The 52,318-nt window shown below is 60.8% G+C and carries 49 protein-coding genes and 4 pseudogenes; 30 read left to right on the forward strand and 23 right to left on the reverse strand.

Annotated elements, in window-relative coordinates:
- The 3 genes and pseudogenes from A3M7_RS45375 to A3M7_RS0133465 all read right to left on the reverse strand — a co-directional run.
- Nucleotides 1-911: molybdopterin cofactor-binding domain-containing protein (locus A3M7_RS45375; RefSeq protein ID WP_371090230.1), on the reverse strand; the 911-nt coding region annotated here is incomplete at its 3' end.
- Nucleotides 836-1,114, reverse strand: a pseudogene (locus A3M7_RS50805) (cupin domain-containing protein); the annotation flags it as partial. The gene A3M7_RS45375 and the pseudogene A3M7_RS50805, both read right to left, overlap by 76 nt.
- An 83-nt stretch (nucleotides 1,115-1,197) precedes the next feature.
- Nucleotides 1,198-1,761 (reverse strand): SDR family NAD(P)-dependent oxidoreductase, encoded by a 564-nt coding sequence (locus A3M7_RS0133465; RefSeq protein WP_049823858.1) that lies wholly within the window; start codon nucleotides 1,759-1,761, stop codon nucleotides 1,198-1,200.
- Nucleotides 1,762-2,135: 374 nt separating this feature from the next.
- Between A3M7_RS0133465 and A3M7_RS45380 the strand changes: the two genes are divergently transcribed.
- Nucleotides 2,136-2,966 carry an ABC transporter permease gene (locus A3M7_RS45380; RefSeq protein WP_049823859.1) on the forward strand — a complete coding sequence of 277 codons (831 nt, stop codon included), beginning with the start codon at nucleotides 2,136-2,138 and terminating at the stop codon, nucleotides 2,964-2,966.
- 507 nt (nucleotides 2,967-3,473) lie between these two features.
- Nucleotides 3,474-4,160, forward strand: coding sequence for an alpha/beta hydrolase (locus A3M7_RS0133475; protein ID WP_027547817.1), 687 nt, complete (start codon nucleotides 3,474-3,476; stop codon nucleotides 4,158-4,160).
- 198 nt (nucleotides 4,161-4,358) lie between these two features.
- Here the strand turns inward: A3M7_RS0133475 and A3M7_RS0133480 are convergent, their stop codons facing one another.
- On the reverse strand, nucleotides 4,359-5,255 hold the full coding sequence (locus A3M7_RS0133480) for a LysR family transcriptional regulator (protein WP_027547818.1): 897 nt from the start codon (nucleotides 5,253-5,255) through the stop codon (nucleotides 4,359-4,361).
- Nucleotides 5,256-5,434: 179 nt separating this feature from the next.
- Between A3M7_RS0133480 and A3M7_RS0133485 the strand changes: the two genes are divergently transcribed.
- The 6 genes from A3M7_RS0133485 to A3M7_RS45385 all read left to right on the forward strand — a co-directional run bounded on the left by A3M7_RS0133485 (nucleotide 5,435) and on the right by A3M7_RS45385 (nucleotide 11,179).
- A complete protein-coding gene (locus tag A3M7_RS0133485) occupies nucleotides 5,435-5,821 on the forward strand; it encodes a RidA family protein (protein WP_210164304.1) in 387 nt (128 codons plus the stop codon).
- A gap of 85 nt (nucleotides 5,822-5,906) precedes the next feature.
- Nucleotides 5,907-6,161 carry a hypothetical protein gene (locus A3M7_RS0133490; RefSeq protein WP_027547820.1) on the forward strand — a complete coding sequence of 85 codons (255 nt, stop codon included), beginning with the start codon at nucleotides 5,907-5,909 and terminating at the stop codon, nucleotides 6,159-6,161.
- Between the two features lie 727 nt (nucleotides 6,162-6,888).
- Nucleotides 6,889-7,170: a hypothetical protein gene (locus A3M7_RS0133495; RefSeq protein ID WP_245284375.1), complete on the forward strand. Its 282-nt coding sequence runs from the start codon at nucleotides 6,889-6,891 to the stop codon at nucleotides 7,168-7,170.
- Nucleotides 7,171-7,180: 10 nt separating this feature from the next.
- Nucleotides 7,181-7,327 carry a hypothetical protein gene (locus tag A3M7_RS50000; RefSeq protein WP_198033857.1) on the forward strand — a complete coding sequence of 49 codons (147 nt, stop codon included), beginning with the start codon at nucleotides 7,181-7,183 and terminating at the stop codon, nucleotides 7,325-7,327.
- Nucleotides 7,328-8,157: 830 nt separating this feature from the next.
- Nucleotides 8,158-8,370 carry a hypothetical protein gene (locus A3M7_RS0133505; RefSeq protein WP_027547821.1) on the forward strand — a complete coding sequence of 71 codons (213 nt, stop codon included), beginning with the start codon at nucleotides 8,158-8,160 and terminating at the stop codon, nucleotides 8,368-8,370.
- 1,120 nt (nucleotides 8,371-9,490) lie between these two features.
- Nucleotides 9,491-11,179: an MASE4 domain-containing protein gene (locus A3M7_RS45385; RefSeq protein WP_049823860.1), complete on the forward strand. Its 1,689-nt coding sequence runs from the start codon at nucleotides 9,491-9,493 to the stop codon at nucleotides 11,177-11,179.
- Nucleotides 11,180-11,375: 196 nt separating this feature from the next.
- On the opposite strand, the gene A3M7_RS0133520 is transcribed toward A3M7_RS45385, so the two are convergent.
- On the reverse strand, nucleotides 11,376-11,615 hold the full coding sequence (locus A3M7_RS0133520) for a hypothetical protein (protein WP_027547823.1): 240 nt from the start codon (nucleotides 11,613-11,615) through the stop codon (nucleotides 11,376-11,378).
- A 489-nt stretch (nucleotides 11,616-12,104) separates the two neighbouring features.
- Here A3M7_RS0133520 and A3M7_RS49110 point away from each other — a divergent pair, with 489 nt between their 5' ends.
- Complete coding sequence (locus tag A3M7_RS49110; RefSeq protein ID WP_156937056.1) at nucleotides 12,105-12,257, forward strand: hypothetical protein; 153 nt, start codon at nucleotides 12,105-12,107, stop codon at nucleotides 12,255-12,257.
- A 367-nt stretch (nucleotides 12,258-12,624) separates the two neighbouring features.
- Here the strand turns inward: A3M7_RS49110 and A3M7_RS45390 are convergent.
- The 6 genes and pseudogenes from A3M7_RS45390 to paoA all read right to left on the reverse strand — a co-directional run.
- A pseudogene (locus A3M7_RS45390) lies at nucleotides 12,625-13,422 on the reverse strand (molybdopterin cofactor-binding domain-containing protein); the annotation flags it as partial.
- Nucleotides 13,423-13,598: 176 nt separating this feature from the next.
- A pseudogene (locus A3M7_RS47550) lies at nucleotides 13,599-13,769 on the reverse strand (SDR family oxidoreductase); the annotation flags it as partial.
- Between the two features lie 92 nt (nucleotides 13,770-13,861).
- Nucleotides 13,862-14,203: pseudogene (locus tag A3M7_RS0133530) on the reverse strand (molybdopterin cofactor-binding domain-containing protein); the annotation flags it as partial.
- A 70-nt stretch (nucleotides 14,204-14,273) separates the two neighbouring features.
- On the reverse strand, nucleotides 14,274-16,487 hold the full coding sequence (gene paoC, locus A3M7_RS0133535; protein WP_027547825.1) for an aldehyde oxidoreductase molybdenum-binding subunit PaoC: 2,214 nt from the start codon (nucleotides 16,485-16,487) through the stop codon (nucleotides 14,274-14,276).
- Nucleotides 16,488-16,491: 4 nt separating this feature from the next.
- Nucleotides 16,492-17,442, reverse strand: a complete 951-nt coding sequence (locus A3M7_RS0133540) for a xanthine dehydrogenase family protein subunit M (protein WP_027547826.1) — start codon at nucleotides 17,440-17,442, stop codon at nucleotides 16,492-16,494.
- Nucleotides 17,439-18,080: an aldehyde dehydrogenase iron-sulfur subunit PaoA gene (gene paoA / locus A3M7_RS0133545; RefSeq protein WP_027547827.1), complete on the reverse strand. Its 642-nt coding sequence runs from the start codon at nucleotides 18,078-18,080 to the stop codon at nucleotides 17,439-17,441. The genes A3M7_RS0133540 and paoA overlap by 4 nt, the downstream gene beginning before the upstream one ends.
- A gap of 199 nt (nucleotides 18,081-18,279) precedes the next feature.
- Between paoA and A3M7_RS0133550 the strand changes: the two genes are divergently transcribed.
- Both A3M7_RS0133550 and A3M7_RS0133555 read left to right on the forward strand, forming a co-directional pair.
- Entirely contained in the window at nucleotides 18,280-18,588 is a 309-nt protein-coding gene (locus A3M7_RS0133550) for an aldo/keto reductase (protein ID WP_027547828.1), read from the forward strand.
- A 54-nt stretch (nucleotides 18,589-18,642) separates the two neighbouring features.
- A complete protein-coding gene (locus A3M7_RS0133555) occupies nucleotides 18,643-19,410 on the forward strand; it encodes a glucose 1-dehydrogenase (protein ID WP_027547829.1) in 768 nt (255 codons plus the stop codon).
- A gap of 164 nt (nucleotides 19,411-19,574) precedes the next feature.
- Here A3M7_RS0133555 and A3M7_RS0133560 read toward each other — a convergent pair whose 3' ends face one another.
- Together A3M7_RS0133560 and A3M7_RS0133565 are read right to left on the reverse strand one after the other, a co-directional pair.
- Nucleotides 19,575-20,468: a LysR family transcriptional regulator gene (locus tag A3M7_RS0133560; RefSeq protein ID WP_027547830.1), complete on the reverse strand. Its 894-nt coding sequence runs from the start codon at nucleotides 20,466-20,468 to the stop codon at nucleotides 19,575-19,577.
- A gap of 288 nt (nucleotides 20,469-20,756) precedes the next feature.
- Nucleotides 20,757-21,737, reverse strand: a complete 981-nt coding sequence (locus A3M7_RS0133565; RefSeq protein ID WP_027547831.1) for a tripartite tricarboxylate transporter substrate binding protein — start codon at nucleotides 21,735-21,737, stop codon at nucleotides 20,757-20,759.
- Nucleotides 21,738-21,997: 260 nt separating this feature from the next.
- On the opposite strand from A3M7_RS0133565, the gene A3M7_RS0133570 reads away from it, so the two are divergent.
- The 3 genes from A3M7_RS0133570 to A3M7_RS0133580 all read left to right on the forward strand — a co-directional run bounded on the left by A3M7_RS0133570 (nucleotide 21,998) and on the right by A3M7_RS0133580 (nucleotide 24,990).
- The gene (locus tag A3M7_RS0133570; protein WP_027547832.1) at nucleotides 21,998-22,420 is read left to right on the forward strand and encodes a tripartite tricarboxylate transporter TctB family protein; all 423 of its coding nucleotides are present in this window, start codon (nucleotides 21,998-22,000) and stop codon (nucleotides 22,418-22,420) included.
- Nucleotides 22,420-23,940, forward strand: coding sequence for a tripartite tricarboxylate transporter permease (locus A3M7_RS0133575; protein ID WP_027547833.1), 1,521 nt, complete (start codon nucleotides 22,420-22,422; stop codon nucleotides 23,938-23,940). Before A3M7_RS0133570 ends, A3M7_RS0133575 begins: the two co-directional genes overlap by 1 nt.
- 66 nt (nucleotides 23,941-24,006) lie before the next feature.
- Entirely contained in the window at nucleotides 24,007-24,990 is a 984-nt protein-coding gene (locus tag A3M7_RS0133580) for a ketopantoate reductase family protein (protein ID WP_027547834.1), read from the forward strand.
- 232 nt (nucleotides 24,991-25,222) lie between these two features.
- Here A3M7_RS0133580 and A3M7_RS0133585 read toward each other — a convergent pair whose 3' ends face one another.
- Nucleotides 25,223-25,522 carry a YciI family protein gene (locus A3M7_RS0133585; protein ID WP_027547835.1) on the reverse strand — a complete coding sequence of 100 codons (300 nt, stop codon included), beginning with the start codon at nucleotides 25,520-25,522 and terminating at the stop codon, nucleotides 25,223-25,225.
- Between the two features lie 317 nt (nucleotides 25,523-25,839).
- Between A3M7_RS0133585 and A3M7_RS0133590 the strand changes: the two genes are divergently transcribed.
- From A3M7_RS0133590 to A3M7_RS0133600, 3 genes are all read left to right on the forward strand, one after another.
- On the forward strand, nucleotides 25,840-26,817 hold the full coding sequence (locus A3M7_RS0133590; RefSeq protein ID WP_027547836.1) for a tripartite tricarboxylate transporter substrate binding protein: 978 nt from the start codon (nucleotides 25,840-25,842) through the stop codon (nucleotides 26,815-26,817).
- An 11-nt stretch (nucleotides 26,818-26,828) separates the two neighbouring features.
- The gene (locus tag A3M7_RS0133595; protein ID WP_027547837.1) at nucleotides 26,829-27,608 is read left to right on the forward strand and encodes an SDR family NAD(P)-dependent oxidoreductase; all 780 of its coding nucleotides are present in this window, start codon (nucleotides 26,829-26,831) and stop codon (nucleotides 27,606-27,608) included.
- Between the two features lie 82 nt (nucleotides 27,609-27,690).
- A complete protein-coding gene (locus A3M7_RS0133600) occupies nucleotides 27,691-28,995 on the forward strand; it encodes an IS701 family transposase (RefSeq protein ID WP_027547838.1) in 1,305 nt (434 codons plus the stop codon).
- A gap of 149 nt (nucleotides 28,996-29,144) precedes the next feature.
- Here the strand turns inward: A3M7_RS0133600 and A3M7_RS0133605 are convergent, their stop codons facing one another.
- The 3 genes from A3M7_RS0133605 to A3M7_RS0133615 all read right to left on the reverse strand — a co-directional run bounded on the left by A3M7_RS0133605 (nucleotide 29,145) and on the right by A3M7_RS0133615 (nucleotide 32,317).
- A complete protein-coding gene (locus A3M7_RS0133605) occupies nucleotides 29,145-30,590 on the reverse strand; it encodes an aldehyde dehydrogenase family protein (protein ID WP_027547839.1) in 1,446 nt (481 codons plus the stop codon).
- A 46-nt stretch (nucleotides 30,591-30,636) separates the two neighbouring features.
- On the reverse strand, nucleotides 30,637-31,461 hold the full coding sequence (locus A3M7_RS0133610; RefSeq protein WP_027547840.1) for an SDR family NAD(P)-dependent oxidoreductase: 825 nt from the start codon (nucleotides 31,459-31,461) through the stop codon (nucleotides 30,637-30,639).
- Nucleotides 31,462-31,528: 67 nt separating this feature from the next.
- A complete protein-coding gene (locus A3M7_RS0133615; RefSeq protein ID WP_027547841.1) occupies nucleotides 31,529-32,317 on the reverse strand; it encodes an HpcH/HpaI aldolase/citrate lyase family protein in 789 nt (262 codons plus the stop codon).
- 267 nt (nucleotides 32,318-32,584) lie between these two features.
- Here A3M7_RS0133615 and A3M7_RS0133620 point away from each other — a divergent pair, with 267 nt between their 5' ends.
- The 7 genes from A3M7_RS0133620 (at nucleotide 32,585) to A3M7_RS0133650 (ending at nucleotide 40,360) form a co-directional block, all read left to right on the forward strand.
- Nucleotides 32,585-33,424, forward strand: a complete 840-nt coding sequence (locus A3M7_RS0133620) for a hypothetical protein (RefSeq protein ID WP_027547842.1) — start codon at nucleotides 32,585-32,587, stop codon at nucleotides 33,422-33,424.
- 56 nt (nucleotides 33,425-33,480) lie between these two features.
- Nucleotides 33,481-35,094, forward strand: a complete 1,614-nt coding sequence (locus A3M7_RS0133625) for an MFS transporter (RefSeq protein WP_198033859.1) — start codon at nucleotides 33,481-33,483, stop codon at nucleotides 35,092-35,094.
- 84 nt (nucleotides 35,095-35,178) lie between these two features.
- Nucleotides 35,179-36,204, forward strand: coding sequence for a zinc-binding dehydrogenase (locus A3M7_RS0133630; RefSeq protein WP_027547844.1), 1,026 nt, complete (start codon nucleotides 35,179-35,181; stop codon nucleotides 36,202-36,204).
- 101 nt (nucleotides 36,205-36,305) lie between these two features.
- Nucleotides 36,306-36,527, forward strand: a complete 222-nt coding sequence (locus A3M7_RS0133635; RefSeq protein ID WP_027547845.1) for an aldehyde dehydrogenase family protein — start codon at nucleotides 36,306-36,308, stop codon at nucleotides 36,525-36,527.
- A 64-nt stretch (nucleotides 36,528-36,591) separates the two neighbouring features.
- A complete protein-coding gene (locus A3M7_RS0133640; protein ID WP_027547846.1) occupies nucleotides 36,592-38,064 on the forward strand; it encodes an NAD-dependent succinate-semialdehyde dehydrogenase in 1,473 nt (490 codons plus the stop codon).
- Nucleotides 38,065-38,069: 5 nt separating this feature from the next.
- Nucleotides 38,070-39,551, forward strand: a complete 1,482-nt coding sequence (locus A3M7_RS0133645; protein WP_027547847.1) for an aldehyde dehydrogenase — start codon at nucleotides 38,070-38,072, stop codon at nucleotides 39,549-39,551.
- Between the two features lie 44 nt (nucleotides 39,552-39,595).
- Nucleotides 39,596-40,360 carry an SDR family NAD(P)-dependent oxidoreductase gene (locus A3M7_RS0133650; protein WP_049823862.1) on the forward strand — a complete coding sequence of 255 codons (765 nt, stop codon included), beginning with the start codon at nucleotides 39,596-39,598 and terminating at the stop codon, nucleotides 40,358-40,360.
- Nucleotides 40,361-40,385: 25 nt separating this feature from the next.
- Here A3M7_RS0133650 and A3M7_RS0133655 read toward each other — a convergent pair whose 3' ends face one another.
- The 4 genes from A3M7_RS0133655 to A3M7_RS0133670 all read right to left on the reverse strand — a co-directional run bounded on the left by A3M7_RS0133655 (nucleotide 40,386) and on the right by A3M7_RS0133670 (nucleotide 44,563).
- Nucleotides 40,386-41,306, reverse strand: a complete 921-nt coding sequence (locus A3M7_RS0133655) for a LysR family transcriptional regulator (RefSeq protein WP_084302760.1) — start codon at nucleotides 41,304-41,306, stop codon at nucleotides 40,386-40,388.
- A 153-nt stretch (nucleotides 41,307-41,459) separates the two neighbouring features.
- Nucleotides 41,460-41,777 (reverse strand): LysR family transcriptional regulator, encoded by a 318-nt coding sequence (locus A3M7_RS51385; protein WP_027547850.1) that lies wholly within the window; start codon nucleotides 41,775-41,777, stop codon nucleotides 41,460-41,462.
- A gap of 85 nt (nucleotides 41,778-41,862) precedes the next feature.
- Nucleotides 41,863-44,103, reverse strand: a complete 2,241-nt coding sequence (locus A3M7_RS0133665) for a xanthine dehydrogenase family protein molybdopterin-binding subunit (protein WP_027547851.1) — start codon at nucleotides 44,101-44,103, stop codon at nucleotides 41,863-41,865.
- 13 nt (nucleotides 44,104-44,116) lie between these two features.
- Entirely contained in the window at nucleotides 44,117-44,563 is a 447-nt protein-coding gene (locus tag A3M7_RS0133670; protein ID WP_027547852.1) for a (2Fe-2S)-binding protein, read from the reverse strand.
- Between the two features lie 631 nt (nucleotides 44,564-45,194).
- Here A3M7_RS0133670 and A3M7_RS0133680 point away from each other — a divergent pair.
- From A3M7_RS0133680 to A3M7_RS0133700, 5 genes are all read left to right on the forward strand, one after another.
- A complete protein-coding gene (locus tag A3M7_RS0133680) occupies nucleotides 45,195-46,511 on the forward strand; it encodes a sugar ABC transporter substrate-binding protein (protein ID WP_027547853.1) in 1,317 nt (438 codons plus the stop codon).
- A gap of 117 nt (nucleotides 46,512-46,628) precedes the next feature.
- Nucleotides 46,629-47,399 carry an L-iditol 2-dehydrogenase gene (locus A3M7_RS0133685; protein ID WP_027547854.1) on the forward strand — a complete coding sequence of 257 codons (771 nt, stop codon included), beginning with the start codon at nucleotides 46,629-46,631 and terminating at the stop codon, nucleotides 47,397-47,399.
- 113 nt (nucleotides 47,400-47,512) lie between these two features.
- Nucleotides 47,513-48,460 (forward strand): AraC family transcriptional regulator, encoded by a 948-nt coding sequence (locus A3M7_RS45395; protein WP_049823863.1) that lies wholly within the window; start codon nucleotides 47,513-47,515, stop codon nucleotides 48,458-48,460.
- A gap of 39 nt (nucleotides 48,461-48,499) precedes the next feature.
- Nucleotides 48,500-48,634 carry a tannase/feruloyl esterase family alpha/beta hydrolase gene (locus tag A3M7_RS51390; RefSeq protein WP_156937058.1) on the forward strand — a complete coding sequence of 45 codons (135 nt, stop codon included), beginning with the start codon at nucleotides 48,500-48,502 and terminating at the stop codon, nucleotides 48,632-48,634.
- A 945-nt stretch (nucleotides 48,635-49,579) separates the two neighbouring features.
- Nucleotides 49,580-49,825: a hypothetical protein gene (locus A3M7_RS0133700; RefSeq protein ID WP_027547855.1), complete on the forward strand. Its 246-nt coding sequence runs from the start codon at nucleotides 49,580-49,582 to the stop codon at nucleotides 49,823-49,825.
- Nucleotides 49,826-49,834: 9 nt separating this feature from the next.
- Here A3M7_RS0133700 and A3M7_RS0133705 read toward each other — a convergent pair whose 3' ends face one another.
- Complete coding sequence (locus tag A3M7_RS0133705) at nucleotides 49,835-50,161, reverse strand: hypothetical protein (RefSeq protein ID WP_027547856.1); 327 nt, start codon at nucleotides 50,159-50,161, stop codon at nucleotides 49,835-49,837.
- Between the two features lie 202 nt (nucleotides 50,162-50,363).
- Nucleotides 50,364-50,588: a hypothetical protein gene (locus tag A3M7_RS0133715; RefSeq protein ID WP_027547857.1), complete on the reverse strand. Its 225-nt coding sequence runs from the start codon at nucleotides 50,586-50,588 to the stop codon at nucleotides 50,364-50,366.
- A gap of 249 nt (nucleotides 50,589-50,837) precedes the next feature.
- Between A3M7_RS0133715 and A3M7_RS0133720 the strand changes: the two genes are divergently transcribed.
- Nucleotides 50,838-51,797 (forward strand): N-carbamoyl-D-amino-acid hydrolase, encoded by a 960-nt coding sequence (locus A3M7_RS0133720; protein ID WP_027547858.1) that lies wholly within the window; start codon nucleotides 50,838-50,840, stop codon nucleotides 51,795-51,797.
- Nucleotides 51,798-52,318: the final 521 nt, after the last annotated feature.

Consider the following 52,318-nt stretch of genomic DNA (forward strand, 5'->3'; position numbering starts at 1 on the left):
GCACGCATCGCATTTCCTTCAGCCAGATCGAGTACAGCCAAACGTACACGTGTCATTCGGTTGGCGCCGGCGTAAAGCGCCCGAGTTGACAGCGTCGTCGGTTCAGTCCGACCACCTAGAAGATTGCCCGAGAGGCTTTCGTGGCCGATCGCGATGATCTTGCCGTCCGAAGTTGCGCCAATCTGAATGCGCTGGATGGTCGCCGGTCGATGGATCAGGTTGTTGAACATCAACGGCCGCTGGAGTGCCAGCTTGACGGGCCTGCGGGCTGCGCGCGCTCCGAGCGCTGCCATGACAAGGTCGGACTGAGCCGTTCCCTTCCCGCCGAATCCGCCGCCGATATACGGTGATATGAGCCTGACGTTTTCCTTTGGAATGCCCAATGCCTTGGCCAGATCGCGTGTGCCCCAGTTCATTTGCTGGATCGATGTCCAGCAGGTCAGCTTGTCGCCCTCCCATATCGCTATTGTTGCGTGCGGCTCCATCATGGCGTGCGCCTGGTTGGGCGTCGTGTAGGTCTCGTCGAGCTTGACCGCCGAAGCCGCGAATGCGCCAGCGAAGTCTCCGACGGCTGTCTCGGTGGGACCTCCATATGGACCCTGCTTGGCAAGCGGCGCCGTCGGCTTATGGGCCTCCAGATCGAACGATCCGTTGCTCCTGAAATAATCTATACGGACGAGGGCAGCGGCCGACCGTGCCTGCTCGAACGTTTCGGCGACGACCAAGGCCGCGACCTGATGGTAATGGTCGACGTCCGGACCGGCCAGGAAGCGCTGAGCATAGAACTCGCCCTTTGCGAGCGGTCCTGCGTTCTCATGAGTAACGATGGTGATGGCTTCTCGTCGGGCTCGAACCAGACAACGTCCCCCGGTCGAATTTCCTCGACGGCGCCGCCCTCTCGTTGCACGCAGCCCAAGCCCGACGAGACGATGAGCGTTTGGCCAAGTGGATGAGTGTGCCAGGCTGTGCGAGCACCCGGTTCGAACGTCACCAAGTTGCCGGCGGCGCGGGCCGGCTCCGGCAGGCTGAAGAGCGGGTCGATCCGGACGGTGCCGGTAAACCATTCACCCGGGCACTTGCCGGATGGCCGAGAGCCGCTGCGTTTAATATCCATGAGTATTCCCTTTCGATGCGACGCCAATAGCTGATTGACGGGTCCGAGGCCGGACCGCTCTCGTTACGCTGTCTGGCCGCCGTCTACGGCCATTGCGTGCGCCACCACCGGCTCCTGTGCGATAACCTTTCCCTTCCCTCGGGTGTGCCACCGCTGAAGCGGTCCATCATCGGCGTTTCGATGATGCCGGGGCATACGACGTTCACACGAATGTTTGACTTGGCGTAGTCGAGTGCGGCCGCTTTCGATAGACCAACCACGCCGAATTTGGCCGCGCAGTACGCTGCCTGGCCTGCGAAGCCCTTGATCCCCGCACCGGAGGAAGTGTTGACGATGGAGCCGCCACACTGCTTCAGCATCAGCGGGATCTGATATTTCATGCACAGGAACACGCCGCGCAGATCGACTCCGATCAATCGATCCCACAGTTCCACGGTGAGATCGGCCAGGGGCGCGACAGCCTGTTCGACGCCGGCATTGTTGAAGGCGTAGTCCAGGCGCCCGAATACTTCGATCGTCTTTTCCAGCGCGCCCCTTACATCTTCCTCACGGGAGACGTCGCAGCTGATGGCAATCGCCCGTCCGCCAGCCTGCTCGATGATCCGTGCGGTTTCTCGATTATTTGCTTCCGACGCATCTGCGACCACGACACTGGCGCCTTCGCGCGCGAATGCCAGCGCTGCCGCCCTGCCGACGCGAGTTCGTGAAACGAACGTTCCAACTGGACAAAATCATTTGACACTTTGAGCATGGCTCGAACTCTATCTGAGTCGAGAGCCGAGGGAGGGAGTCGGCAGACCCCGCCGCTCTTTTTTCGTTGCGACGAACATTCGTCGATCGTCCAATACCTACCTGGCGTACTTCCGGATTCAAGCGTCCATAATTGCGGTAGAGACGAACTAGGGTAGACGTCGAGCGCGTTATCGAGGCAGCGATTTAATTTCTCATATCCGAATCTCATCCTTCGCCTCTTCAGGTTTAGAGAGCGGGGGTCTTGGCTAGATCGCACGGGGAAATTGAGTTGCAAAAACGTGGGCCCGCGAACTGCGGCCGGCTTTTGTTCACCACTATCACGGCGCTGAGCCTAGCAATCATGTATGCGCCGGTATTGTACCTGCTGCTTGCATCGCTGAACCCGGACGCGCAGCTTGGACTCGTTTCGCCGAGCCGCTATAGCCTCAAATGGTATTTTGCACTTCTCGACGATGGCCGCCTCGCCGGGGCTCTCAAGGAAAGCGCGCTGGTCGGGCTCGCAACAGCCGCACTGGCGACGCCGATCGGCCTGTCTGCTGCGCTCGCCTACCGGGCGATGACGCGCCTGCGCGGCGTATTCCTCCTCGTCATTCTCTCGGCCATGTTCGTCCCGGGTACGATTGAGGGCCTCGGTCTGTCGGCGACTCTGAGAGTTGTCGGTCTCGCCCCATCTTGGGTCACCATAGCAATCGGACATCTTCTGTGGACGCTGCCGTTCGCCGCTGTGGTCTCGCTCATCGGCCTGTCGGCGGTCAGGCCCAGCACCATCGCGGCGGCCCGCGACCTCGGCGCCGGGCCGATACGGGCCTTCGTCGACATAACCCTGCCGCTTATGCGCACCAATCTCATCTCAAGCTTCGTCTTTGCATTTCTGCTTTCACTGAACGAGCAGGCGCGCGCCTACTACCTGGCCGGCCGCCAGAACACGCTTCCGCTTTATATGTTCGGCGCGATGAATTCGGGTGCCTCGCCGACAATCTACGCATTCTCAGGCGCGATCATAATCGTCTCGGTCGCAGTCGTCGCCCTGGTCTTTGCCGGCCTAGTGGGGCAGCAAAGCCAAAGGCCGCGACAAGCGCCAGGCAAGACCAGCTATTGAGGCTGCAATAGGCAGTTGTCATTCTGCCCATTAAACGGCCAACTCGCTAAGGTTGTCGCCGATTCTTTGCGGCTGCGGGTGATGCAGGGATGGACGTTCAGTTGTCCGTGTTACAGACGGAGTAACGAGGTCGCCTATTGACCCTCAGCCGAACAACAAACGGGCCGCCGCCATGTCGGCTGACTGCGGGAGACCGGACGTTGTACGATGGCTGCATTGACGGGTGCTCCTGACCCTGGCTGTGTAAAAACTCAAAAATCGAAACGCGGCGAGAATGATATTTTTCAGTTCGATCTCTGAGTTGAATCCGCTTCCGCGTTGAGCGACTAATACGGTCTTGGACGAATAACTTCTTCTCTCGCGATTGAGCGTCTTCGCGTTTTCACACAGCCAAGACGAGCCGACAATCAGCCCGGCCCCTCGATTTTCATCGTTCCAAGATCAATCCTGTTCAAGCAAGCCAAGCGCGTTTTGCAACTAATCCGGCAGCAACGGAGGAGGACTCAAATGGCATCATTCGTCCTTGTCCCGGGGGCGGGCGGCATGGCTTGGTATTGGCACCGCGCGGTCCCGCTTTTCCACTCGGCGGGGCACGAACCCATCGCGGTCGATCTACCGGGCGACGATAGGCACGCCGGTCTCGCAGCGTATGCGGACATCGTCATCCGCGCGATCGCGGAACGAAACGACGTTATTCTCGTCGCTCAGTCGCTTGCAGGCTTCATGGTGCCCATCGTTCGCGCGCTTGCGCCCGTGCGGATGATCGTGTTCGTCAACGCAATGATCCCAAAGCCCGGCGAGACTGCTGGTGCATGGTGGGGCGCAACAGGAGCGGTCGAAGCGCGGGAACAAGCTACAGCGCGACACGGCTATGCAACGGAATTCGACGTGGGAACGTACTTTCTGCACGACGTTCCGCAGGAAGTGCTGCGCGACGGCGCGGAACGACCACGCGAGCAAGCTGAGACTGTTTTCGGCGAGCCCTGTCGCTTCGACCGCTGGCCCGACATCCCCATTCATGTTCTTGCGGGAAGTGACGACCGCTTTTTCCCGATCGAATTTCAAAGGCGCGTCGCGCGCGAAAGGCTCGGAAAGGAGGTAGAGGAACTTCCGGGTGGCCATCTCGTCGCGTTGTCGAATCCGCAAGGGCTGACCGGGCGCCTTCTTGCATGTGAGAAGAGCCAAACTGGCTAGTCCCTTGCCCTTGTCCGTTGAGCCAAAGCCGAGTTTGTGTTGGCCAAGGCCGCCACGAGTCGTCGCCACGTCAGCTGTCTGAGGGAGACCGGAACTCACACAATGGACATGCTGGCCGCAGCTTTTGACCCGCAGCGGACAAAGTGGTCAAACTGTTTTGCGTGGCTCCATCGCCAAAGATGGAACTGGTTGAAGGAATCAGCTTCCAAGCTGCTCAACCACCAGATCTATGAAACGGCGAACGCGAGCTTCCAGCAGACGTTTGTTGGGATAAATCGTAACGATCTTGACCTCGTCAGCCTTGAAGCCGGGCAGAATCTTCCGCAGGCGGCCTGCACCCAAGTCATTGCTGATCAAGAAGTCGGGAAGAAGCGCAATGCCGAGGCCGGCCAGAGCGCAATGTCGGAGGGCTTCTGCGCTATCGAACCGCAGTCGGCTACGAACCGGCGCCTTGATCCAAGGGCCGCCTTCCGTTCGCAGGCGCCAGCCCTGCCTCTGATTGCGGCTGCTGAAGATCAAGCCGTCGTGGGCTGCGAGATCATCGATAGTTTGCGGCTCACCGTGATTGCTGAGATAGGCCGGCGAGGCGCAGAGTATCGCGCCATGGCTGGCGACCACCCGAGAGACAAGGCGCGTATCCGGCATCGTCGTGCCAATCCGGATCGCCAGATCGAAACCTTCCTCGACAAGGTCTGTCAGACGATCGGTGAAACTCACCTCGACCTGGAGTTCCGGCCATGTCGCGACATACTTCTCTATCAGTGGCAGAACCACGACCCGGCCGAAAGCATCCGGAACGGTGAGCCGCAATATCCCGCGCGGCGTACCGCCATTCCCGGCCATGCTCGCCTCGGCCTCTTCGACGGACGCGAGAACCTGCAGCCCGCGTTCGTAGAACACGCGGCCCTCGTCCGTCACGCTAAGTGTTCGCGTCGTGCGGTTCAGGAGACGAGCGCCGATCCGATCCTCGAGGCGCATTACGGCTTTGGCCGCGGCTGAGCGCGACATTCCCACTGACCGCCCCCCGGCAACGAAGCTTCCAGCATCAACGACGGCCATGAAGATAAAGATATCGTTCAAATGCCCGCGCAGCATGAGATGCCCCCAACTTAAGTGCGGCCATGGCTTCGCTTGTGTGTCGCCCGCCAGTCGCCAATCAAACGTCTATATGCATCAAGGCCGCAGCAATGTCGCCGGATACGTATCTCGGTGAGGTCGGCCTACCAGCTGCGCACGGCATCGCGCATCCGCCACAAACTACAAGGAAAACTGATATGATTAGCAAAGCACAAATCTTCGACCACGGTGTCGCGTGGGAAGCAGGCAACAGCGTCACTCAGGGCTATCAGGTCAACAACACCATCTATATTTCCGGGCAGTTCTCCCATGATCAGAACGCATTCGTCGATGGCGATATCGAGGCTCAGACCCGGCTGACGCTGGAAAATCTCGATCGGGTGCTTGCGGGCTTCGGAGTCAAAAAATCGAATTTGGCGTACATCGAGATCTATTTGATAAAACCGCAGGAGCACTTTGAAGCCAGCGTGCGCGTCTTCAAGGAATATTTGGCGGGCCATCGGCCGGCCGCCACGCTAATCGGCGTGACCGAGCTGGCATCGCCTCAGCAATTGGTCGAAATCAGCGCCATCGCACACACCTAACGGAGGACGCCGTGCTGATGTCACAATTCGTGGGCGGTCTTCCTCAGGCGCGATGACCGCTTATCCGATCAGCCCACGAGACCGCATGAAGCACGTCCCCGAACGCCCGTTCTCCAATCCGGAAGTTGCTGCACGCAAGCTGGTCGAGCTAGCGGCGACAATCGCGGCTGTCCAGGACGGGCGCATCCACATTGAGAAGATCCACGCGCCCTTCCTTTGCACGCTCAAAGCAAGCGGCGCGGAGTTCGGGGCTGGCATCAAGCATGCAGTCGAGAAGGGCCGGCTCGAATTGCATGAGGGCGGCACCTACGGGCGGCTGCTTTCAGCTTCCATCGAGTAGACCAAATCGGCCCCGTGCCACCTGGAGGTCCGCACCGAATCCGCAGCACAGGGCCGAGAGGTCTGCTCAGGCCAGCCGGAGGCAGACGCCCCATGATGCGCAACGTCGCCCTCGTGTGCACTAAGACAAAAGGTGGATGAAAAAGGCCCCGGCCGTGAAAGCGAGCATGAGGCCGGGGCCGCTGGGAGGTGCTTGGCGGTAATGGGATCACCAAGCGTTGCCAATTTATCCCGCGCTACAAGCTTTCCTCTGTTCGGTTAAGCACCAAATTTTGGCCGTTCCGTGCACGGGAACATGCCAACTTTTCCTTGAACGAGAACAATTCGTGAAACCGAGGCATGTATTTAATTTCGGCACACGTGATCAAAACAAGCACAAAGGCCCGCCAGCGCAAACCGGCAGGCCCTAAACATCATGCTATCAGGCCTGGTTTGAGGCGTTCCGAACCGGAACGCCTGCACGCCCAGTCGTCCAGCATTGGCTGATCCGCGCCGCCCTCGTCTTAGTATGCAGTGCAGTGCGCCGCACCTTGCGCTCGCCCTCAGGTTGCGCTTTGAATGGCACATTGCTCCCCTTCGAAGGAAGCCCGCCTTTCGCGACGGGCTCAGTCTAAGGGAGGAAAAGCGCCATGAAGGACGCGACAAAAGACTACGGCGAGTCGTGCCGACGCGGTGTATCGCGATTGACACTGTGGACAACAAAGCGCGCCTAGCGCTACACGCAAGGAATGACAGATCGGGGCTGGGGCCGCCCTTTTGACGAACCGGTCAAGGCGCCAGGGCGGGTTCTGGGGACGCTGCTTGATGCCGGTGAGTACATCGCCGCACTGCCGAAGAAAGAGCATAACGCGCCCGAGTGGCGAGCGGCGATGGAAGCGTTGCTCCTGGTGGTCGAGCGCGGCGGCCCGACGATGTTTGCCCGCATCGGGGTTATGCGGGTATTGAACCGTCACCACGTCCCGGAGTTCAACCCCAAGGGCAAAGAGCCGCATGGGGCCGGCGCAAGCTGAAGAGGGATCAATGACCGTCTTCGTCTACGTGAACACCGCCAAGCAAGTCGGCGACGTCGAGCATGTCAAGATCTTTGCGACTGTCGATGCCGCGGAAAGGTGGTTCGAGGAGAACGATCCCGAGGGCGTCGCCTTCGAGTACGACGTTCTGGAGTGAACCGAATCGCTGTACGGCTAGCTCAAGAAGCTCACCGTCGAACGCACCTACGCAGATCCTGAAGCTGCAGCCCGCAAGCTGGTCGAGCTCGCCGCCGGCATCGAGGCGGTCCCGGACGGCCGTATCCACATCTCAGCGCGTCGTTCCTCTTTACGTTGAAGGCCAGCGGCCCGAAGTTCGGTGCAGGCATCAAGCATGCAGTCGAGTGCGGCTGGCTCGAGCTGCACGAGAGCGGGACATATGTCCGGCTTTTGTCAGCCTGATAGGCCCGCCAGCGTGAAGCGGCGAGCCACTTGATCACTGCCGTTGTACGAGTAGAGGCCGAAGCTGCTCCAGTCCATCCTCGATCACTCGGAGGTCCTCGAGAATAGAATCTCGAGACTGAGCAGGGTCGATGCTAGCTGTGGTCTGCACTGTTCCCAGCAACTGGCGGCGAAGGTCTCGCATATTTTCCAGGGCTTGCAGATTTCCCAAACGTACATAAGCGGAGACGATCGATTGTATGGATGTTGGCAATGGGTGGCTCCTAATACACATTTCTATAATAGGTTGCAGAATAATTCGCTTGAGCTAACCCGCAAGCTCTGCTGATGCGAAGCTGGCAGACTACCTTCGTATAGACGCTGGTAAGGAATCAGGCCCAGATTTCCCTCTGGGACGGGGCCGTTGGGACATTGGCGGCCTTGTGCTTGGGGCGAGGGCCCGTCCGCCAGCCTCGGCGGGCCCTCCCTCAATCGATGGAACCGGAAACCATAGTGATTTAATTCATAGGGCACTTCGGAGGATCAGCGGCAGGTTATTGTCCTAATTGACGTTGGAGGACGAGCATAATGCCAAAAGAAAATTGCTTAACCGTTTTCGCCGCGGGAAGACGATTGGATCTCCTACGCGGGGAAGCTTCTCGAATCGCCAAAGAAAATAAAGTGGACTGGCATGTCGACCGCGCCGACATCGGCGCGCGTTTTTGCTTCGAGGACGCTAAGGCGAAAGAAGCCTTCGCGCTTTCCTGCGACAACTTCGGCATTTCGTGCCGAGACGGCTAGCCGAAAAAAGAAACCCGCCGATCTTGCGACCAGCGGGAGTTTGACTGAGATTATTGGCAATCGGCGGGCACCGACCGCTGATGCTACCTTAGCATGTCGGCCCGCCCGCGTGAACCGGCAGGCCTCCACTTCTGGGCAATTCAATTCACGCCCAGAGGCTTTCCGAAACAACGGCGCGTGACATGGTCCCGTCGAGATAGGCGGGCGCGTCGAGAGGCAATGGCGTTCGAACGCCTCCGTATGCCTTCATAGGATTTTCTTTGTTGTAGGTAGCGATCATGCGCTTTGCACACCGATAACTGCAGAGGCTGGAGCAAGGCGGACCTCCCATCCGGCGGTTCCAGGTTGTTCCCAGTGGCCTAGTTCGATTTTCGCAGTGGCCTGCTTCGCCGTTAGGGCGCATAAACGGGCATGCTCGATTCTCATAACCGATCCTGTCGGTGTGGCGCGGTCTATAGCCGAACCGAGGCGATGGCCCCGAGTCGGCAGATCGCCAGCTTCGAGTGCTCGGTCTCGGCGCGACCATAGAATCGTGGAACACCGCTTGGGTGCCCACTTATAGGTTGATTGCCGGCCCCGTCCGACTTCCTCGACCCAGTTAGTTATTGCAACTCAGCATGTCCCCGCATTAACCATTGATGGCAGAGTCGTTCTGCAATTCGTTCACTGTCGTTGAGGTGACCTCGGACGACGCGCCCCAGCCAACGAAGCAGATGTGGCTAGCGTTAACCAAACCGAGTCAGGCGATAAAGCTGGTCCTCGCGGCCGTTCCCGAAGGCTGGACGGCGGAAGTTGTGCCAGCGGTTCTCACTGAAAAGCAGCAAAGGATGTTCGAGGATCTCTAGCTCGAACCCGGCGACCTTTACAGGATCGATGCGGAGTAAGGCCGCCCAGAAGGACGGCGTCTTTCTCGCGGGCGACGTCTGACATTGGCCCCCAAGGCGAAGCCACTGGGTGGCCCGGTGAGGTCCGCCGTTACCGGGAGAGCAGACCTCGTCTGCCGTGATGCTCGACCGCCGCCTGTGACCCGGAACGGACATTCCTGGAACCCCACAAGCCCCTGTTCCTTTCGCGTTCCCACGAGGACTACAATGCCACTTATAAATGCTTGGGAGTGGGCATGAGGCAGCGCCGGTTCTTGGGACTTATCGGCAGCACAGCGGCAGCTGGGCCGCCTGTCGTACCGCCGGCCGCAGTCGGAAACTCTGTTCAGGGAGAAGAGCAAGATTTCCCATTAATTTTCGCAAACGTGCCCGCAGCGGGGCCACAAAAGACGATGGCCCTCGGCGTCGCCGCCCTCTTGGTCTTCGCTGCGGCGGCTATCGCACCGTTCGCGAGCATCCAGTTGGGCCGCGTTGATGCCTTCATTCCGGTTTTGCAGACCGCCTTGAGTATTGCCGATCTCCTCACAGCAGCCCTTCTGTTTGCTCAATATTCCATCCAGCCGCAGCGAGCCCTTCTCGCGGTCGCAAGCGGTTACGTTTTCAGCAGTTTGTTCGCGTTCCTGCAGACGCTGACTTTTCCCGGCGGCTACGCCCCCGCTGGTCTGATCGGTGATGGTTCTAACTCTGCAGCATGGATTTACGTGCTTTGGCACACGATGTTTCCGGCCGCCATTCTCGTCTATGCTTTTTCCAAAGACGCGATTGGGTTTGTCGATCCGCCGGGCAAGACTAAGGCCAACATCATAATAACTGTTGCGAGCGTCCTTGCGACAATCGCTGTGCTGACTTGGATCGTAACGACGAAAACCGAATATATCCCGATCTTCTACACTAACGACGTCAACGTGCAGACGCGGTTTGGCAATCGGGTCAATCTGGCGCTTTGGCTATGGGGTGCTACCGCGTTGGCCGTGTTATTTGCTCGGAGACGCACAGTCCTCGATTTATGGTTGATGGTGACTTTGCTTGCCTGCATGCCAAACTTCTTGGTGGCGATTATCGGAAGCTCGGTACGATTCACCATTGGTTGGTACGCGGCTCGTGGCTTTGTTTTGGTCAGCAGTTGCATTTTGCTGACAGTCTTGATCATCGAAACAATGTTACTTTATTCGCGCCTTGCCAGCGCCGTCACTTTGCAGCGACGCGAACACACAAATCGGCTTTTGACAGTGGATGCTGTCACGCGCGCCATCGCTCATGAGTTGAACTCACCTTTGGGAGCCATTGCGCTTAATGCCAATACAGCCCTCTGCCAGTTGCGGGCGAGCCCCCGCGAACTTGAAGGCATTGAGGATATCCTTAGCGACATAGAGGCCGACAGCCATCGCGCCGCTGCAATAATTTCAAGCCTTCGCGAAATCACAACCACGGCGAATGATGGAGGTGTCCAGACAAGCGCTGAGAATGCGGCACAGCGCGCACTAAGATTGCTAAAAAACGATCTTCAAATCAACCAGATATCTGTCACTGCGGAACTTCAAGGCAACCTGCCCGAGGTGCAGATAGATGGCGAAAAACTACAGCAAGTACTCTTGAACCTGATCAGAAACGCTATTGATGCAATGCGCTCATCTCCCGCTGGAGCACGACAGCTGCGGCTCGGAGCCAGTTTCGACGGTCAATCGACCGTGTTATTGTCAATCCAAGACTCCGGATGTGGAATTTCCGCCGACGACCGAAAGCGCATATTCGATCCGTTCTTTACGACGAAGCCCGATGGTATGGGATTGGGGCTCGCCATCTCTTCTGCCTTGGTTGAAAGGTCCGGGGGCAAATTGAGACTGGTCAAGTCGGAGTCCGACGGCTCCATTTTTGAGCTTGCCATACCGGCTCGCGAGCAGCGCCCGACCGCGTCGCTAAGTTGATGATTATCATCCGTTCTTGGCCCCTCAGAGACCTGCGAACAGCCGGTCGCAACGTCTGCTGCTCAGGGTAGATCGGAAGTGACCGGCAGAGGTCCAAACCGACGCGATCGACCCAGAGCTGACTTGCTCGGGTCCAGCGAAGGAGTAAGGCCTTACAGTTGGCTGCCTCTTGCCGTCCCCCTTGCAAACGCGTGCATCACTTTCGGCGATCGGTTTCAGCCTGATTTGCGCTTTTAAGTTTGCCTCGAACGTATTCCACTAGATCGCCTACCTCGTCGCGCAGGGCATCCTCAGAAATGCCTTGCTCTTTAGCTCCGTCTACAAGCCGTCGGACCAATTCCAGGGCGTCTTGTGTGGCGCCGGCCGTTCCATATTGCTCGGCCGGGTGAACGCTGTTCGCTGTCCAAAAATCGATGTACTCGCGCGCCGTGGCCATGTTGTAACCCCTCCATGCGGTAGCGGGCGAAAACCCATCGAGGCTCGCGGCGAAGACGTTGTCCAGCCGCTTCAAAAAGCCGAATATACGTCAGCAGTTGTGACTGTCGATACTAACTCAGCTAATCTGTTGAAATCGAGCGGGTCCATATACGTCCACACATGGCCCATAAGGGACCTCGCGCGCCGCTAACTCTGTCATTTCGTCGTTACCAGCGATCACGCTGATCACTCCCCCAGCCCCGGTACTGGCCTGTTTTAACCCCTGGTGGCCTAAGTTGAATTTGAGAGTGGCCTGATTTGGAAAAATGGAATTACAGCGCAGGCCTAGGAACAAACTAATATTTGTTAAGTTTGCTCCCCGAAGGGAAATCGGGCCATGTCCAACGAAGACCTCACACGTAAGGCTGAGCGCGCGCTGGTGACGGTCGGGCTTGGCACCGCCGCGCTAATCATTTTCGCGAGTTTGATGGTTATAAGATAGCCTTCCATGACCAACCTGGATTTCCTTGTCGACGTGCAAGCGCGCATCCAAGAATGCCGTCGAAAGGCGGCTGAAACCGACGACGTCAAGTTGGCTCTTTTCCTTTACCGGATGGCCGACGAGATTGAGGCGGAAGCCCGCGAGATGGATTTGAAGTAAGGCCGCCTCAGTGGGTACCCATGTTCACTTCTGCACAGACGGGCACCCGCCAGCCCGAGTGCCCCAAGCTGAATTTAGGTGTGTCTTAATTTGATTTTCGGGCGCCATAATTGGTCCGGAGCTAAACCCAAAATGGCCATCTACCGCCTGCTACAGAACTCTCCGTTAGGCCCGGAGGAAATAACGATATTGACGGACGCCTACGAGCGCACTTTGCAAGCGCTTTGCCTGGTTGACCGCAACGAACGATCACAGACCTGATCGCAAGAAAGCTCATAGAACTGGGGCAGCNCGGCGTTCGCGAGGCGAAGCAGTTGTCGGCTTTGGCTATAAAAGAGCTTGGCGTAAGTCCGCCATAGTTAGCCGNGGCTGCGCGCGCTCCGAGCGCTGCCATGACAAGGTCGGACTGAGCCGTTCCCTTCCCGCCGAATCCGCCGCCGATATACGGTGATATGAGCCTGATGTTTTCTCTTGGAATGCGCAATGTCTCGGCCAGATCGCGTGTGCCCCAGTTCATCTGCTGGATCGATGTCCAGCAGGTCAGCTTGTCGCCCTCCCATGCCGCTATTGTCGCGTGCGGCTCCATCATGGCGTGCGCTTGGTTGGGCGTCGTGTAGGTCTCGTCGAGCTTGACCGCCGAAGTCGCGAAAGCGCCAGCGAAGTCTCCGACGGCTGTCTCGGTGGGACCTCCATATGGACCCTGCTTGGCAAGTGGCGCCATCCGCTTATGGGCCTCCAGATCGAATGAGCCGTTGTTCCTGACATAATCTATACGGACGAGGGAGGCGGCCGACCGTGCTTGTTCGAACGTTTCGGCGACGACCAAGGCCGCGACCTGATGGTAGTGGTCGACTTCCGGGCCGGCCAGAAAGCGCTGGGTGTAGAACTCGCCTTTTGCGAGCGGTCCTGCGTTCTCATGAGTTATGACGGCGATGACACCTGGGGCAGCCTTTGCACCGGCCGTATCGATGGACTTGATCAGCCCCTTGGAAATCGCTGCACCAACGACATAGCCGTACGCAGCATTGCTTACGGCGCCAGCATACTCATAGGCGTAGGTAGCCTTGCCTGTCGTTTTAAGTCGCCCCTCGACCCGGTCATGCGGTTTACCGACAACGCTGAGCCGATCGATCGGATTCGGGGTGGCGAGCGTAGCAAACTTCATGGCTCATCCTTTCGCTTACACAGCCGCAGGCATTCGCGTTCCGTCGATGAACCAAGGTTCGTGCGCAAAGGTTTAGTTCGAGAAGGCGGGCTTACGGCTTGCTCTTGGCAAACTCCTGCCCGGTGAGGCGCCGACGAGCCATGCGTCGCGGCCATTCATCTTGATGGGTCTCAGGCCTACGCTGTCTGTCCGCCGTCCACGACCATTGCGTGCCCTACGACAAAAGCCGCGGCGTCTGAGCACAGCCAGACGACAGCCGCGGTGATTTCTTCGGATTTTCCAATCCGTCCGATCATTCCTGTTAGGCATGTTGGTTTCCTAATCTTCGTGCTCATGTCAATCGATTCAGCGCCGCTTGTTGATGGCTACACGCCTATCCAAGGCGCATCTTCCACACCTGATCCAGAGACAGCGTCAGGCAAAGATCCGAAGCATCCGGTCACGATACGGCCGGCAAGGCATTGAGGTGTTTGTCCAAGGTGACGGGATAATCTCGTGCGCGAACGCCGGTCGCGTTGTAGACTGCATTGGCGACGGCGGCGGCGACGCCGAATATGCCGAGTTCGGCCACGCCGTTCGCCTTCATCGGCGAGACCTTGTCGTCCGCCTCATCGAGGAAGATCATTTCCAGATGCGGTATGTCAGCGTGGACCGGCACTTCGTGGCCAGAAAGGTCGTGATTGACGAAGAATCCACGGCGTTTGTCGACGGCGAGTTCGTCCATCAACGCGGCGCCTGCGCCCATGGTCATCGCACCGATCACCTGGCTCCGCGCGGTCCGCCGGGTCCAGATTCCCATGATGGACCGGCTCGACGCGTTTTCTTTTCGAGGGGTGACTTGCGGCACCGGATTAGGCCACGGTCGGCAGTTGGTTCAGATGCTTATCAAGCGTAATGGGGTAATCCCTCACGCGAACTCCGGTAGCGTTGTATATCGCGTTGGCGATCGCAGCCCCTACGCCACAAAGGCCGAGTTCGCCGACCCCCTTGGCCTTCATCGGATTTGCGTTTTCGTCCGCCTCCTCGAGGAACACGACCTCCTGGTGAGGAATGTCGGCGTGCACGGGCACTTCATAGCTTGCGAGGTCGTGATTGACGAACAGGCCAAAGCGCTCGTCGACCACCAACTCCTCCATCAGTGCGCTCCCGACGCCCATCGTCATCGCACCGATGACTTGGCTGCGCGCGGACTTCGGATTGATGATGCGTCCGGACGCACACGTCGCCAGCATCCGCCGCAGCCTAGTGACTCCGGTGTAGGCGTTCACGCCGACCTCGACGAAATGCGCCCCGAACGTCGAAAGCTGGAAGGTCTTGCCCAACTCGCCGTACTCGATCTTGTCCTCGCCTTCCAAATCGCCGGATGCGGCCGCTTCGCGGAGCTCGGCGGTGCGATTTCCTGACATAACCTTGCCGTCGCTGAAGGTTGCGTCGGCCGAATTGAATCCGAGGCGCTGGGCAACCGCCTCGCGGAGCCTGACGCAGGCGGCGTACACGCCTGCGGTCGAATTCGCGGCGCCGAACTGGCCCCCGGAGCCCGCGGATACGGGGAAGGCGGAATCGCCGAGTTTGACGTCGACCGCCTCGATCGGAACTCCCATCATTTCGGCGGCCGTCTGTGCGATAATGGTGTAGCTGCCGGTGCCGATGTCGGTCATATCGGTCTCGACCGTAATCCGTCCGTCGGTCCCCAGCCGTACCCGAGCGCCGGATGGTATATCCAAATGGTTGCGGAACGCGGCCGCCACGCCCATGCCGACCAGCCATTGTCCGTCGCGGACCTGGCCCGGTTTGGAACTGCGCCGCGACCAGCCGAAGCGCTCCGCCCCTTCGTTCAGGCAGCGCACGAACTGCCGCTGCGAGAAACGCCTGTCGGGTTTTTCGGGATCGACCTGCGTGTCGTTCTTGATCCGGAAGGCGACCGGATCCATGCCGAACTTCTCCGCGACCTCGTCGATGGCGATCTCGAGCGCCATCATGCCGGGCGCCTCGCCCGGGGCACGCATCGCGTTGCCTTCCGGCAAATCGAGCACGGCCAGACGCAGCTTGGTCAGGCGGTCCGAACCGGCGTAGAGCAACCGGGTCTGGCTGACCGCCGCCTCAGGACTGCCCCCGGATTGATTGCCCGAGCCGCTTTCGTGAGCGATAGCGACGATCGCTCCGTCCTGCTTGCAGCCGATCCGGATGCGTTGCCGGGTGGCCGGCCGGTGGGTCGTGTTGTTCGCGATGAGAGGTCGCTGCATGGCGACCTTTACAGGGCGCCCCGCAGCACGAGCGCCGAGCGCAGCCATCAGCGCGTCCGCGCGCAGAAAGAGCTTGCCCCCGAAACCGCCGCCAACATAGGGCGACATGAAGCGGATCTTCTCCTTTGGAATGCCCAGCGTCGCCGCCAGATCCGTACGGCCCCAATCGACCATCTGGCTTGACGTCCAAATCGTCAGCTCATCATCCTTCCATGCGGCGATCGACGCGAAAGGCTCCATCATCGCATGGCTGTAGTCGGGCGTGGTGTAGCTCGCGTCGAGCTTCACCGGCGCGGCTGAGAACGCCTGCTCGAACGATCCGATCCGATTTTCCTTCGGGGCAGGGGCACTGTTGGGATCTGTTACCAACTCCGCCGTCTCCAAACCGGCGGAGAGGTCGAAGCGGCCCTCGGAGGGAGCATAGTTCGCCCGAACGAGGCCGGCGGCGTGCCGCGCCTGCTCGAACGTTTCGGCGACGACGATCGCGATCGCCTGGTGATAGTGGTCGACCTCCGGACCTCCAAGAAGCTTCGCCGTGTTGTGCTTGCCCTTCCCGAGCTTGCCGGCGTCCTGAGCCGTCACAACGGCCAGAACGCCGGGGACAACCTTCGCTGCCGACACGTCGATACTGTTCATTCGCCCTTTACCGATCGCGGATCCGACGATGTAGCCGTACACGGGATTTGACACTTCGCGATGGTGCTCGAATGCGTAGGGTGCATGGCCGGTCGTCTTCAGGCGGCCGTCGATACGTTCGTGGGCGCGGCCGACGACCTTCATGTCATCGATCGGATTGCGGGCGGCGGGGGCGTCGAATTTCATCGGGTCAGGCCTTGGCTTGTGCGATGACGGAGGCCAGCGCGCGGGTGGCGAGCGGCAGCTTGAAGGCGTTGGCCTTGGTCGGCGTCGCGCCCTGGAAAGCGCGTGCGGTGACCGCAGCGGCCCCCTGCGGCAAAAGGGCTTCCGCCTGCTCGATCCGCCATGGCTTCGGAGCGACGCCGCCGAACGCCACGCGGCCGGTCCCATCCGGCTGGATCACGGCGGCGACCGATACCAGAGCGAAGGCGTATGAGGCGCGATCCCGGACCTTTTCGTAGAAGTGCTTGCCGCCGACGGGGGCGGGGAGAGTCACCGCGGTAATCAGTTCGCCCGGCCGCAGCGCTGTCTCGATGTGGGGAGTTTCTCCCCAAAGGCGATGGAAGTCGGCGATCGGAATCGAACGGTGCTGGCCTTCTGGGTCGACCGTCTCGATTGCCGCGTCAAGCAGGCGCAACGCGACGGGCATGTCTCCCGGGAAGTTGGCAATGCAGGAACTGCTGACGCCGATGATGCCAAGCTGTCGCGAGGCTCCGCCCAAAGCCGCGCAACCCGTCCCCGGCGTGCGCTTGTTGCAGGCCATGTTCGTGTCATAGAAATACGGGCATCGGGTCCGTTGGAGCAGATTGCCCGCCGTCGACGCCTTGTTGCGGAGTTGACCCGACGCTCCCGCGACGATTGCCCGCGCAAGGACGCCGTAGTCGCGACGGACCCGCTCGTCCGATGCAAGGGCGGTATTGGTCACCAGCGCGCCGATCCGCAGTCCGCCCTCCTTGGTCGCCTCGATCTTCTCGAGATCGAGATCCTGGATGTCAACGAGGTGTGTGGGCGTCTCCACCTGGATCTTCATCAGATCGAGAAGATTGGTGCCGCCCGCCAGAAAGCGAGCACCGGGGCGGCTGGCGACGATGCGGGCTGCCTCTATCGGATCCTTTGCGCGCTCATAGGTGAAGGGCCTCATGCCTTTCTCTCCCCTGCAACTTCGGCCATAGCGTCTGCGATGTTGGAATAGGCGCCGCAGCGGCAAATGTTGCCGCTCATCCTTTCGCGCATTTCCATGTTCGTCGGATGCGATCGTGCGTTGAGATCGGCTTGCACATGGCTCGGCACGCCGCGCTCGATCTCGTCGAGGACAGCCACCGCCGAACAGATCTGACCGGGCGTGCAATAGCCACACTGGTAGCCATCGTGTTTGATGAATGCGGCCTGCATCGGGTGAAGGCGGTCAGGGGTGCCGAGACCCTCGATCGTCGTGATGTCGTCGCCTTCGTGCTGCACCGCCAGGCTGAGGCACGAATTTATGCGCATGCCGTCGACGATCACCGTACATGCCCCGCACTGCCCGTGATCGCATCCTTTCTTCGTTCCGGTCAGGTGGAGATGCTCGCGCAAGGCATCCAACAAGCTCGTGCGAGGGTCTAGCGTCAAAAATTCGGATTTCCCGTTGACTTGAAAACGTACGGGCATCACGGCGATCGTCTCCGACTTGGCTCGAGGTTGTGCGTCAACGTTCGACGGAGAGATTGCGACGACGACCGTTGCTGCTCCGCTTGCCAAGACAACGCGGCGCGACATGGCGAGTTCTGGGAAATCCGTCATGGGTTGTTCCTTTTTTTCGCCTCGCTGGCGCGCTCGCGTGCGCGGCTCAGCTCAATTCCCATTGGAAACTACCCTTCAGCCATCGAGTTTCGTGAGGCGTTTCGCTTGCTCCTATGAGGTTGGCTCACGAATGGTCCATCAAGTCCCGGCGGGGCGGATGCACCCATAATCGTGAGTAGAATTCATCACGACAAGCAATTTGCGCCGTCTAATCAAAGCGGCGCGCCACAGTAAGAAGGGCGCGACGCCCGCCCAGGTCGCCTTGGCGTGGCTGATGGCACAGAAGCCATGGATCGTGCCGATCCCCGGGACCGGCAATATGGATCAGCTGCGGGAGAACATTGGAGCAATCGACGTTCAGTTAACGCCTGAGGACCTGCGCGAGCTGGAGATGGGCCTTGCCCGGCTGGAGCTTTCTGGCGCCGCATGGATGCGCGGCAGATGGCCTAGATTGCCAAGACTGAGGACCGGCTGGCGGGCTGCTCTTCGCAGATCAAGGTTGGATTAGCGCCTCGCCGCCCAACGTTGCGGGCGAGGTCGCCACTACATATGGGAGGTGCAGATGAGCGTTACGTATGATTTCGGAGGCCGTGTCGCGTTGGTGACCGGGGGAAACTCCGGGATGGGCTTTGCCACAGCCTGCGCGTTCGCACGCGCCGGAGCCGCAGTAGCCGTGGCGGGCATCAACAAGGAGTCCTTGGATAGAGCCGTCGCGGAGATCCGGTCGGCCGGCGGCAAGGCGATCGGGATCCACTGCGATGTCGCCGACGAGGTCCAGGTGGCCGAGATGGTCGGACGGACGGTCGCCGAGTTCGGGCGTCTCGATGCGGCGTTCAACAATGCCGGTATCCAGATTCCTGCATCCGATACCGCGGACCAGTCGGCTGAGGACTACGACAGGATCGGCGCCATCAATCAGCGCGGCGTCTGGGCGTGCATGAAGCACGAACTCCGCCAGATGCGAAAGCAAGGCAATGGCGCCATCGTCAACTGTTCCTCCATCGGAGGCGTGGTCGGGCGTGCCGGAATCGCCGCCTACCATGGCACCAAGCACGGCGTGATCGGACTGACCCGCAGCGTCGCGCTCGAATATGCGAACCGGGGCATCCGCATCAACGCCGTCTGCCCCGGTACCATCGATACGCCGATGGTGTCCGACATGCTCGAAAAGGGCATGCTCAAGATGGACGACCTGCTGCGCGATCTCCCGATGAAGCGGCTGGGTACGGGCGACGAGATCGCGGGCTCGGTGCTGTGGTTGTGCAGTTCGGGATCGAGCTTCGTAACCGGCCACGCGCTCCTCGTCGATGGCGGCTTCACCGCCCAATGACGCGCGCAAGACTCAGGGCGACGAGGACATGCGTGGCCGCATTCCGGCTGGCCGTCGGCCTGGCAAATCTTGGGTTGGGCTTCGCCAACGCATCGTCTCCCCGGCAGGCGGCGCCGTCCGGACGACTGACACCGCGGCATTCGCTTTACGCGAAATAGCGCGGATCACGCGCGATGGCGCAGCTCCTCGACGAACGTGACGAAGGCGGGAGAGGACTGGCGGCGGCTCGGGTAGTAGAGATGATAGCCGCTCCAGTACGGTGACCATCCTTCAAGCACACGCTGCAGACGACCTTTGGCGATGTGCGGCAGCGCTATTTCCTCCGGCACGTAGGCCAATCCCTGCCCGGCGAGCGCCGCGTCCAGAACATGAAAGATGTTGTTGAAGACGAGTTGGCCGTCGACGCGCACCTTGATCTCGCGACCCCTTTCCTCGAACTCCCAGACGTAGAGACCGCCCGAGGTCGGGAATCGGTAATTGATGCAGTCGTGCCCGGTGAGATCCTGTGGCCTTTTGGGCACGGCACGGTCGCCGAAATAGGACTTGGCGCCCACGACGGCGAAGCGGAAATCGGGGCCGATCCGCGCCGAGATCATGTCCTTCGCGAGCTGCTCGCCCATTCGTACACCTGCATCGTAGCGCTCCGTCACAATGTCGTTGAGACCGTTGTCGAGCAATAGCTCGACCTTGATCTCCGGATGCCGGACGAGAAATTTCCTCAGTTTCGGCCACAAGATGCTGCTGATGGCATAGTCGGGGGCGACGACCCGGATAGTCCCGGCGGGTGTGGCGCGCAGCTCGTTCAGGGCATCGATCTCGAGCTCGATCTGGTCGAAGTGCGGACCAATCCTTTCCAGCAGCCGCTCGCCCGCGTCGGTCGGCGCAACGGCGCGCGTCGTGCGTGTGAGCAGCCGAACGCCAAGCCTCGCCTCGAGCTGACGAATGGTGTGGCTCAAAGCGGACTGGCTAATGCCGAACCGGGCGGCTGCCTTCGTGAAGCTGCGCTCTCGGGCGACGGCCAGAAATGCAAGGAGATCGTTAATGTTCTGGCGGGACAATCATGAATGCCTTTCATATCTGAATAGACATTATACAGGTCTTGACCGCATCATAAAAGGATCTTGGCGAGCGCCTGGCGCTCGAATACTTGTGGTCGGCGCAGGTTGCGCAGATCGCCGTAGGGCCGCTGCATCTTATCCAACGCGGTCCTGGCACGCTCAGCATCTTGAGCAATCAGCCATCCGTCTGGGTGAGTCCGAATTCCCCCTCTTACTTCCTGCCCAGGAAATTGCGTCCCGCAGTTGAGCGGCGTAGCTCCGATCCGACTAAAGCAATTGTCCACGTCGTTAGTCGGTGAACCGGATATTGTTATCGACGACGACTTCTTTCCATCGCGCCGCCTCGCTGGCCAGGAATTGATTGAGATCGTCACCGGTGCGGATATCAGTTTGAAACGACAGGGGTTGGAAACGGTCCCTGAAGCTCTGCGACTGGACAGCTTTCCGGATCGCTTCCGCGAGGCGCGACACAACGGCCGGCGGGGTGCCTGCCGGAGCAGCATAGCTGTACCAGAGTTGCGAGTTGATATCTGGAAAGCCGAGCTCGCGCATAGTCGGAACGTCAGGCAGGTTGTTCGTCCTTTCGCTGGAGGTCACGGCAAGAACGCGGAGCAGCCCTTCTCCGCGCAGGTTCGCCGCCTCGCGAGCCGATGGAAACATCATTTGCGTGTAGCCTCCGACCAGCGACTGCATGCCCTCCGGATTGTTCTTGTAGGTGACGTGGAGGCCGTGCCCTCCGATGGCTTTCAGGAAACGAATAGCCGTTAGGTGAGCCATCGTTCCCGCGCCAGCGCTTGCATAAGCAATACCGTCAGACTTCGTGGCGATCGCTTTGACGTCTTCGATCGTCGCGATTTTCGAGGCCGCGGGAACCACGAGCGCCATGGGATATCCACCGATCTTGATGATCGGCGTGAAACTCTTCAGGCTGTATTTCAGGCTCTCGCGCAGGACTGTTTGAACCAGGGCCGCTGAGTGCAGGCACAACAGGGTGTAGCCGTCCGGTGCGGCCAGTGAGACAGCCATGGCGCCGATGGTGGTTGCGGCGCCGCCCCTGTTTTCGACGATGAGTGGCCGCCCCAGGTCGGACGCGATGGCTTCGGAGATAAATCGGCTCAGCGTATCGTCGTCACCACCAGGAGGATTCGCGACGACGATCCTAACGACGCGATTGGGGTAGGCCGATTGAGCATATACGGTTGAGCCATAAGCCAATCCTCCCAGGCCGCACGCCGTCCCACCCAGCACAAAAATCCTGCGCGATATCACCGGATTCCCTCCTCAATTGGACGCCATTTGGGAAGCGCCTCGTCTGTTGTCATTCCGATACACCAACTGACCGAGGACCGCAGCCTGCGAGCCGGATTGGATATAGCAGCGCGCTATATCCGCTCGACCCATTGGCTCCATTAACTGTGGTTTTCATCCAGAGCATCGCCCATTGATGGGTGTTGAACGGGTCCGCCTGAAATCCGGTCGAGGCCGCAACTTGCGGCGACCGGAACGAGACCACGACAAGAGAGGACGAGATGCTCAATACAAACCTTGTACGAGGGCTATTTATGACGGCTATAGCCCTCTTCTTTGCCGTGAGCGCGCTGCGCTATACGATTGGGGATCTGGGCCGCTCCGGCCCGGGAATGTTTCCTCTGATCGTGAGTGGACTTTTGTTAGTCCTGGCCGTGATTTCGATCGTTCAATCTCACGTCACCGACCCCGTGCCCTTGTATTTCGACATGAAGAATATCGGGCTGATCCTGGCGGGCCTGGTTCTGTTTGTCGCGGCTTCTCGGTTCTTGAATATGCTTGTTGGGATAGTCCTCATGATCTTTGTCGTGGGGCTGGCCGCGCGGACCTACTCCTGGAAGCGCAATCTTCAGATCTCGATTGGACTGACTGCGGTGGCCCTGATTTTCGAAAGAGTCCTCGGGCTCAATCTGCGGCTCGTCTAATGGATATTCTTCAGAATCTCGCATTCGGATTTGAGCATGCGCTCACGCCGGCCAATCTGCTCTACTGCGCGATCGGATGTGTGGTCGGAACCCTGGTCGGCCTGCTTCCGGGGCTCGGTCCCCTCGCCACGATCAGCCTACTTTTGCCGCTGACCTATTCGATTCCGACAGGTGGCGCGCTGATCATGCTGGCCGGCATCTACTATGGCGCGCAGTACGGCGACAGCGTCAGCGCGATCACTATGAAGATCCCGCATGCGAGCAGCATCGTGGCCTGCATCGACGGCTACCAGATGACGCTCAAGGGCAAGACCGGCTTAGCGCTCTTTACTGCGGGTGTATCAAGTTTCATCGGAGGCACGGTGGCGCTTGTTGTGCTGGCCTGTTTGGCGCCGACCTTAGGACAGGTGGCTTTCCTCTTCGGACCCGCCGACTATTGCGCCTTGATGCTGCTAGGCTTCTTCTGCGTCAGTTTCGTTACCACCGACAGCCTCCTGAACGGCCTGATGATGTGCATGCTTGGCGTGCTGTTCGGGCAAGTCGGCACCGATCTTGAGACCGGCGTTCAGCGCTTCACCTTCGACCTGCCCGCACTCTATGACGGCGTCAGTGTCGTTAGCATCGCGCTCGGGTGTTTCGGCATCGCTGAGATCACCAAGAATCTGGATGCGCGAGACGAGCGCACGCCGTTCAACGGCAAAATCCACCTGATTCCGACTTGGGCCGAATTCAAGAGGATTATTCCCAGCGCGCTGCGCGGCAGTGTGATAGGCTCAGTACTGGGCATCCTGCCGGGGGGCGGCCCGGTCATCGCCCAGTTCGTTGCTTACGGCCTCGACAAGAAGGTGAGCAAGTACGGTCACGAGATCGGCTCGGGCGCGATCGAGGGGGTTGCAGGCCAGGCTGCGGCCGACGAGGCGGCAGCTCGAACCAGCTTCATTCCGCTGATGAGCATCGGGATCCCCGAGAATGCAGTCATGGCCTTGATGATGGCTGCCTTCATCATCAAGGGAATCCAGCCTGGGCCAAACATGATCGCGAAGCACCCAGATCTCTTCTGGGGGCTCGTGGCGAGCATGTGGGTCGGAAATTGCTTTCTCCTCATTCTCAATGTGCCGCTGGTGCGGCTCTGGCTATCCGTCTTCAAAATTCCTTACAACGTCCTCGTTCCGTCAATTCTGTTTTTCTGTTGCATCGGGACGTTCAGCGTCAACAACAACCTTGACGATATCCTCATCACGGCGGTTTTCGGCCTCATCGGCTGCATTCTGATGCGGCTCAAGCTGGATCCGGCGCCGTTGATGCTGGGTTTCGTTCTTGGCCCCATGTTGGAGGAAAATTTCCGACGAGCGATGGTCATCAGCCGCGGGAGCTTCGCGACCTTCGTCCAGCAGCCCATCTCTGCATCGCTTCTGGGAATTATTGCCATCGTGGTCGCGATCAACGTCGTCCTTTCGTTCCGAGGCAAGCGCCTCCTTCCGAACGTGCACGCGGAAGGTCCTACGGAGGCAACGACGTGACGTTCGGATGCCGTCAGATTGAAGCGCCATGCTCTGGCTGAATAGGATGATTTGGAGGTCCGGAGAATGAGAATTTGCGTATACGGAGCAGGCGCGGTTGGCGGACATCTCGCAGGCAGGCTCGCGAAAAGCGGCGCAGACGTGTCTCTCATCGCCCGGGGCGCGCATCTTGCTGCCATTGAGAAGGATGGACTCCGCGTGGAAACGCGAGAGGGCGTCCTTCACAGTTGGCCGAAGGCAACCGACGACCCCAAGAGACTTGGACCGCAGGACGTTGTGATCGTGGCCCTCAAGGCGCCGTCGCTGCCGCAAGCAGCAGAAGGCATCGGTACGTTGCTGCGTGACGATACACTTGTGCTTTTCGCCATGAACGGGATTCCCTGGTGGTATTTCCACGCCAACGGAGGTGCGCTCGACGGCACGAAATTGCCGCGCATCGATGTTGACGGCATCCTCTGGCGAACCGTTCGACCCGAACGGGCAATTGGGACCGTCGCCTACACAGCATGTACTGTGACGGCCCCCGGCGTGATCCACGCGGAGAATCCCAGAAATCGCCTGATCCTGGGACGTCCCGACGGCAAAGCCGATCCACACCTTCAATCCCTGGCCGATGCGATGCTCGCCAGCGGCCTTGAGGCCGAGGTGACGCCGAAGATTCGAGATGCGATCTGGACAAAGCTGCTCATGAACCTCACGGGAGGGGCACTCGCGATCCTGACCGGTTTTGCGATGAAAGAGGCTTTCTCGGATCCTGCGGTAGCGGCGGCCGCCGCAGCGATGGCACGTGAAGGTGCTGCTATCGCGAAAGCTCTCGGTTGCGATCCAGGGGATCCGGAGGGCGGTCTGGCTCGACTATCCGTATCGACACACAAACAAAGCATTCTGCAGGACCTGGAGCGCGGTCGACCGATGGAAGTCGATGCCATGCTGCGGGTCCCGCTCGACCTGGCTCGTCTGGCCAAGGTCTCGACGCCGACCTTGGACCTGATCATCGGCCTCGCCGCGCAGCGCGCGCGATCGGCCGGCCTCTATGCAGGCCAGAACTGACACCCACCGCATCTGAACAGCCGCTGCCATTGATTCTCGGCATGAGAGCCGCGGGCCCGCAGAGCACGGCAAGTTCTCCTCGATACGCAACCCAGCAAGGAATTAACCCAAGCAACGAGTTAACCTATGAGTCGACACCGGGATTGCGGTCATCGCTGGAGATGGGATCGGAAAAGAGGTCGTGCCCGAAGTCGTGGCGAAAATGTTGATCCGGGGCACTGCCGCGATAGTTCTAGATGCTGGTTCGCTGATAGTCGAAGATTGCCTTTTTCCAGCGATGGATCGTGTACGAACTGAAAATGCCGTTGATGAAGAAAGGGTCGCTCTCGATAAAATCGATCGCTTCTTGCTTGATGTCGGTATCCAGAATGACGAGCCCGCCCGTGTAATTGTCGCCATTGTCGGAGAAGAGACCCCCACTGGCGATAATCCGGTGTGCATTGTTGATGATGTGATCCAGGTGTATGGGCCGGAAAGTCTTCCTGACTTCCGAGGTCCCTTCATTCTGAAACCATGTGATGACGTAAGGCATGTCCTGCGTCTTTCCGGGCGCGTTCTTGTAAGCCGGCCCGATCTCCTGGTCGGCCAGTTCGGCTAGTCTGCTTCAGGAAATACGAGGGCTCAACCCACCTTCGCGCGGCTCGGACAGGCATACATGCGCGGGTTATAGGATGGCGCTATATGGACTTGTCGCCACGATCTTGATCTTGCGGCGGGACAGTGCCCTAGTCAGCCGAGGAAAGATCGAAATGACGTCCTGCGGCAGAAGCGTGAAGAACGGCGGTATTTTCTACAGAAGATAATCTGCCGGACGCTGAGCGGATGCCACTACTCGGGAGGAGTGCCCTGATGAGGAATGGATTGACGCGGCGTCAAGCCCTGGCTGGCGCAATGGCGCTTTGCGCAGCCTCGACCTCCGCGCGAGCGGCCCTGATCGAAAGGCCGGTTCGCTGGATCGTTGGCTATCCGCCCGGTGGATCCACGGATGCGCTCGCCCGCCTGCTGAGCCCTTCGCTGGCAGCCAGCCTCGGTCAGACGGTGATCGTCGACAACCGGCCGGGAGCAGGCAGCGCCATCGCAGCGACGGCCCTGGCGGGCGCCGCGCCTGATGGCTCGACCATCATGGGAGCCGATAACGGCACTCTCATCTACAATCCGGTACTCTACAACGATCTCAAATATGATCCCGACAGGGACTTCCGCCCCGTCGGGCTCTATGCCGGCATCAACCTGTTGCTGGCCGTGCCGGCGAATTCACCGATCCGTTCGGGGGCGGAGTATTTGGAGAAGGCCAGGACTGCCAAAGACCCGGTCATCTATGCGAGCCCGGGCATCGGCAGCCCGCTTCATCTTGCGATGGAGCGGTTGGCCCGGGACGCGAATGTGCGCCTCACTCATGTCCCCTATCGCGGAATGGCACCTGCGCTGACTGATGTTCTCGCCGGCGTCGTGCCGAGCATCATCATCGATTACACGACCGCCGCGGAAGCCATCAAAGGCGGACTCATTCGTGCCCTGGGCACGCTCTCCCAGTCGCGCCTCCCGGCGCTTCCGGACGTGCCGACTATGGCAGAGCAGGGCCTGCCGGGCTTCAGCGCGGGGGCATGGCAAGGTGTGATCGTTCCGCGCAAAACGCCCGATGCAACCGTGAAAATCTTGGCAGACGGTCTCGCGCGCGCCATGTCGGACCCCCAGGTCAAGAAGCGATACGAGGACCTCGGGCTGGACATGCCCGCAAGTGACACTGAAACCTTCGCGAAGCGCTGGCAGGAGGACAAGGCCATCTGGCAACCGCTCATTCGCAGTCTCGACATCAAGCTCGGCTGACGGGGGAGATCATGGGACGTCTGGAAGGCAAGGCAGTACTGGTGACCGGCGCGGGCAGCGGAATAGGCGCTGCCTGCGTGCGGCGGCTGATCGGAGAGGGGGCGCTGATTGCGGCCGTCGACCTGCGCCAGGATGCCGTGGACGATGTTTTGGCGGAATTCAACATCGGCGACCGTGCTTTCAGCGCGACGCTCGACGTCGCCGATCGGGAACAGGTTGGAGCGTTCTTCGCGGCCGCTCAGCAACGCTTCGGCAGGCTTCACGGTCTGATCAATTGCGCCGGCATCCGCGGGGTCGGCAGCGTTCTCGACGTCGAGACGGAGGGCTGGCAGCAGGTCATGGCCGTCAATGTCGACGGCACCGTGAACATGTGCCAGGCCTTCGCGCGTCTCGCCATTGAAGACGTCTATGAGGGCGAGAAGGCGTCGCGGTCGATCGTCAACATCTCGTCGGGGGCCGGGCTGATGGGTGTCCCCAACCGGCTGAGCTATGTCGCCTCGAAATTCGCCGTGTCCGGCATCACGCGAACGATGTGCGCTGAACTGGGCAAGTACAAGATCCGGGTCAACGCCGTCGCTCCGGGCATGACGCGGACGCCTTTCACCGATTACATGTTCCAGGATCCCGAGAACGTGAGGCGCATCCGCGCCGCACATCCGATCGGCCGCGAAGCCGATCCAGACGAGATCGCGGCGGCGATCGTGTTCCTACTCTGCGACGATGCCAGCTTCATTACCGGTGCGGTGATCCCTGTCGACGGCGGCAGCACCGCCTGCATCCCTTCCCACTAGTTCTACTGAGTCAGAAAGTCGCGTTACGAAGGAAGCTGGGACTCAGTTAAGCAAGGGGATTCAGGTCGGCATGGAGGCAGTCATGAGTCACCGGGCGTCTGGAAGCAGTGAATCGCAATTTGCGTCGTATGTCGAGGGGCTTGCGAGCGTGATCGGGCACCAAGACCGCAAGCAGCCACTGCGCGACTATTGCGCCGGGCTGATGCTGGGTTGCGAGCGCAAGAGCGTCGAACCAATCGCAGCCTTGACGGCACCGGCTCGGGTGGCCGCCCAGCACCAATCGCTTCTGCATTTTGTCGGAGAAGGGCGCTGGTCGGACGAGCGGGTTTTGACCAAGGTCCGCGAGCTGGTCTTGCCTGAGATCGAGCGTCACGGCCCGATTGAAGCATGGATTATCGACGATACCGGGCTGCCCAAGAAGGGGCAGCACTCGGTGGGTGTTGCGCGGCAGTATTGTGGTCAGCTTGGCAAGGAGGACAACTGCCAGGTTGCGGTATCGCTGTCGATTGCCAATGAGCATGCGAGCCTGCCGGTGGCGTACCGGCTGTATCTGCCGCAGGAGTGGACGAACGACAGCGATCGGCTGCGCAAGGCGGGCGTTCCTGAAGATATTGGCTTCAAAACCAAGCATGAGATCGCGCTTGAGCAGCTACGCTGGGCCTGCGCGGCCGGACTGCCACGCGGCGTGGTGTTGATGGACGCCGGCTACGGCAACAACAGCGATTTGCGCGCTGACATTACAGCGTTGCAATTGACGTACGTCGCCGGCATCCAATCGAACACTACGGTATGGGCACCGGGCACAGGGCCGCTGCCGGCGAAGAAGAGGTCGGGCCGCGGACGTCCACCCAATCGGCTGAGGCGCGACGCCAGGCATTGGCCGGTCTCGGTTAAAGAGCTTGCGCTCGGCCTGCCCAGGCGCGCCTGGCGCACGATCGAATGGCGAGAAGGTTCGGCGCAGACGCTGTCCTCGCGCTTTGCGCGGGTGCGCGTGCGTGTCGCGCGGCGTGATGAGCGGCACCATCAGGTGCGCCCGGAAGAATGGCTGTTGATCGAGTGGCCCAAGGGTGAGAGCGAGCCGACCAAATACTTCTTGTCGACACTTCCCGAAGACATCACCTTCAACCGTCTGGTCTACTTCACCAAGTTGCGTTGGCGCATCGAGCGCGACTACCTGGAACTCAAACAGGAAGTCGGGCTTGGACATTTTGAAGGTCGCGGGTGGCGTGGCTTCCACCATCACGCAACGCTCTGCATCGCGGCTTACGGATTCCTGGTCTCCGAGAGGGAGACGATTCCCCCCTCAGCAACGCACGCCGCCACGATCCTCCCGCAACTTGCCGTTCCCGACGGCTACCGACCCAGGGGAGCTGCCGTTGCGGCCTGAACGTCATATCCCGAACTCGATCGCAACCATGCGCATCCGCTTGGCCAATGCCATCGCTAGAATCTTGCCGAGATGCCCGTGTTGCGGACAAAGCAAAGTGCGATCGCAACAACAATTTATGACGCAGTAGAACTAGGACATCGATCAGCCTAGATCGGCGCAAGCGCGGCAGCCTCTTCCTGGAAGCCGAACATCGCCTTCGCCTCGAGATATTCCTCAAGGCCGAAAATGCCCATTTCCCGCCCGTTGCCCGACTGCTTGTAGCCGCCCATGGGGGCCGCCACGCTGCCCGCTGCGCCGTTGAAGAAGATGCGTCCGGCCCGCAATCTGCGACTGACGGCCAGCCCCTTCTTGCGGTCGGAAGAGAACACGTAGCCACCGAGCCCATAGGGCGTTCCATTGGCGATGGCGACGGCTTCTTCTTCGTCGTCGTAGGGAAGGACGGCGAGCACGGGGCCGAAGATCTCTTCCCGCGCGATCGTCATGGTCGGTGTCACCTCCGCGAATACAGTCGGCTTGACGAAATACCCTCGTTCTAGACCTTCCGGCCGTCCGGGGCCGCCGCAGACGAGCCGTGCTCCTTCGTCGATACCGGTCCGGATGTAATGCTGGATCCGCTCGAACTGCATGCGATTGACAACCGGCCCTATCGTCGTATCCGGGTTGCGCGGATCACCAATACTGACCTTGGCCGCCTCGCGCGCCAGATGGCCGGCGATCTCGTCCATCTGGCTGCGATGCACCAAAATCCGGCTCGGCGCGTGGCAGGACTGTCCGGCGTTGAAAAAACCGCGCGCGATATTCCAACGCGCTGCAGCTTCGAGATCGGCGTCTTGCAGCACCACATTCGCCGATTTTCCGCCGAGCTCCTGCGCGACGCGCTTGACCGTACCCGCGGCGGCGGCGGCCACGAGAATGCCTGCCCGGGTCGAGCCGGTAAACGAGATCATGTCGACCTCGGGATGGCGACACAACGCTTCTCCGACCTTGGGGCCGTCGCCGTTCACCAGGTTGAACACGCCTTTTGGAACGCCCGCGGCATCAAGGATCTCGGCAAGGATGATCGCGCTCAGGGGCGAATACTCGCTGGGCTTGAAGACGATGGTGCAACCGGCGGCAAGTGCGTAAGCGATCTTCGTGACCGGAGTCTGGACCGGCCAATTCCATGGCGAGATCAGAGCGCAGACGCCGATCGCTTCTTTCCGGATGATCGATCCTCCGATGCGCCGTTCAAACGGGTACTCCCGAAGGACTCTGGCAGCTTCGTTCCAATGCTCGACCGGGCCCAGCGTTTGGACCGTCGCGCTTTTCGGCGAGCCCATTTCTCGTGCGATCACGTCGGCGAGATCGGACTGGCGCGCGGCGTAAGCCCGTTGGATGCGATCGAACATCGCGATCCGCTCTGCGACAGAGGAAACGCTGAATTCCGCGAAAGCTCCGCGGGCGGCCGCCACCGCGCGATCCACATCGGTCGCAGTCCCCATGCTGACCGTCGCGAACGCCGTCTCGGTCCTTGGATCAATCAATTGGGCCGTCTGAAAACTCGCGGGATCGGTCCACTCGCCGCCGATGTAGAATTTCCGATACTGTTCCATGTGCGGCTTTGCCCTTGCTCCCGTGAGACTCTGTGACGTCGAGCGCTCAGTTGCTGTGAGTGAGGCCGCCGTCCGCGGCGATCGTCTGTCCCGTGATGAAGCCTGCGGCCGGCGTGGACAGGAACATGATGAGGCCCACCAGGTCCTCCGGCACCTGGCCGCGCGGAAGACATTGCTCGCCGAGCACCCTCTGCCGAAAATCCGGGCTAGGATTATGCTTCCGGTCCACTTCCGTTGCCGTCGCGCCCGGGCGAATACAATTGACGGTGATCCCGAACGGGCCGAGTTCGCGGGCCAGGGAATTGGTCATGCCGATGATCGCCGACTTCGATGTGACGTAGTGAAGATAGTTGGCGACACCGCGCGGCACGGCATCGGAGGATATGTTGACGATCCGGCCCCACCCGGCCTGGCGCATCGCCGGCGCGACCGCGCAGGCGCAAAGATAGGACCCGGTGATATTCACGCGCAGGACCCGTTCCCATTCGTCGAACGGGATTTGATCGAACGGGACCTTGTTGAGTGTCGCGAAAATCGCTGCATTGTTGATCAGCACATCGATGCACCCGTAGCTCTCGCTGATCGTTTGCGCCACATTATTCACGGAAACGCGGTCTGCCACGTCCACATGGACGGCTTTGGCCCTTCCCCCCGCGGCCTCGATCTCCCGCTGGACGGCTTCGGCTTTGGCCGTGTTGAGATCCGCCACCACTGCGACAGCTCCAGCGGCAGCGAACTGTCGCGCAAGTTCACGCCCGATACCTTGGCCAGCACCAGTGACGAGAACGACACGATTCTCGACGCTGAAGTCTCGGGCATGAGCCGGAACCCCGGAATCGGCCGGGGCGTGAATGGAGGTCTTGGCATCCATATTCAAACTCTCTTGTTGCAGTTGGGAAACCGGCGCACGCTCCGCCACGCCGGAGTTCAAAGTCGGCCTAGGCGAACTGCCTTCGGTTCTGGGTCGCTGCGCCGATGAGGAAAGAAAGATCGTTTCCGGTCGACACGTAGCGAGCACCATGCGCGACAAACTCCTTGATCAGATCCGGGCGCGAGCCAAGCCCGCCCACACCGAGAACCTTGCGATGGGCTCGACACGCGTTGAGACAGCGCTCGTAGGCCTCGCGGACGAGGGGGTGATCGATCTGCCCTGGCACACCGAGCGCACTGCAGAGATCGTTGGTCCCCACGAGCAGGATGTCCACGCCGTCAACGGCGGCAATCTCCTCGACGGCGGCCAGCCCCTCCGGGGACTCGATCATCCCGATGATCATCGTCGCATCGTTCAGCTGCCGGCTACTCTCCGCAGCCGGCAGCGCACGGAAATGCAGCTGGGGCAGGAGACCGGCCAGCGATCTGTTTCCGGCGGGTGGATACTTGACGGCACGCACGATGGATCGTGCATCTTCGGCCGAACCGAGATGCGGCGCGATGATGCCGAGCGCGCCGCAGTCGAGCACACGGGCAATGAAAGCGGGATCGGTGTTTGGCACGCGGACGAACGGAGCGATCTCCAGGCCGATACAGGCGATGCAGATCTGGCCCACCGTGTCGAGCGAGAAGCCATTGTGCTCCAGATCGATATAGACCGTGTCGAAGCCGGCCGTACGTGCGATGCTGGCGACCTCAATGCTCCGGACCAAACGAACGGTCATGGAATAGACGGTCTGGTCTCTCGTCAGCTTCTCCCTGACGTTGTTGCGAAGCCGATCCGTTTCTGAAGCCATTTTCGGTACCGTCGCGAGAAGACGTTATCGCTCGTGGACAGGAGCGAGGAGCCAAGCCAGGGCGCTACAAACTATACGCGACTGAAATATACATGGCCTGCCGAGAGCTCTAGGACATACTTCAACGAAGCAGGCGCAACATATAGCGCGAAGTTATACCGCGGGAGTGGCGAGGCTTTCGTGAGGGCACGCGAAGAGCTAACTGTCATTCGATGCCGGAGCTTCAAGTCCGGTGTACAAAAATCGCAGCGGTATTGAGAGGTGACTATGCGGGTGTCACAATCTTCGAGCACAGACGCCGATCTCGTCGGAACCATGCGCGAGGGAGTCCTCGCCCAGAAGCATTTGCTGATCGGCGAGGAGGGCTCTCCGATTAACTACGATCTGAACATCGGGCGCGCTGGAGGCGGCGGCTGGCGCGCGCCGCGTCACCGCCACAACTTCGATCAGATCCGCTTTGTCCTCAAAGGAAACTATCCCTACGGTGACAACAAAGTCCTGCCCGAGGGATGGGTCGCCTACTTCCCGGAGAGCGTCTACTACGGCCCGCAGGATCGTCCCGAAGGGCTGGAGACCATGGTTCTGCAAGTCGGTGGTGCGAGCGGCCAGGGCTATCTCAGCGTCGCGCAGCGAGAGGCCGCGAACGCAGCGCTGAACAAGAAGGGACACTTCAAGGGCGGTCTCTTCGTCTACACCGACGAGAAGGGAGAACAGAAGACTCAGGACGGTTCGGCGGCATGCTTCGAACATGCGACCGGTCGGAAGCTCGAGTTCGCGCCGGCGCGTTACGAAGACGTCGTCGTCATGAATCCATCGGCCTATGCCTGGATTCCGCAGGGGGCAAAGGGTGTGGAAGTCAAGTGGCTCGGGTCCTTCACCGAGCGAAATGCAAGGATTGGCTTCCTTCGGCTTGCAGCCGGTGCCGTCTACGGTGGCGGGGAGCATCCCTCAATTGAGGTGCTGTACCTGAGCAAAGGGAAAATCTCCGTCGATGGCCAGAAGTACGGACCGCAATCCGCGCTCGAATTCCTGCCCAAGGAGGGCCCCGTGCCGATCACGGCAATCGAGCCGACCGAGTTCCTCTGCATGGTGCTGCATCAGTTCTGAAGTTGCGGCTCAGGATGTCGGCGCGCCGCCCGTTCGCCCCTCGGAACGTCCAAGTCGTGCAGCGGCTCTTTCGGCTGCTTGCGTGCCGACAGCGCAAGACGACGACCGCTCGGCGAGCGCACCCGCTCGCCGGCGCAACGTTCAAGCGTGATCACGCAAGGTTGGAAAACGACCACGTGTGCGCCCCCTGGGAAACGAAGGGAGGTCATTTTGAAACACGGCACCGAGGGCTTGGCCACGGGAATCTGCGGCGTGTCTGCAATTCTCACTCAAGCGGGGGAGGGGTGGCTATGCCCACGCCAGTGAATGCCGGGGCACGGCTTGATCGCCTTCCAGCCGGATCGTTCCATCGCCGGGTTCTGTGGCTGGTCGGCATGGGCATGTTTTTCGACTCGTTCGACAACACGTTGTCGGGATCGGTCCTGGCAGCGCTGCTCGACAGCAAATGGTCGACGCTCGAGCAGAATTCCCTCTTCATGTCTGCCACGTTCATCGGCCTGACGCTCGGTGCCGCGGCTGCAGGCTGGCTTAGCGATCGCTTCGGGCGGCGCTTTGCCTATCAGTTCAACCTTGCGATCTTCGGGAGCATGGCGCTGCTCTCGACCCTGGCGCCCTCCATGCCCTGGCTGATCGCGATCCGCGCGGTCATGGGCCTCGGAATGGGCGCCGAGTATGTCATGTGCTACGGCCTCATCATCGAGTTCGTGCCTCCGGAGAAGCGGGGCAGATATCTCGGGTATCTCGCCGTGTTTGCGGGGGCTGGCGTCTTCGCCACCTCGTCGATCGGTGCGCTGATTATCCCGTGGCTCGGCTGGCGGACAATGTTCCTGATCGGTGGTTGCGGCACGATCTGGGTCTGGTGGCTCCGTCGACATCTCCCTGAGTCGCCTCGCTGGCTCGAAAAGGTAGGTCGGACTGCGGAAGCCGAGGAGGTCATGCAACGCATCGAGCAGGAAGCTGCTGCTGCCGGTCCACTGCCTCCGTTCACTGCGGTTCCCTCTTCGCCGCCGCGTTGGGTCCCCATTACCGTTCTCTTCTCCCGCCCGGTGATCCGGCGCACTCTGCTGGCGCTTGTGGTCAACGTCAGTTGCCTGTTCGGGTCCTATACTCTCACGGGATGGATGCCGACCTTCTTCGTGCGTCAGGGCATGAGCGTCACGCGTTCGCTGGCTTTCACAGCCGCGATGATGGCCGGTTGGCTGATCGGCCCGCTGCTCTGTGTCGTGCTCGCCGATCGGGTCGGCCGGCGCTGGGGACTCGTCGCGTTCGGCGTGATCTGCGCAGCCTTCGGCGCGACTTATCCGTTTCTGACCGAGCCGACCTGGATCATCGTCTGTGGAATGATGCTGGTCGCTTCCGTCTCGGTGTTCCTGACCCTTGGTCTCGGCGGCACTCCCGAGCTGTTTCCGACCGAGTATCGCTTCCGCGGCGGCGGCCTCGCGCAGACGGTCGGCCGCGCCGGCCTGATCATCTCCCCGTTTGTCGTACTGACCTTGTTCAATAATTACGGCATCAACGGCGTGATCGGCGCAATTTCGGGGATGTATCTCGCCGTAGCCCTGCTCATGGCGGTGGCCGGCATCGAGACGAACCAGAAATCTCTCGAAGCGATCGAGCCCGAGGCGGCGGCCGCCCCCGAGGTGGCGCTTACGCCGGTGCGGCAACCGTAGCCCACGCGGGCTGTGAAAGTGAAGGCGTTCCAGTCGCCATTTGCGATTGCGGCTCAAGCGCCCGAGATAGACAAGGACAATCTGATGCGCGGCATCGTTTTTCGTGGCGACTGTACCCTTGAGCTCACAACAGTCCTGGATCCTACGCCGGGACCGGGCGAAGTCGTGGTCGAGATCAAGGCGTCTGGAATGTGCGGCAGCGACCTGCATTTCTATCGGCGAAAACCTCACCTTCTGCCGGAAAGCCCCATCATCGCAGGCCACGAGCCATGCGGCATCGTTGCAGCCGTCGGGCCGGGCGTGACGAGTCCGCATGCGCACATTGGCGCCAGGGTTATGGTTCACCACTATCATGGATGCACCGATTGCGAGCATTGCCGGTCGGGATGGCCGCAAATGTGCCAGTCAGTGCCCGTGACGATCTACGGAACGGATCAGCACGGCGCTCATGCCCCCTACATGAAGGTGTCGGCCGATACTTTGGTGCCGCTCGACGAGCGCCTGAGCTTTGCAGCCGGCGCCGCAATCTCATGCGGCACGGGCACCGCTTGGGGGGCGTTCGAGCGCATGGGGCTGACGGGCCGCGACACGATCGCGATCTTCGGCCAGGGCCCTGTGGGTCTCTCAGCAACGCTCCTCGCCAAGGCGCAGGGCGCGCGTGTGATCGCGCTCGACATCGACGGTAATCGGCTCGCCGTCGCGAAGGCGTTCGGTGCCGACTTCGTCGTGAACTCCCGGGAGGGAGATGTCCCCGATGCGATTCGAAGTCTCACCAACGGCCTTGGCGCGACCATGGCGCTGGAGACGGCAGGCGCTGCTGCCGCGGGGCAGGACGCGTTGCGCTGCGTTCGCCCCTGGGGCACGGTCGGTCTCGTCGGGCTGGGCGCCGATATCCAATTCTCACTCGCCCAGATGCTCCGCAAGCAGCTTCGTATCCTCACGTCATGGACGATGTCGATCCAGGCCCAACGCGCCTGCGCGGAGTTCGTCATCGAGCGTGGGATCGATCTCGACAGGCTTTTCACGGATCAGTGGACGCTCGATCAGGCGGAGGAAGCCTATCGAAGTTTTAACCGTCAGAGCGGCGGCAAGGGCGTGTTCCTGATGTAGCCGCAGAACAAGGGCGCAGGCGGCGGGCTCGCGCGGCGCGTCGAGCGGCGTGAGGCGACGCGACCGAAGCGCGCACGAAGATCTTCCATGAAGGACAGTCGATGAACCAGCACATACCGCTTTCACCGCTTTGCGACGCGGCGCGGCAGTTCCTGTCGCGCGGGCGATACGTGCACACGGGCGTGATGTGGGTGAACTGTTATGGCCTGAATGATCCGCTCGTCGGCTTCGGCGGAACCAAGCAGAGCGGGTACGCCGCCAAAGGCGGCCGTGTCCATCTGGATACGTATCCCAACTCCAAGAACGTCTACATCAATGCCTGAAGAGGACGCGCGGAGTTCTGCGACGCCTCCGAAGGACTCAGGACTGTCGAAGGAAACACATCAGATGCTCGAGAAAACGGCGAAGCTTCAGTTGAACGACCCCGATCTGCTGCGCAGCCAGAACTATATCGACGGCGAATGGGTCGCAGCCGACAGCGGTACGGTGGTGGAAGTCCGCAATCCGTCGACGGGAACACTCGTGGGGACGGTCCCTGCCATGGGGCGTGCCGAGACTGGCCGGGCCATCGAGGCGGCGCGGACGGCGTTCCCGAAGTGGCGTGCGATGGTGGCAAAGGAGCGGGGCGCAATCATCCGCAGGATGGCTGATCTGATGCTCGCGAACGCGGACGATCTGGCGGTCATCATGACGGCCGAGCAGGGGAAGCCGCTGGCCGAGTCGAAGGGAGAGATCGCCTATGCCGCCGGATTCCTGGAGTGGTTTGCGGAAGAAGGGCGGCGTGTCTATGGGGAGACGATCCCGGCACACGTCCCGGGCAGGCGGGTCGTAGTGACCAAGGAGCCGATCGGCGTATTCGCAGCGATCACGCCCTGGAACTTCCCCGCTGCCATGATCACGCGCAAGGCCGGTCCGGGATGGGCCGCGGGCTGCACGGGCGTCATCCGGCCTGCGAGCCAAACGCCGTACTCCGCACTGGCTCTGGCGGTGCTTGCAGAGCGAAGCGGTATGCCGCGGGGCGTGTGCAACGTCATCACCGGGCCGTCGAGCACAACCGGCAGAGAGCTCACGGAAAACCCCACTGTGCGCAAGCTCTCCTTTACAGGCTCGACCGAGGTCGGCCGCACGCTGCTGGAACAATGCGCCAAGACGATCAAGAAGACTTCGATGGAGCTCGGCGGCAATGCGCCATTCATCGTGTTCGACGACGCCGATCTCGACGAAGCAGTCAAGGGCGTCATAGCGTCGAAATTTCGCAATACCGGCCAAACCTGTGTCTGTGCCAACCGGATTTTGGTTCAGGACGGCGTCTACGACGCATTCGCCGCTAGACTGAAAGCGGCCGTAGAGGATCTTGTCGTGGGCGACGGGATGGAGCCCGGTGTGAGCCAGGGCCCCATGATCAACCGCGAGGCGGTCACCAAAGTCGAGGAACACATCACCGATGCTCTCGCCAAGGGCGCCACGATCGTGACGGGCGGGAAGCGGCATGCGCGAGGCGGCAACTTCTACCAGCCGACCGTACTGGCCCACGTGCCGAATGATGCCCTGATCTTCCGCGAGGAGACCTTTGGGCCCGTTGCCCCTCTTTTCCGCTTTCAGACGGAGGAGGAGGCGGTGCGACTGGCCAACGACACGCCGTTCGGACTGGCGAGCTATTTCTATGCGCGCGATGTCGGCCGGATCTTCCGCGTCGCCGAGGCCCTGGAATACGGCATCGTCGGCATCAATGAGGGGTTGATCTCCACGCCGGAGGTGCCGTTCGGCGGCGTCAAGGAAAGTGGCATCGGGCGCGAAGGCAGTCGCCATGGCATCGATGAGTACCTTGAGATCAAATACATGGCGCTCGGCGGAATTTAGCTCACATGAAGACCTATCAGCTTTACATTGACGGACGGTTTGTCGAGCCGCAGGGTGGCGAGTGGCTCGACACCGTCGATCCCTATCGCGGAGACGTGTGGGCCCGAATTCCCCGCGCGAATGCGACCGACGTCTCCCGTGCGGTAGTCGCAGCCAAGCGCGCCATGACCAGCGGACCCTGGGCGAGCTTCTCTGCGTCCAAGCGCGGCCACATCATCCGCAAAATTGGAGACCTCGTAGTTCAGAATGCCAAGCGTCTCGCCGAGATCGAAGTGCGCGACAATGGCAAGCTGCTGGCGGAAATGCACGGGCAACTCGATGCGATAGCGCAAAGCTGGTTCTATTACGCGGGACTAGCGGACAAGATCGAGGGTTCGTTCATTCCGATCGAGAAGGAAGGCACCGTGGCGTTCACGTCGCGCGAGCCGATCGGCGTGGTTGCCGCCCTCACAGCGTGGAACTCGCCCCTGGGATTTGTCGCCGCCAAGTGCGCTCCGGCTCTCGCCGCAGGATGCGCCGTCGTGGTCAAGCCTTCGGAGTTCGCATCGGCGAGCACGCTCGAGTTTGCCGCCCTCGTCGGGGACGCAGGGCTGCCAGACGGGGTTTTCAACGTCGTCACCGGTCTTGGTCACGAGGCGGGATCCGCGCTCGTGGAGCATCCGGACGTATCAAAGGTCACATTCACCGGGTCGGATACCACGGGAACGAGAGTTTATGAGACCGCTGCGCGCGGTATGAAGAGCGTCTCGCTTGAACTCGGGGGCAAGTCGCCGAACATCGTGTTCGAAGACGCCGACCTCGACCTCGCGGCTTCCGGCGCGATCTCCGGAATCTTCGGTGCTGCCGGTCAAATGTGCACGGCCGGATCGCGGCTACTGGTGCAGAAATCAATACGGAAGGTATTCACCGAAAAGCTGGTCGATCTGGCTCGCCAGGTGCGTCTCGGCGATCCCATGGATTCCCAGACCAATGTGGGTCCGATTGCGACGCCCCCGCAGTACCAGAAAGTTCTGGACTACATCGACGTGGCTCGAAAAGACGGGGCTCGCTGCATCCTCGGGGGCAAGCCCGCGACAGGACCCGGACTGATCGGAGGCCAGTTCATTGAGCCGACGATCTTCACCGACGTCGCCAACAACATGCGCATCGCACAGGAGGAGGTTTTCGGGCCGATCCTGTCGATCATCGAATTCGAAACGGACGAAGACGCCATCGAGATCGCCAACGACGTTGCATACGGGCTCGTCGCCGGCGTTTGGACGAATAGCATCGGGCGCGCGATGCGCATGTCGAAAGCGCTCAAGGTCGGAACGGTCTGGGTCAACACCTACCGTGCCTACAGTTACATGGTGCCATTCGGGGGCATGAAACGATCGGGCCTCGGGCGGGAGAGTGGGATCCAGGCCGTCGACGAATACCTCGAGACGAAGAGCGTCTTCATGTCGACGGCCGCCGACGCCCGCCGAAATGCCTTCGTTATGCGTTAGCCACTGCGTTGGTAACTGGCTGATTTGGGGGAGAATCTGTATCGATGAGCCAAAGCCTCTCAACTCCGACGGTTCATATCTCTCAGACTTCTGGCATCAGACTGAGCGGTCGCCGGATCGTCATCACCGGCGCAGCATCCGGGATCGGCCGGATGACGGCTCAGTTGTTTGCTGCCGAAGGGGCATCGCTCGCGTTGCTCGACCGCAACGGAAAAGGGCTTGCCGACGCAGCAGGACACGTGAGCGGTCTTGCCCTCGAAGTTGACATCACTGACGAAGCATCCGTTACGACGGCAATTGGGCAAGCAGCCCGAGCGATGGGAGGTATCGACGGCCTCGTGAACGCAGCCGGGATCATGTCCACCGGGCCAGCTGCGGACATGCCAGCTCATGCCTTCCGCAAGGTCATCGAGGTTAACCTCACAGGGACGTACATCGTCGCGCGCAGCTGTCTTCCTTGGATGGGGCGGGAAGCGTCCGCGACGATCGTCAACATCGCCTCCGCTCAGGGGCTTCTCCCCAATGCACCCGGCCATACAGCCTATGCGGCCTCGAAAGGGGGCGTGGTGAATTTGACGCGCGCGCTCGCCGCTGAGCTCGCACCTCTGATCAGGGTCAACAGTGTCTGCCCGGGCATGGTGGATACGCCAATGGCGGATGGCCATCGGGCAAACGTGGGCAACTACGCGCTAAAACGGCTGGCAGATCCGGCCGAGATCTCCCGCGCCATCCTGTTCCTGACCAGCACAGATTCCTCATACGTGACCGGTGCGGCGCTCGCCGTTGACGGCGGCCGGTCCTTTCATTGATTGAGATGCGGGTGTCGACAGTCGCCTACGGCTCACAATTCAATTCAGGACCGAGATCGATACCCGCAGCCGCGATCTGACTGACGAGATTGCGGCTTGCCTCATTCAGCGGATGCCGCTCGCGGAAGATGAGCGCAATATCGCGGTTGAGCAGGGGACCGGCGATGTCGAGAGCCATGATCTTACCCGCCTGGACATCGGAATTTATGGCCGAGGCCGGCAGCAAGGCGAGGCTGTCGCTTCCGGCGACGAGGGCCTTGATGCAGTTGACGGTCCCGCACTCCGTCAGCTGCGCCGGGAGATCAACGCCCTCTGACGCAACCAGTTTCTCCAGGAGGGTCCTCTGCCTGCCAACCATCTGGATGATCCACGGAAACTGGGCAAGACTTGACCATGAAGGCTTATCGAGTCCAAGGGCAGGATGATCCGGCCGAGCGATGACAAACAGGCGATCCCGGAACAGGACCCGTTGCTTCAGGCCTTCGAGGAATCCGTAGCATTCCGTCTGGGCGACGATGAAATCCACTTCCCCGCGCATGAGACTGAGCAGGAGCTCGAGTTGGATTTTTTCGGCGACGCGGAGGACTGTTTTCGGATGGTCGTCGCGCCACTTGCAGATCGCTTGCGGGACAATGTAATTCGCAAGGCTCGGCAGAGTACCGAAAGCCACAGCGCTGTCCCTGTGCCCGTCTGATTCCCTCATCCGACTTTCCGCAAGCTTCAACTCATCGCGGATCAGTCGCGCGTGAGCGTACAGGAGTTCTCCCATCGGTGTCGGCTTGACCCCGATCGGACTGCGCTCGAGAAGCTGACCGCCAAGGCTCTGCTCCAGGCGGTCGATCGAGCATGACAGTGCTGGTTGCGACATCAGCAGTTCCTTGGCCGCCTTCTTGAAGCTCCCGCTCTCGATGACCGACGCAAGATAGAGCAACTTCTTCGGATCCAATTTTTCCTCCCGATCTGATCGGATTCTTTTTTGTTCTTATGAGCGCCGCCCAAACGGTCGCCATTCCAACCGGGGCGGAAACAGGAACCGTATTTATTGCCCCTGTCCGCCGACGCCTTCAACGCGTCTGGATGGGGAGGGTATAGCATACGTTTATACCCCTTGCGACCTGGTCGGGGAGTAGAGATGATAGCCTGACCAGGGCACGCACCAATCTTCGAGCACTCTCGTGAGATGTCCCTTCGCGATGTGCGGCAGGGCCAGGTCTTCGGGTACGAAGGCAACGTCGAAGCCGGCTACCGCAGCATCAAGCACCTCGAAGATGCTGTTGAAGATCAGCCGGCCGTCGTCATGGGGCGACCGTTCGAAGCAAGCGCTCTCCCGCTTCGATAGACCAAGCTTCGCCGCAGCTTTCGTGAAACTGCGTTCTCGTCCTACGGCCTTGAGGTCGTCAAAACAGCCGCGATGCATCCATCACCTTCGTTCATCCGTCTGCACTCCGGCAGTGCGCGGCTGTCACGTAAGCCGTGCACAGGAACGGGAGCTTCCCGGTCGGTCAGCCCATCTCTCCGAACTTGATCTTCGACAGAGGCAGGCTGCGAATGCGCTGACCCGTCAGAACGGCGACCGCATTGGCGACGGCCGGCGGCACGCCGGGCAGTCCGGGTTCGCCGATGCCGCCCATGGGAGCGCCACTCTTGACGATGCGCACGTGCACGCGTGGCATCCGGTCCGGCGGGAGAATGGGATAGGCATCGAAGTTGCGCGCCTGCGGAGCCCCCTTGGCGTAGACGACCTCTTCCAGCAATGCCGACGAAAGGCCGAGCGCAACGGCAGAGTTGACCTGAGCTTCGATAATGCCGGGATTGACGATGCTGCCTGGATCAATAGCAACCCAGACATCATGCACCATGACGCTACCGTCCTTCAGCGAGACCTCCGCAATCGTTGCGACCTCGCTGCCGAACGGGGAGGCCATGGCGGCGCCGCGCGCCCGCTTGCTGCCGTCTGCCGCGCTGAAGGGGCCGCGCTTCCAGCCGCCCGAGAGATCGCCGACGGCCTCCAGCAGCGTCTTTTGGCGGGGCTTGTCGGCCAAGAGCCGCAGTCGCAACTGATAGGGATCCTGCTTGCCGGCATCAGCAAGCTCATCGAAGAATGTCTCGTAGAAGAAGTCGTTCATGGAGTGGCCGACCGAGCGCCAGAACCCGATGATGTTGGGGTCATCGACGAGGACGTGGGCAACGCGGCGGTTGGGGATCGCGTAAGGTTTGTCGGCGATCCCCTCGACGGCCGAACGGTCGGCGACGCCAGGTTTGCGGCCGAACCAGCGATCCACCGGTCCCTCACCAACGGCTTCAGCTTCGAGCGCGACGGGAATGCCATTGGCGTCGAGGCCGCCCCGGAAGCGTGCAAAGCCCATCGGGCGCAGCGCGTCGCGCAGAAATTCCTCTTCGCGGCTCCAGATGACCTTGACCGGACGCCCGACCGCTTTTGCCAGTAAAATGGCTTGCGGAAACGGATTTGCGGTGTCGTACAGGAAATGCCGGCCGAAGAATCCGCCCAGCATAGGAGAATGAATCTTCACCTTTTCAGGGGCAATGCCCGCAGCCTTGGCGGCTGCGTTTTGAAACAGTTCGGGCGCCTGGTTGGGCATCCAAAGTTCGAGCGTGCCATCTTCAATCCAGCGCGCGATCGCCGAGGGCGGCTCCAACTGACCGTGTGCCAGATAAGGTGCGTCATATTTCGCAGTCACCACATGCGCGGCGTCGGCGAGCGCGCCGGCGGCGTCACCTGCCGTGTCAGCGGAGATGCCCGGTCCGGGAGTGGCGTCCAGGAGGGCCTTGCGCCCCTCGGACGAGAAGTCCGCCGGCATCAAGCGCTGCGAGTTCGATGCGGACTCGCTCCACCTGACCTGCAACGTCTCGACCGCGCGCCGGGCATGCCACCAGCGATCGGCCACGACGGCCACGGCACCAGGCAGACGATGGACAGAGTGCACGCCGGGCATCGCTTTCACCTCGGCCTCATTGCCGAACCCGGAAGGATCGAGACCGCGGCGCGGAGCGTGCTGGATGGCAGCCTGCAGCATGCCGGCGATCGTGAGGTCGATGCCGTAGGTCACCTTGCCGGTGGATTTATCGCGGACGTCGAGGCGTGCAACCGGCTTGCCGATCCAGCGAAAATCCTTTTCGGAACGAAGCGTCACGTCCTGCGGGACGGGCAGGGCTGCCGCCTCAGAGGCCAGTGCACCGTATTGGACCGTGCGGTTGGAGACGGCGTGGCGAATACGTCCCGGCTCCGTTGTGAGGCTCGCGACAGGGACTCGAAGGCGAGCGGCCGCGGCCTGTAGCAGCATCTGCCGGGCGGAGGCGCCGACGCGGCGCATCGTCTGGTAGCTCGAGCGCACGGAGTAGCTTCCGCCGGTGAAGCGGTTGCCATTCACCAGCAGATAGTCTTTGCCGGGCGGTGCGCATTCTACGGTGAAGCTGGCCGGCTCGACGTCCAGCTCCTCGCCGACGATCTGCGCGAGTGCGGTGGAGATGCCTTGTCCGCCCTCGACGAAGGGACTGCGCAGCAAGACGGTGTTATCGGCACGAATTTCCAGGAATGCCGACACGCGCGGAGCGGCCTTGGCCCCGGCAGCAGCGGCCTGTGCCAGAACCTCGCCGGTCGGCAGCGTGACGCCAAGGACGAGGGCGCCTAGCGAAGCACCCAGGAAGCCGCGCCGGGAGAGGTTGACCGGTTGGCCTTCCGGCAAATCGGTGGCGGCGCGGAAATCGTGATTCATGTTATTCATCGTGCGCCTCCCCTCAGCCCTGCGCGACCTGCCGCATCGCGGCGGCGATTGCGTTATAGGTGCCGCAACGGCACAAATTGACCATCGCAGCGGCGACATCCTGAGGGCTTGGCTTGGGATTCTGCTTCAGCAATGCCGTCGCGGCCATCACCTGGCCGGACTGGCAGTAGCCACATTGCGGCACCTGGTTGGCAACCCACGCGTCGACCACGCGACGGCCGACCGTGTCCTCAGTGATCGCCTCGATCGTGGTGATGGATTGCCCGGCGACGCTACCGACCGGCGTAACACAGGAGCGCGTTGCCTGACCGTCGATCAACACCGTGCAGGCGCCGCACTGGGCGATTCCGCAGCCGTACTTCGTGCCGGTCATGCCGAGTTCGTCGCGGATCACCCACAGTAGAGGTGTGTCGTCTTCCATCGTAACCTGCAGAGTCTTGCCGTTGATGACCAATTCCATAGAGCTGCTCCTCAGATTGTCACCTGACGCCCGACTTGCGGTCTGGTACGAGCAAGACGTGGCAAAAGAAACAATGTCTACCCGGATTGCCAGCCTGGAATTAGATAGTCAGTTGCGATAGGACTTATGAGCTGGTTCGATAAATGATCTCAGGACGGCCGACTGTTTGCTGCCAACGCATGGTGGTTTGCATGAGGCCAGCCACATACATCAGCCCACGAAGTGGCCGCCAGTTCGTCGTCATTGCCGCCGGCGGCAATAAGGCGCTTCAGACGAAGCTTGGCAACGAGATCGTCGCTTTCGCATTGCCTCAAGAGATGCAATCAGACCAGTGACCGCGTTCGCGCGGCATGTTGGACCGCCTTGGCTTCGATACGAAAACGGCCAGCATCAAGGGGCCATTCTTGTTTCGGCGAAATAATCGCCGGCCGTCTCTGTCGGCCAAAGGACTGCTGGTGGTCCACGTCAAACGCAACTGCATAAAAGTATCAGTTTTTGCACCCAGGGCTCTAGCCGTGCTGGTCATCCAACCCGAACCTCAGGCAGGGCTCGGCATATCGAGACGATCATAACTCGTCGGAATACGCCTCCCAATCGTCTTTAAAAACTCAAAGACCTTCGGAGGAAATTCATGAAGTTGCTCGCAATTAGCTCCCTCGGCGCAGTTGCAGCCGTCGCCTTGGTGTCCGGCGCCATGGCGGAGACCAGATTGACGATCGCGACGGTCAACAACGGCGATATGGTCCGCATGCAGAAGCTGACCGATGATTTCACCAAGATGAACCCGGACATCGCGCTGAACTGGGTCACCCTTGAAGAGAACGTCCTGCGTCAGAAGGTGACGACCGACATCGCCACCAAATCCGGCCAGTACGACGTCCTAACGATCGGCACCTATGAGGTTCCGATCTGGGCTAAGAAAGGCTGGTTGGTGCCGCTCAACGATCTCGGCGCCGACTACAACGTCGACGACCTCCTGCCGGCTATCCGCGCCGGTCTATCGCTGGACGGCAAGCTCTATGCGGCGCCGTTCTACGGCGAATCCTCGATGATCATGTATCGCAAGGATCTGTTTGACAAAGCCGGCATCAAGATGCCGGAGAGCCCGACATGGGATCTTGTCGCCGACGCCGCTCGCAAGATCACGGACAAGTCCTCTGGAACCTACGGCATCTGCCTGCGCGGCAAGGCAGGCTGGGGTGAGAACATGGCCTTTCTGTCGGCGACGGCAAACTCGTTTGGCGCACGATGGTTCGATGAGAAATGGAGGCCGCAGTTCGATCAGCCGGAATGGAAGAACACCTTGAATTTTTACGTGAAGCTCATGCGCGATGCCGGTCCTCCCGGCGCCTCCTCGAATGGGTTCAACGAGAATCTTGCGCTCTTCAATGCCGGCAATTGCGGCATGTGGATTGATGCGACTGTCGCGGCCTCGTTCGTGACCAACCCGAAGGATTCAAAAGTCGCCGACCAAGTCGGCTTCGCTCTGGCCCCGAATACTGGTCTCGGAAAAAACGCCAACTGGCTCTGGGCCTGGTCGCTTGCAGTACCCGCGGGCTCGCAGAAAGCCGCAGCGGCGAAGAAATTCATCGCTTGGGCGACGAGCAAACATTATCTCGAACTCGTCGCTTCGAAGGACGGCTGGGCCAATGTGCCTCCAGGCACACGCAAGTCGCTCTACGAGAATCCCGAGTATCAGAAGGCCGCGCCGTTCAGCAAGCTTACCCTGGATTCGATCAACTCGGCTGACCCTGCCCATCCCACCGTAAAGCCGGTCCCCTATGTCGGCATCCAGTTCGTCGCCATCCCGGAATTCCAGGCCATAGGGACCGCGGTCGGCCAACAATTCTCGGGTGCTCTCGCCGGCAGCAGTTCGGTCGACGACGCTCTCGCGGCCGCGCAGAACATTGCGACCCGCGAGATGACCAAGGCCGGCTACATCAAATAGTTCGTTTCTCCCTGGACGCTGTCGCGTCCACAGACCTGGGCTGCCCGGCATACCGGGCAGCCTCCTTGGACAGGAAAGCGAAATCCACGTTTTGCGGCTGATAGGAAGAATCCGGCAATGAGGTTGAGGAACAAGGTTGCGTTCATCACGGGCGGAGCGCGTGGCATTGGGCGGGCGTTCGCAGAGGCCTATGTCCGGGAAGGCGGCACGGTTGTCATCGGGGATATCGACCTGGGCGCCGCAGAACGGGCTGCCGCGGAAATTGGACCAGCTTGCTCTGCGGTATACATGAACGTGGCTGATTTCGGGTCGATTCAAGCCGGTGTCGATTCGGTTGTCGATAGAGCCGGCAAGATCGACATCCTTGTCAATAACGCTGCTCTGTTCGATCTCGCTCCGATTGTAGACGTCACGCCGGCAAGCTATGATAGGCTTTTCAGCGTCAATGTGCACGGTGTGCTCTTCACCATGCAAGCCGTCGCGCGGCACATGATCGCGTCAGGCAGAGGCGGAAAGATGATCAATATGGCGAGCCAGGCGGGTCGGCGCGGCGAGGCGCTGGTCGCCGTGTATTGCGCCACCAAAGCCGCTGTCATAAGTCTCACGCAATCAGCGGGGCTGAACCTGATCAAGCACGGGATCAATGTGAACGCCATTGCTCCAGGCGTCGTCGACGGCGAGCATTGGGATCATGTCGACGCCCTGTTTGCTCAATACGAAGGCCTCCCGAAAGGCGAAAAGAAGCGTCGTGTCGGCCAGGATGTCCCTTTTGGCCGAATGGGAAAGCCGGAGGACCTGGTCGGATGCGCCGTTTTCCTGGCGAGCCCGGAAAGCGATTATGTCGTGTCGCAAACCTTCAACGTCGATGGCGGGCAATGGATGAGTTGAGGGGAGGGGACTTCGCCCAACAGGCGATATCGAGGTTTGCGCTGCTTTCGGATGCCCACCCTGCTACGCTTCCTCGGCTGAATCGACGGCCATGAAGCTGGAAACGCGCGGCGATGGTGAAAACCGTCAACAATGCGAAAGTTGACCGAAGGGCGGGCGAAGCTCAACCCCGGTTTGAGCAAGTCCTGACGGCGGAAAACGAGACGTTCCTCTGGCGGATCGACGATTATCCCTGGGCACGTTCTGTATGGAATTTTCACCCGGAGTTCGAGATCCACCTGATCCGCAAGTCAACCGGCACGGTATTCATCGGTGACTACATCGGCGAATTCTCGCCGGGCCATCTGACGATCGTCGGCAGCGGCCTCCCCCACAATTGGGTTTCTCACATTCGCACGGGCGAGATCGTCGCGGCCAGGGACCTCGTCGTTCAGTTCGATCCCGAGAAGCTGAAAAAGGCAAGTACCCACCTGCCCGAGGTTGCAGCGCTGGAGAAATTTTTCGAGCTGGCGCTGAGAGGAATCTTGTTTTCCGGAGATACGGCTCGCATCGGCGCAGATGCGCTTGAGGCGATGGGAAATGCGAGGGGGCTCGATCGATTGAACCGATTCCTGCAGCTCCTCGAACTATTGGCAACCTCCAGCACCTGTCAGGTTCTTTCGTCTCCGGAATTTTTTCCGGATCTGAACTCTTCGGCCCTCGACATCATGCAGCGTTGCAGCAGTTACATATACGACCGTATGGCGACCGACCTGTCTCTTCCCGATGTGGCCAAGGTGGCGGGCATGACCGAAAGTACATTCAGCCGCTTCTTTCAGACGAACTCGGGCCGCAGCTTCACAGATTATTTGACCGAGTTGCGGATTGGCCGCGCTTGCCGGCTTCTGGCTGAAACACAGCAGCCGGTCTCAGGCATTTGCTACGAGGTGGGTTATCTCAATCTGTCCAACTTCAATCGGAACTTCCTGAAGCGACGGGGAATGACGCCATCGCAATATCGGGATCTCGCTCTTCGCAAGTGTCCGCCCGGTCATGGTCCGTGCCCGAAAGGAGCTAGATGATCTTTGCTTGTGACGGAGCTATCGTAGACCTTTTCGTGACTGAAGCTCGTCGCCGCCAATTGGCGGCAGACGCGCGGCCGCACCCGATCCCTGTGTGAGTATCCGCGTTGGCCCAAGTACTCGGGCAAAGGCTCGGAGGATCGGGCCGGGCGCTTCACCTGCGAGGCAAATTAAGCAAGCGGGAGCCGTCGCTCGCCCTTGGATGAGACGACCCTCGACCGATGCGAACGTCGACGAATTGGCCGTGCTAAAGTCCAGCGGCGCCTCACCGGAGGTCCTATTGATCTGCTGCTTTACCGCTGGCGTTCAGTTCTCATATTGCCCACGAACCGGCCGACCGATCCACGTGCTCATGCTGTTGCCTCAATTAGCAATTTGAGAGGGTTGCCGGTCTCCGATTTGAACCTATCGGTACGATCGAGCCGAATGTTCTGCGACCATAAGACTCGCAACCGCCATTCTGACAAAGAGAAATTCTGTAGTGATCTCAATCGTCCAAAACGCGGAGACATGTCAGAACGGCTCTTGAAAACATTGCGATATTCGGCGACTTTCAAGCTGAATACGAGGGGTCGATTCCCTTTCCGTTTCACACACAGCGACTCAACAATAGCAGCTCTGAACCAAGCCATTCGCGGCAAGCGCTCGTTCTCCTTGAGAGCGCCGCAACGAAATCGCAACGAATTGGGTGAAACGACCGTGAACAAAACGTGGCGCAAGCGCATGCCAGAGCGATAAATATCAACTGCTTAGAAGATACTCACTGCGTTCGGGACGCAGGGGTCGCAGGTTCGAATCCTGCCACTCCGACCATTCTTCCAAAAGTCGACGTTTTCCAGAGGCTTGGCGGACCGGCCGCCGACGCCTCGGGAGCGCCTTTTTGCAACGATTTTCAGGGCGGGTCCACGGCCGATTTGGCCCAAGCAGGGACGTCTGTGCGCGTGGCATGGCTCCCGCGACCGATGCGCCTTGGCCATGCCGATTGCGATCGCCCCCGTGCAGGCCGCGCGATCGTGCAGGTTGGCGCATCTGACCCGCCTGCAGCCCTGGCACTCCGTTTGCTCAGTCAGGACCAAACACAGCCCCTAGCGGAGGGACTGTTTCAGGTTGAGGCAAACAATGACAGAAGTGTCCCGTTTCGGCTCCACTGGAGAGCTTCGGCTTAGCGCGCTGATTGCGGATCTGTGGTGGCGCGTTCAGCTCATGAATTCCGACATCCTCGAGGAAGAGGCCAAGGCCGGGGTGTTCGACAGGCAGCACCCGTCCTATCCGTTGCTCGCGGCAACCCTTCGGGTACGACGTGACAATCTCGTGTCGACGATAAATGCACTGGAGGAGCGCGCGAAATCGGCCCGCGCCGCTTGAGGCGCGGCACTACCGCCGCGCCACCAGCACGCCCACCAGAAACGCCACCATCAGCGCCGGCAGCGGCGCCTCGCGCACCATGCTGCGGACGACGTCCGACCAGTGCTGCTCCGGCACCAGCCTTGGCGACCTGACTTCCGCCATCGGCGTCATGCCCCAATCCGACGCGAGGTCGGCGATCTCGCTCGCAGCCAAACGCGAGCCGTCGCGGACGCGGAAGACGGCGGCCTCCGATCGCTCGCGTGGCGCCAGCGCCATCAGCGTCGCGACCGCCGTGCGCAACGTCATCTCGCCAAAACCCTGCAGCCTTACCGACTCCTCGGGGTCGGATGTCATGCGAAATCCCTCACAGCGCGAAGTGGTGCGCGATGGTGAATGCCGCCGTCGCGCACAGGACCAGCGTGGAAACCGCGCCGGCCACGCCGCGCGCGAGATGGGCTCGCGTCAGGTGCCTGGTCATGATTTGCTCCATGCTCTGATGGAAATGGCGGCGGCGGACGTTGGTTCCCGACGCAACGCCGAATCGCCGCAGTCCCGCCTACTTCCGCAGCAGCTCGCTCAGTGCCGCCGTCGCCTCGGCACAGCGGATGTCGTCGATCTCGCGCGACAGGCTGAGTGCGCTTGATCTGAGCTCTTCGACCTTCCAGTTCTCAGGATGCTGGCTTTCGAGCTGACTGAGACGCTTGTTCAGATCGTCCAGTCGCGATTGAAGCTGCCCGATGCTGGCGGCCCCGTTCACTTTCCAAACGCGTTGTGCACGCATCGTAGTTCCCCTGTAGTCTCACGGCGTTGTGAGCGGGGTTCGTGGCCGCAATGGGAGTTTCTCTTGTCCGGCTTCAGACCGTGGGGAACCGTTGCAAATCGGCAACGATGGTTCCCCGACTGGATGCGCAAGCCGGCTCACCCTTGCGCGACGAGCGCCACAGGTGCGGAATCTGCATGTCGGCGATCACGACAGCGCGCCGCGCGATAACGCGTGGCGACGCAGGTCGAGGAAGCGAAGGAAAAACGCGTGGCGAGATTTGTGACTATTGCGGCCGGCCAGCTTGGCCCGATTGCCAGGGCTGAGACGAGGACCGAGGTCGTGGCGCGCCTGATGGCGTTGATGCGCCAGGCGAAGGCTTGCGGCTGCGACCTGATCGTCTATCCCGAGCTCGCGCTGACCACGTTCTTTCCGCGCTGGTATTTCGAGGACCAGGCGGAGATCGACGCCTTCTTCGAGCGCGAGATGCCGGGGGCGCAGACGCGAGCGCTGTTCGACCTCGCGCGCGACATCGGCATCGGGTTTTACCTCGGCTATGCCGAGCTGACGGTCGAGGCCGGCGTCACCAGGCGCTACAATACCTCCATCCTGGTGGACAAGAGCGGTGCGATCGTCGCGAAATACCGCAAGGTCCATTTGCCCGGCCATGCCGAGCATGAGCCATGGCGCGAATTTCAGCATCTGGAAAAGCGTTACTTCGAGCCCGGCGGCGGTTTCGGCGTGACCACTGCCTTCGGCGGCGTGATGGGAATGGCGATCTGCAACGACCGCCGCTGGAGCGAGACCTATCGCGTGATGGGCCTCCAGGGCGTCGAGATGGTGATGATCGGCTACAACACGCCGGTGCACAATCCGCCCGCGCCCGAGCACGACGATCTCTCGCTGTTCCACAATCACCTGGTGATGCAGGCCGGCGCCTACCAGAACGGTACCTTCGTGGTCGGCGTCGCCAAGGCCGGCATCGAGGAGGGCGTCGACCACATCGGCGGCAGCTGCATCATCGCGCCTTCCGGCGAGATCGTGGCGGCGTGCACCACCAAGGGCGACGAGATCGCGCTGGCGCGCTGCGACCTCGATCTCTGCAACTCCTACAAGCGCACCACCTTCAATTTCGACGTCCACCGCCAGCCCCGCGCCTACGGGATGATCGTGGAGCGCAAGGGCGTGACCACGATGGCCGACGGCACGCCGGTGCGGCCGAAGGGGTGATGCTCCTGTAGCCCGGGTGAGCGCAGCGATACCCGGGACCGCTATGGCTGGTGGCAAGGCCCCGGATGTCGCTGCGCTCATCCGGGCTACGAGATCTTGCCCGACGGGCAAAACACTCGCGAAGCTGTCAACCCGCCTGCGCAAAAATATTCCACTTTACCGAAATTCGGAATTGCCGTATGTGTCGCCCATCCCGGCTCATCCTTGAGGGGCGATCATGTGGTCGTCATGTTCGCGAGCCGGGCTTTGCGGTGGACGCGGCAGCGTCGGGCGCGAGAGTTGCGGGCAGGGCGGATTGCTCTCCGTGAGCCCCAAGGCTTCGTGCGGACGAACGGCGCTGNCAGGTTCGTCTCGCCAGCAGGTTTCCGGCTCCGTCGACAGGGCTGGAAAAACCGCGGCGAAATGGCGAGCCGTGCGTACGGCAAAACCGTGTGGTCCTGGCCGTCGTTGCTACGGTCAAGCTCTTGCGGAGGCGGCAGTCGCGTCAACCGGCGCGATGCCGGTGAATTCCGCGAAGGCGA

It is taken from the genome of Bradyrhizobium sp. WSM2254 (assembly GCF_000472645.1).
In the GTDB taxonomy this organism is placed as follows: Bacteria; Pseudomonadota; Alphaproteobacteria; order Rhizobiales; family Xanthobacteraceae; genus Bradyrhizobium; species Bradyrhizobium niftali.

What these genes read in the sequence shown, in the direction of transcription:
- A3M7_RS0133475 (WP_027547817.1), top strand. Translation starts at nt 3,474, where the DNA reads ATGGCATCATTCGTCCTTGTCCCGGGGGCGGGCGGCATGGCTTGGTAT.
- A3M7_RS0133480 (WP_027547818.1), bottom strand. Translation starts at nt 5,255, where the DNA reads ATGCTGCGCGGGCATTTGAACGATATCTTTATCTTCATGGCCGTCGTT.
- A3M7_RS0133485 (WP_210164304.1), top strand. Translation starts at nt 5,435, where the DNA reads ATGATTAGCAAAGCACAAATCTTCGACCACGGTGTCGCGTGGGAAGCA.
- A3M7_RS0133490 (WP_027547820.1), top strand. Translation starts at nt 5,907, where the DNA reads ATGAAGCACGTCCCCGAACGCCCGTTCTCCAATCCGGAAGTTGCTGCA.
- A3M7_RS0133495 (WP_245284375.1), top strand. Translation starts at nt 6,889, where the DNA reads ATGACAGATCGGGGCTGGGGCCGCCCTTTTGACGAACCGGTCAAGGCG.
- A3M7_RS50000 (WP_198033857.1), top strand. Translation starts at nt 7,181, where the DNA reads ATGACCGTCTTCGTCTACGTGAACACCGCCAAGCAAGTCGGCGACGTC.
- A3M7_RS0133505 (WP_027547821.1), top strand. Translation starts at nt 8,158, where the DNA reads ATGCCAAAAGAAAATTGCTTAACCGTTTTCGCCGCGGGAAGACGATTG.
- A3M7_RS45385 (WP_049823860.1), top strand. Translation starts at nt 9,491, where the DNA reads ATGAGGCAGCGCCGGTTCTTGGGACTTATCGGCAGCACAGCGGCAGCT.
- A3M7_RS0133520 (WP_027547823.1), bottom strand. Translation starts at nt 11,615, where the DNA reads ATGGCCACGGCGCGCGAGTACATCGATTTTTGGACAGCGAACAGCGTT.
- A3M7_RS49110 (WP_156937056.1), top strand. Translation starts at nt 12,105, where the DNA reads ATGACCAACCTGGATTTCCTTGTCGACGTGCAAGCGCGCATCCAAGAA.
- paoC (WP_027547825.1), bottom strand. Translation starts at nt 16,487, where the DNA reads ATGAAATTCGACGCCCCCGCCGCCCGCAATCCGATCGATGACATGAAG.
- A3M7_RS0133540 (WP_027547826.1), bottom strand. Translation starts at nt 17,442, where the DNA reads ATGAGGCCCTTCACCTATGAGCGCGCAAAGGATCCGATAGAGGCAGCC.
- paoA (WP_027547827.1), bottom strand. Translation starts at nt 18,080, where the DNA reads ATGACGGATTTCCCAGAACTCGCCATGTCGCGCCGCGTTGTCTTGGCA.
- A3M7_RS0133555 (WP_027547829.1), top strand. Translation starts at nt 18,643, where the DNA reads ATGAGCGTTACGTATGATTTCGGAGGCCGTGTCGCGTTGGTGACCGGG.
- A3M7_RS0133570 (WP_027547832.1), top strand. Translation starts at nt 21,998, where the DNA reads ATGCTCAATACAAACCTTGTACGAGGGCTATTTATGACGGCTATAGCC.
- A3M7_RS0133575 (WP_027547833.1), top strand. Translation starts at nt 22,420, where the DNA reads ATGGATATTCTTCAGAATCTCGCATTCGGATTTGAGCATGCGCTCACG.
- A3M7_RS0133580 (WP_027547834.1), top strand. Translation starts at nt 24,007, where the DNA reads ATGAGAATTTGCGTATACGGAGCAGGCGCGGTTGGCGGACATCTCGCA.
- A3M7_RS0133585 (WP_027547835.1), bottom strand. Translation starts at nt 25,522, where the DNA reads ATGCCTTACGTCATCACATGGTTTCAGAATGAAGGGACCTCGGAAGTC.
- A3M7_RS0133590 (WP_027547836.1), top strand. Translation starts at nt 25,840, where the DNA reads ATGAGGAATGGATTGACGCGGCGTCAAGCCCTGGCTGGCGCAATGGCG.
- A3M7_RS0133595 (WP_027547837.1), top strand. Translation starts at nt 26,829, where the DNA reads ATGGGACGTCTGGAAGGCAAGGCAGTACTGGTGACCGGCGCGGGCAGC.
- A3M7_RS0133600 (WP_027547838.1), top strand. Translation starts at nt 27,691, where the DNA reads ATGAGTCACCGGGCGTCTGGAAGCAGTGAATCGCAATTTGCGTCGTAT.
- A3M7_RS0133605 (WP_027547839.1), bottom strand. Translation starts at nt 30,590, where the DNA reads ATGGAACAGTATCGGAAATTCTACATCGGCGGCGAGTGGACCGATCCC.
- A3M7_RS0133610 (WP_027547840.1), bottom strand. Translation starts at nt 31,461, where the DNA reads ATGGATGCCAAGACCTCCATTCACGCCCCGGCCGATTCCGGGGTTCCG.
- A3M7_RS0133615 (WP_027547841.1), bottom strand. Translation starts at nt 32,317, where the DNA reads ATGGCTTCAGAAACGGATCGGCTTCGCAACAACGTCAGGGAGAAGCTG.
- A3M7_RS0133620 (WP_027547842.1), top strand. Translation starts at nt 32,585, where the DNA reads ATGCGGGTGTCACAATCTTCGAGCACAGACGCCGATCTCGTCGGAACC.
- A3M7_RS0133630 (WP_027547844.1), top strand. Translation starts at nt 35,179, where the DNA reads ATGCGCGGCATCGTTTTTCGTGGCGACTGTACCCTTGAGCTCACAACA.
- A3M7_RS0133635 (WP_027547845.1), top strand. Translation starts at nt 36,306, where the DNA reads ATGAACCAGCACATACCGCTTTCACCGCTTTGCGACGCGGCGCGGCAG.
- A3M7_RS0133640 (WP_027547846.1), top strand. Translation starts at nt 36,592, where the DNA reads ATGCTCGAGAAAACGGCGAAGCTTCAGTTGAACGACCCCGATCTGCTG.
- A3M7_RS0133645 (WP_027547847.1), top strand. Translation starts at nt 38,070, where the DNA reads ATGAAGACCTATCAGCTTTACATTGACGGACGGTTTGTCGAGCCGCAG.
- A3M7_RS0133650 (WP_049823862.1), top strand. Translation starts at nt 39,596, where the DNA reads ATGAGCCAAAGCCTCTCAACTCCGACGGTTCATATCTCTCAGACTTCT.
- A3M7_RS51385 (WP_027547850.1), bottom strand. Translation starts at nt 41,777, where the DNA reads ATGCATCGCGGCTGTTTTGACGACCTCAAGGCCGTAGGACGAGAACGC.
- A3M7_RS0133665 (WP_027547851.1), bottom strand. Translation starts at nt 44,103, where the DNA reads ATGAATAACATGAATCACGATTTCCGCGCCGCCACCGATTTGCCGGAA.
- A3M7_RS0133670 (WP_027547852.1), bottom strand. Translation starts at nt 44,563, where the DNA reads ATGGAATTGGTCATCAACGGCAAGACTCTGCAGGTTACGATGGAAGAC.
- A3M7_RS0133680 (WP_027547853.1), top strand. Translation starts at nt 45,195, where the DNA reads ATGAAGTTGCTCGCAATTAGCTCCCTCGGCGCAGTTGCAGCCGTCGCC.
- A3M7_RS0133685 (WP_027547854.1), top strand. Translation starts at nt 46,629, where the DNA reads ATGAGGTTGAGGAACAAGGTTGCGTTCATCACGGGCGGAGCGCGTGGC.
- A3M7_RS45395 (WP_049823863.1), top strand. Translation starts at nt 47,513, where the DNA reads ATGGTGAAAACCGTCAACAATGCGAAAGTTGACCGAAGGGCGGGCGAA.
- A3M7_RS0133700 (WP_027547855.1), top strand. Translation starts at nt 49,580, where the DNA reads ATGACAGAAGTGTCCCGTTTCGGCTCCACTGGAGAGCTTCGGCTTAGC.
- A3M7_RS0133705 (WP_027547856.1), bottom strand. Translation starts at nt 50,161, where the DNA reads ATGACATCCGACCCCGAGGAGTCGGTAAGGCTGCAGGGTTTTGGCGAG.
- A3M7_RS0133715 (WP_027547857.1), bottom strand. Translation starts at nt 50,588, where the DNA reads ATGCGTGCACAACGCGTTTGGAAAGTGAACGGGGCCGCCAGCATCGGG.